Here is a 57,671-nt window from a genome sequence, read left to right on the forward strand (position 1 = left end):
TCCCTTTCTTTTGCATAACATACTAAGTATGTTTCCTACATCAGCTCGTATTTTTCCATAGATTACTTTTCTACGAAACTTTGGGGCAAATACAATATGGTATTTACATTCCCACTTTGTATGTGCTAAACTATTCATATCCATTATTGGATCCCTCCTATGTTATTGATAGTATGGTTGGCGAACCATTTCTATTATAACATAGGAGTTTTTTCTTGAAGCTGAAGCTTATGCGGGTCACACCGGCATAGCCGGTGGTTTATTTTTATTGCTATACAACCCAAAAAGTCGACGCCCAACTCGGACGCCGACTATTTTTCTCTGAAATTATAATTTCATTACTTCACAGCATTGATCATCTCGAAGAATGACTGCTTTGGAACACTGTAGTATTTGAAGAACAGTGGATTATTGGCACTTCTCCAAGATACTGAATCATACAATCCCCAGCAAGTTATACCGGTGATTCCCTTGGTAGTATTCTTGTCTCGGGTGTTCTGAATATTTATAAGCCCCTTCATCATCTCAGCCACATATGCAGCCTGATCAGCATCCTTGAAGCCACCTGATTTCTTGGCATAATTGATTGTAACATCAAGCTCTGTAATCTGAACTTCAAGTCCTGTGGCAACGAACGCCTCAACCGCATCGAGGAATTTTTTCACTGTAGGTCTGTCTACGTCAACATGTGACTGCATTCCCAAACCTCCACAGATCTTAGCCTCTTCTCCATCATTAATGTAGTTGGCCAAAGCAATGTACTCATTTACTTCATCATATGTATTATAATCGTTGATGCAAAGTGTAATCTTGTTCTCCACACCATACTTCTTCAACACATTGTATGCAATTTCAAAACCTGTCTTGATGTAAACCGGCTTATCTCTGAGGTTTCCGTAAACATCTTTCCAACTAATCTGGTCCGGATCATCATCAGAATGAAGGTACTCATTGGATACATCCCATGTATATACCAAATCTCCAGGTTGGCATCCCAGAGCCTTTTCCTTCTCCATAATGTGTGTCATGACATTTACTATGTAAAACTCAAGTCTCTTGTTCATTAGATCTGGAGTGGTTGGCTTTTGATTGCCATAATTCTCTCCAAAGAACCAAGATGGTGTCTGCTGATGCCACATCATCGTATGACCACGCATCTGCAAGTTATTGTCCTTCAAAACCTGCAACGCCTCGTCAATTGTTCCGAAATTGATTACAGGAACATTTTTCTCTTCGTATCCATCAGGAATAATATATCCCTGATTCTTGGCCTCTTCCACGCTAATTCGCTGGTTGGCCAATACCGAACTTGGTTTGAGTTCATTCTCAAGTGTGATACTATTGAACTGACTCTTTACAAAATTAAGCGAGTTTGGCTCACGAAGTTGTCTTCTTCCCCCAAAGCTGACACAAGTTCCGAAGTGCGGGAACAAATCCTTGTATGTCTCTGCCAAACTTGGCAACTTCTCATCATCTGTTACAGGTCCAACCATCTCTACGCTCAAATCATCGATTGCAAAGTCATCCTCTACATTCTCAGGTGTCGCAAACTCAATTCCAATCGTATTAACCGCCTTTGGAATTCTCACTTCACCCTCAAGCTTTGTCCACAGACCTGCCTCTGCCTCAACATCAAACTTTTCAACGAGATCAACTGTACCGCTGTTGTCCAAGCGAACCTTCATGGTTACATACTCATCCATGCTTCCCAAAAGCTGTATATATGCTGTGAACTTGTATGTTCCACCTTTTTGAATTCCCTCAGTCAAATCAACAACCAGTGTGCTTCCGCCTCCCCACCATGACTGCTTCCTCTCAGTTAGGGCAATGGCATTTCCTGATCGTCCGGGAACTGACTCGACAGCTGCACTTCCAGTATTAGAAACTGCAATATCGCTTTCCTTGTCAAATGTTGCAACTCCATTCTCAAATCCCGCACCCTCATAAACAGAAGGAACAAATGGCGTTGGAGTTGGTGTAGGCTCTACCGTCGGAGTCGCCGTTGGAGCTTCACTCGGTGTTGACACAGGCGAAGTTTCTACCGGACTTGTTGCTGCGTTCGGCGCTTGCGTTGTCTGGCTCGCTTCAGTCGAAGCCGGAGCTTTTGCCGCTGTTACTTTGATCTTACATGTAAGTTTTTTCTTAGTTTTACCAGATTTTACCGTACATGTAATCTTGGCACTTCCCGCTTTCTTAGCTGTGACTTTGGCTTTGAATTTCCCCTTTTTAGCTATCTTTACAACCTTCTTAGAAGATGTCTTCCAGCTTACCTTTGCACTTTTCTTTGCATTCTTAACCTTTAGTGTGACACTTTTCTTAACTTTCAAAGTCACGCTTTTCTTGGAAAGTTTTACCTTTTTGGCCGCATCCACTGTCGTCGTAGTACCGATTGTACTGAGAACCACAGCTCCGGCAACCATCATTCCAATTACATTTTTTTTCATGATCAAAAACCTCCAATATAAATTGAATATCTTCAGGGCTTTATCATACTACTACATCCTAATTTTACTATATTTCCCGCTAATCTTATATGATATATGTAGATTAAATTTTGATTTATCTAGAAAAAGGCTGCCACATCCATCGATGTAACAGCCTTACATATTCAATATTTAATTAAATCATCAAATACCAAACACATTAGTATAAGCCACTTAGAACTCAGGTTCAATCAAACCATATGTATTGTTCTGTCTCTTATATACCACGTTCACCTCATCGGTATCTGCATTCCTAAATACGAAGAAATCGTGTCCCAAAAGTTCCATCTGTACGCATGCTTCTTCAGCATCCATAGGCTTGATAGCGAACTTCTTAGAACGTATGATGGAAATCTGCTCCTCATCATAATCATCCTCTTCGATAAATGCACGGCTAAGCTGTGCTGCATTCTGCGCCTTATCGATAAGCTTGTTCTTGTACTTGCGTAACTGTCTCTCGATAACCTCCTCTACAAGATCAATAGATACATACATGTCTGAGCTAACTTCCTCTGCTCTTATAATGCTTCCCTTCATAGGGATTGTAACCTCAATCTTCTGGCGATTCTTCTCAGTACTAAGAGTTACATGTACTTCTGTACTTTCTGTAAAATACCTCTCCAGTTTGCTTATCTTCTCCTCAACTGCTGAACGCAAACCCTCTGTAATGTCTAAGTTTTTGCCGCTTATTACTAAATTCATGATGATCAGCTCCTTTGCCCATAATATTCAAGATGAATGTCTGTCATCCTGTATCTATATTATATAACAAATCCCATTAATCATCAAGCTTTTATTCGAAAAAATCCACGTATGTTGTTCGCAAAACACGGCTTGACTTTTATCAAAAATCTTTTAAAAACCTTCACTTTCTACTCTTGTAGATTTTTGCTTTCTTCAGCAGTAGAATTACCCCTAAGTTGTCAAGTTGTCATACAACTCACCCAATTGTCAATCAGTCCTTTTCTTTGCTACATTAGTCTAATTATTTTGTCAATACTGTCAATAACTCTGTTTATAACTCATTATAAATAAAAAATAAGGCCTTTTTCTGTCAATAACTTTTGACAAAAATCATTCTACTATTGTCTGCAAACCTTTGTTCTGTTTTGAATTGTCACACATATTCGGGGTAATTTTCAATCAAAACTCACATCTTCCAGATGCTCCACAAGGCAACACAAGACCATTTCGCGAAACCGGAAGTCCAATCTCATCCGAACAGATTTTTCCACCGAATTTTGTCTTCTCACCCAAAACAGTTTCAAGCATATATGTTAATACGGCTGGTTGCAATCCTGTGGTATATGAATTTACCAAAAAGAATAGTGGATCTTTGCTCAAAACCTTACTACATAACTGGATAAACGGATAGATTCTCTCTTCAATCTTCCAAATCTCTCCTTTCGGTCCTCTTCCATATGAAGGCGGATCCATGATAATTCCATCATAGTGATTTCCGCGTCTTATCTCGCGCTCGACAAACTTTACACAATCATCTACGAGATATCTTATCGGCGCATCTCCGAGTCCCGAGGCCTGAGCATTTTCCTTGGCCCACGTAACCATTCCCTTGGCCGCATCCACATGAGTTACCTTAGCCCCAGCTTTCGCACAGGCAACTGTCGCCCCTCCTGTATAGGCAAAAAGATTTAAAACCTTTATCTCTCGATTACTATTCTTGATAAGATTCATAGCCCAATCCCAGTTTACTGCTTGTTCCGGGAAAAGTCCGGTATGCTTAAAATTAAAAGGTTTTAGATTGAACCTTAGATCCTTATATCCAATAGTCCACTGCTCCGGCAAGTCAAAAAACTCCCATTGTCCACCACCTTTATTACTTCTATGATAGTGGGCATTCTTCTTCTTCCACTCTCTCGCATCATGAGGAGTGTCCCAGATTACTTGAGGATCTGGACGAACTAATATATAATCCCCCCATCTCTCCAACTTTTCATTTGAAGACGTATCAATGACTTCATAATCTTTCCACTGATCTGCTATCCACATGTCAATTACCTCGTTTCTTATTAAAATGCCACAAAAGGCAAGGATTTTAGGCAGCAATATCAAAAAAAAGAAGCCTTACAAAATGTAAGACTTCTCTACGTGGGTTAGAGGATTCGAACCCCCGACCTTTTGGTCCGTAGCCAAACGCTCTATCCAGCTGAGCTAAACCCACATTTGCATTTCACACGCAAAATATATGATACCATAGTAGGTTATATCTGTCAAGGGGTTTTTTGATTTTTTTACGGAGGAAGCTTCTATAAAGCTGCCGTCACTATGGCAGGGCTGCATTGGGGGGAGTTGTAACCCTACTCATACTTCGTAACATCCTTAGAAACAACTACATAGTCCTCTGACAAATCACCAGTTTTAAACTTTTTCTCACATTCCTCATAAGACGGCTTGACAGAATAGTCTTTCGCCAGCAGTATAAATTGTGGTTTTTTAGCATGATCTAGAGGATCTTTGGGGTCCACATGAGTCACTGTTGTCATAACTCCAAATTTCTTATCCTCACATTCCCACATTCCATCTGTTCCCATCTTGAATTCTTTACACCAGATACTCTTCTTTCCTGTTTTCATAACCTTTAAAGAATCATCATTCATAGGTTTATTAGATGGGTTCTCGAGCGTATAGTGCGCTTTTTTCTCAAAAACATTGAATTTGTTTTCGGAAATCTTAACATATACGCGTTTATTTTTACAATCTACTATTGCAACATCCTTTAGTACATCAACTTTATCACCATGGAAATAATATCCATTCAACATCACAGTCGCATTATCCTTATCCACCTCGCAAACATCAGATGACAATCTGCCATAGAAGTCAAGCAATTCTTCTGTTGAATATAAATCTATCCACATTAAAGCATCCATTTCTAATCCCAAGAACGGATACATACCAACCCAATTCAGTTCATAATCCATTGGTGTAACAACTTTTACAAAGCCATCTTTGTATTCGTATTCCGAATAAAGCGACCTACATGTGTATCCACCACTGGCAACCTTTTCTATACAAAAACAATTATCTTCAACACAAAATACTATGCCGTCATTTCTTCGCTTATTGCCTTTCACTACACGTCTATATTCTCCGACATATCCTTTAATATTACTTTCAGCAATTTCTTTTAAAGAAAGTTTTGTCGAAAAATCGACTCCCTGATCACTTCTTCGTGGAGCGAAATACGAAGGTTTCCCATCCATATCCACAGAACATACTTTAATTTTCTTTTGATGTTTTATATCATAGATTTCAACAGAATCCTTGTACTCTTTGTTTTCAAGACTTTCTGTCTCTATCGCACTTTTTTCATTTACATAAGTTGTATCCGAGCTTTTTTCTGAAGTAAAATTATTTATACAGAACAAAGCTGCGACAACTGCTACTATTGATAATGGAATTAATACTAATTTACTCATCTTCTAGTCTCCTAAATTTTTATCATCTACCAAAATGACCTTCAAGAATCAGTTCTTCAACTCTTGCTCTTGAAGGCCATTTTGTACACAAAACTATTAAATTATGTTATTTGTCTATTGGTACCCCATTTCACCCAAACGCTCTTTGGAATTATTGAACTGACTTGTATTTGGTCCCACTTTAATTACCTTATCATAATACTCCTTGGCTTTCTTATAATTGTTCTTCATCTGGTATACACGTCCCATGAAATACAAAGCATCCAGATTATTTTTATCAATTAAAAGTGCCTGTTGAAGACAAATCTTAGCTCCATCATAATTACTTGAATTAAACTTGGAGCGTCCCTCGGAGACCAAAGTGCTTACATCATCCGAAGTCAGTTTCTTGGAAACTTTTTGATAAAGTTCTCTCTCTGCACCGGCAGAGTAATCAGAAGCTTTATACTGGCTAACTGCACCGGCAGCAAGTAAGAGCTCGCCGTCCTCATAGTACTTCATAGCCTGTAAAAGGGCCTCGTCTCGCTTGACGATCTCATAATTCTTAAGCTCTCCCTTGTCTATCTCAGCCTGAAGCTTCTCGACTTTTTTATTGAGTTCAGAAACTTCTTTTTCATAGGATGAAGCTTTAGCCTCCATAACAGACAGTTGTTGGTTACTCTCATAGAGAGACTCAGAATTCTGTGTTAGTTTATTTCCTGACAGAGTCGGCCTAATCAATACAAATGCAACAATAAGTCCGGCTATTATTCCTCCAACAATATAAAATACCGGTGTCAGTCGCTTGTTCTGATCAACATCATTTTCGATAATTTGGCCTGACTCTCTGGCCTCCTGTCTAGCTCTTTGTTGAAAGCTCTTGATTGTACTCTCTTGTATTTTATTATTGTCGCTAAATCTTGCGCCTATTTCCTGCATATATCTCAGAGTTGTTGTATTATTGAAGTCCACCTTATGAATCTTCTTCAAAACCTTGACAGCTCTAACAAAATCATGATTAATCATATGCGCAAGTGCAAGCAATTGTGCACCACGAACAAACTTAGGATTGAGACTTACAACCTTTTTAAGTTGGATTATTGCCAAATCAGTATTTCCCTCTTTCATCGCTTTGAGGGCTGAATTGTACTTTTTAATAGCCAACTTATAGTTGTTGAAAGCGGTTTTATTGTCTTGCGCTTCATCTATATAGTACCTAGCTCGATTGTTGTTTGGTTCAAAGTGGCAACTAATAATCCACTCTGCCAAAGCGGCAACAATCTCACCAAGTTCATAATATACTAATCCAAGCAGATTTCGCGCCTTGGTATTGGTCTTGTTGTATTCTAGACTCTTGCGCAACACAATAGCAGCTCCGGACAAGTCTCTCACCTGAGCTTTTTCCAAACCCATATTATAATAGGCATTCGATATTCTATTGATGTGTTGGATTATCTCTAAATCCTGACCGCAGAACCGACAAACTTTGACATTATTTGTCAGTTCTGCATCGCATCTTGGACATCTCATTATCTTCTCCATTCTGCAGAGGAGCACTCTGCACTTCTAGTACTATTGACCGCGAGATTCAAATAAGAGTTCTCTCACAATATCCGTCATATCAGTGAGGCTGGTCTGGTTTACTACCTCTTCAACCTGCTCAACCTCATGGCTGAATTCGTACTTTTCAAGTTCCTTTTCGTAATCTATCATATTCGACACCTCGATTAACCTTGTAACTGAGCAAGTCTCTCTTTAACCTGAGCCATCATACTCTTGTATTTCTCAAGTTTAGCTTTCTCCTCCTCAATCTTCTTGGCAGGAGCTTTATTTACAAAGTTAGGATTTCCAAGCATTCCCTCAGAACGCTTAAGTTCTCCTTCTAACTTCTTTTCATCCTTCTTGAGACGCTCAATTTCTTTCTCTACATCTACCAATTCCTCAAAAGGCATGTAGATTGTTCCCTTATCGATAACTACAGAAACTGCATTGGCATCAACACCAGTCATATCAGCTTGAATTTTAACCTCACTGGCAAGACCGAGCGTTGCAAAGAACACGCGATTCTTCTCAAAAATCTCGCATACTTCGTTGTCTTCGCTGACAACAATTACAGATGCCTTCTTGCTAGGCGGAACATTCATCTCACCGCGGATATTTCTAATTCCCTTAACAGCTTCTTTGATTCTCTCAACCGCAGCCATATCTTCTGCGAAATCCTTCTCAATTTCCTCAGAGAATACCGGCCAATCAGATACCATGATTGAATCCTCATCGTTATCCATCAATGTGCAGTAAATCTCATCTGTGATAAATGGCATAAATGGATGGAGAAGCTTCAACGCCTTAGTGAGAACCGTCTTCAAAGTATACAATGCTGCAGCCTTTGTAGTATCAGCCTCATTATATAATCTAGGTTTAACCATCTCGATATACCAGTCACAGAACTCTTCCCAGATGAAATCATATACCTTTTGAACTGCAATTCCAAGGTCGAATGACTCAAGATGAGCCGTTACATCCTTGGCAAGCTTGTTAAATTTTCCGATGATCCACTTGTCAGCCTGAGTGAGGTCTGCTTGCGGAACATTTTCATAATCTATATCTTCGTTCTGCGCAAAATTCATCATGATGAATCTTGACGCATTCCATACCTTATTGGCAAAGTTTCTGCTGGCTTCCACACGCTCCCAATAGAAACGCATGTCATTTCCAGGAGCATTTCCCGTTACAAGAGTCAATCTCAATGCGTCTGCGCCGTACTTGTCGATGACCTCGAGAGGATCAATACCGTTTCCAAGCGACTTACTCATCTTGCGTCCCTGAGAATCGCGCACGAGTCCATGAATGAGCACGGTATCAAATGGAACCTGACCAGTGTGCTCAATTCCACTAAACATCATACGCATTACCCAGAATGGGATGATATCATAACCCGTAACAAGTGTGCTTGTTGGATAGAAATACTTCATCTCCTCTGTCTCGTCAGGCCAGCCGAGTGTTGAAAATGGCCACAATGCTGAACTGAACCATGTATCAAGGGTATCTGGGTCCTGGCGCATCTTCTTGCCGCACTTCGGACAAACTGCTTCATTATCTGTTGTTACAACAACCTCTCCGCAGTCATCGCAGTAAAAGGCCGGAATCTGATGTCCCCACCAGAGCTGTCTGGAGATACACCAATCTCTGATGTTCTCCAACCAGTGGAAATATGTTTTATTAAAATGGTCCGGCACAAATCTTGTCTCGCCATTTTTAACTGCGTCAATAGCTGGGCCTGCAAGAGGCTTCATCTTAACGAACCACTGCTTACTTACGCGTGGCTCAACTGTCGTTCCACATCTATAACATGTTCCTACGTTGTGATCATGATCCTCTGTCTTGATAAGTGCGCCCTCTGCCTCAAGATCTACGAGGATAGCTTTGCGGGCCTCGTATCTATCCATGCCGGCGTATTTTTCATAATCATCTACAATCTTGGCATCATCTGTCATGACATTTATCACCGGCAGATTGTGGCGAAGACCTACTTCAAAATCGTTAGGGTCATGCGCAGGTGTAATCTTAACAACACCCGTTCCAAACTCCATATCAACGTAGTCGTCGGCAACAATAGGTATCTTTCTGTGAACTATAGGAAGGATGAGTTCCTTACCTACCATGTCTTTGTATCTCTCGTCATTTGGATTTACAGCCACCGCTGTATCACCTAACAATGTCTCAGGACGAGTTGTAGCGAGATTGATATATCCGCTTCCATCAGCCAACGGATAACGAAGATGCCAGAAATGTCCCTTCTGATCTTCATACTCTACCTCTGCATCTGAGATTGATGTCAAACAATGTGGACACCAATTGATGATTCTCTCACCTCTATAGATAAGACCCTTGTTGTACAGATTTACAAATACCTTTTTTACAGCCTTATTACACCCCTCATCCATGGTGAAACGCTCTCTATCCCAGTCGCAGGATGAACCCATCTTCTTAAGCTGTTCTACGATTCTTCCGCCGTACTGTTCCTTCCAAGCCCATGTGCGCTCTAGGAACTTCTCACGGCCAATCTCATCTTTGCTGAGCCCCTCTTCCTTCAGAGCCTCAACAACTTTTGCCTCTGTGGCAATAGATGCATGGTCTGTTCCCGGAAGCCAGAGAGTTTCAAAGCCCTGCATTCTCTTAAATCTAATTAAAATATCCTGCAAAGTATTATCAAGGGCATGTCCCATGTGGAGCTGTCCTGTGATATTTGGTGGAGGAATAACTATTGTATATGGTTTTTTATCCTCTCTTACCTCTGCGTGGAAGTACTTCTTGTCGATCCACTTCTGATATAATCTGTCTTCAATATCCTTTGGATCATAGGTTTTTCCCAATTCTTTCTTCATAATGTTCTCGCGCCAGACGGCGCCCTCCTTTAAAATTAGTTTCAAATAATAAATCCCAGGTGAGATACCTGGGATGAAATACTCAATTCCTCTGGCACCTCGCCTTGTCAAGCCTATAAGGACGTGAACTCACGTGGTACCACCTTAATTCAAACATATATACATATGTTCCTCATTATCCTTTAACGGGGATTATCCGAGATTCCCTACCATGAAAACTTCAAGAACCCTGCTCCAAAGCTACCTTCCAATCTGCACTACCAGAACTTCTTTCAGCCGGTGAAAGTTCTCTCTACGGCAATCTCGCCTCATGGGTTACAGAAAGTACTCCTCTTCTTCAATGCATTTATCACTTCTTATAATATATAAATTTTCTGTGGATGTCAAGAAATATTTTTAAACTGACATATCCCAAGTTCCTCTCGGCTTTGGTGCATAGAGATAAAACCTGTCTTTTTCAGGGATATTCTTCTTCCATCCGAGGAAAAATGCGGTAATGCGACTCACCTTATTGGTAATCTTGTACTTTAACTGCACTTTCCCCTTTGAAAGTGTTGTCAACATGATTTCCCTTGGAAAATGCTTTTTTACATATTTGATAAAGCGCTTTGTTATCCCATCTCCATAGGAAACTGTGTACAAATCTCTCGCTCCGAAAAGATGCAGCATTTCATGAGCATATGTAGATGCCCCTTCTTGCCTGGAGTCATACTTGTCAAAGAGCATGGAGCACTCATAAAAGTCTTTCTTGCCATTTGAAGCCACATGAACATGCGTATGGCACACCCCACTTTTATTTAGCAAAACCAGGAAACCAATGCTGTCTGTCTTGTATTTATTTCTGATTTTTCGCAGTTTCACGTGCTTGTTAATATATGATTTAACTTTTTTATACATTTTGTCCGTGTCATTCTCTTTGTCTGTAAATGAAATGTCAGACTTGATATTATAACTCAAATCCGAATACTCTTTCCCATCGTAGACATCAGCGATAAGCTCCGGCGACGCTCCGTACTCCTTGGCGCTTTTTTTAATAAATTCTATTGAATGCCTGAGCTTTTTCTTCATGTCACTCTTTCTCTTCTCAGTCCAGGAGCTATCCTTGTCATTGACATACAAAATGATAAATGCTGATTTACTTTTTAGCTGTTTGGCACTTCCATATTTATTATTATTCTTTTTCCATTCTCTATTTGTAGTACTCGCATTTACATCGGTTCTACTTCTGTAGAGTGTGCTCAGAATTGCCAAAGTAAAAACGGCTATTACAAACATGGTTTTTTTCATTTTCATTCAGCTTACCCCATTTTCCTTCTTCCACGTGCTTATATTATTATATACCTCTTCCAAACATCTGGTCCTTGCTTCCACCGTCGCCCATGCGATATGCGGAGTCATAATCAACTTCGAACTATCCTTGATTCGCAAGAGCGGATCATCACTTGCTATTGGCTCCGTGTCAAACACATCTATCCCCGCTCCGGCAATCAGACCATCGTCAAGGGCTTTAGCCAAATCTGCCTGATTCACTATTGGTCCGCGAGCCACGTTAATCAACAAGGCATCGCGCTTCATCTTGCTAAATGCCGAGTAGTTAAATATTGATTTATCTTTTTCATGAAGTGGAGCGTGTATGGAGAGAATATCCGATTGAGCTAACAGTGTATCAAAGTCAACGCACTCATACTCCCCGGATGTATTCTTTCCTGTTGAGGACGTGTATATGATATGGCAGCCAAATGTTCCGGCAATCTCAGCCACCTTTTTTCCTATTGCCCCCAGTCCAAAAATCCCCCAAACCTTACCATCCAATTCATGAAAAGTTCTTCCCATGTGAGTGAAGAGATCCGTGGCGGAATATTTTCCTGATTTAACAAAATTGTCATAGTATGGTAGTTTCTCGTAGAGATACAAGGCAAGTGCGAAGGTATGCTGAGCCACGCTCATGGTAGAGTAACCTCCTACATTGCATACTTTAATACCTCGCTTGTTGACATAGTCAAAGTCCACATTGTTGGTGCCTGTCGCTGCAACAGCAATCAACTTCAGATTAGAGGCTAACTTTAGCGTCGGCTCATTCATAAGAGTTTTGTTTACAACTACAACGTCTGCATCCTTGATTCTGTGGGGATTTTTCTCAGGGTCTGTCTCGGGATAGATTTCCACTTCCCCCAATTGGCTAAACTTCGTTAAATCTATATCATCGCCGTAAGTATCGGCTTCCATAAATACAATTTTCATCTCAATCATTACCTCTCTATGCTAATTCACAAGACTTTGTCTCATATTTAATTATATTTTAGAAGTAACAGCCATGTCAATAATGATTTTAAAGTAATTACATTGCATTTTTAATTATATTTAAATAAAATACAAAAAAATCTTGAAAAAACTAAAAAAAGATGTATAATAGAAAAGTGTGTGACAGTTTTTGTGCTGACATACAATAATATAGAAGATAACTGAGATGTTATTAAGAGGTACCCTGAAAGGAGGAAGCACCCGTGTGGTGCGACGATATGAGTAGTTATTTGGAAATGTCCAAAGAAGAATTGGAAGCTCTAAAAAAGGATTTGGAGAAAAAATACGAGGAGATGAAAGCACTTGGTCTTCAGCTAGATATGTCACGTGGAAAGCCAAGCACAGCTCAGCTCAACATAAGTATGGATATGTTTGATGTATTAAATTCCAAGTCAGATATGCACGCTGAAAACGGTTTGGATTGCCGCAATTATGGTGGATTGGACGGAATTCCTGAAGCCAAAAAGCTTATGGCAGATGTTCTTGATACAACACCTGACCATGTGATTATATTCGGTAATGCAAGTCTTACAATTATGTATGATACAGTTTCTCGCGCATATTCACATGGACTTCTTGGTAATACACCTTGGTGTAAATTAGATAAAGTTAAGTTCTTATGTCCTGTTCCCGGATATGACCGTCACTTCGCCATTACGGAACATTTTGGAATTGAGATGATTCCTGTTCCTATGAAGGAAGATGGACCGGATATGGATATGATTGAAAAGCTCGTTAGCACAGATGAGGCTATTAAGGGTATTTGGTGCGTGCCTAAGTATGCAAACCCAACCGGAATCTCTTACAGCGACGAGGTTGTTAAGCGTTTCGCAAATCTCAAGCCGGCTGCTAAGGACTTCAGACTGTTCTGGGATAATGCTTATGTTATGCACCACCTTTACGAGGATAAGCACGACGAAATCCTTGACATTCTAAGCGAGTGTGAAAAAGCAGGAAATCCAAACATGGTTTTTGAATTCACTTCAACTTCTAAAGTCAGCTTTCCTGGCGGCGGAATATCTGTTATGGCTTCTTCTATCGCAAATCTCGACGAGGCGCGCAAGCAGATGAATATTCAGATCATCAGCCATGATAAGATCAACCAGCTGAGACATGTTCGTTACTTTAAGGATGCTGAAGGTCTCAAGAAGAAGATGATGCAGCATGCGGCTGAGATGAGGCCAAAATTTGAAGCAACACTGGAGATTCTTGACAGAGAGTTGTCAGATGCAGGAATTGGAAAGTGGACAAATCCTAACGGCGGATACTTTATTTCCTTCGATGCCCTTTCAGGATGTGCAAAGGCAATCGTTCAAAAGTGCAAGGAAGCCGGTGTTACACTTACAGGTGCAGGCGCTACATTCCCATATAAGAATGATCCGGAGGATTCCAACATCCGAATTGCACCTTCTTATCCAACTGCTGAGCAGATGGCTCAGGCAACAGAGATCTTTGTTCTCTGCACAAAACTTGTAAGCATCGACAAGATTCTTGCAGATAAGTAATTGTCTTACGAACAACGTGAGTAAGACCAGCAAAATGCGTTTCCAAAAATTGTCTTACGACCGTAGGGAGTAAGACCAGCAATATGCGTTTCCTATTCTAAGCGGGGCTGTCGCACTAACAATTAAAATATTGTTAGTGCTCAGCTCCTTTTTGGTATCCCCGAGATGGGGAGAAACTTGATTGATATGGCGTGAGGGGCATGCCTATTTGAAAAAAGAAGATTTGGCATGCCCCGAGAGGGAAAAAACTTGATTGATATGGCGTGAGGGGCATGCCTATTTGAAAAAAGAAGATTTGGCATGCCCCGAGAGGGGAAAAGACTTGACTGTTAATTCGCATCAAATCTAAAAATATGCGCACTAATACAAGCCTTATCAAAAAGCAATTTTGAGGATTTTGAATTTACTTTCTGCAAGAACATTGGCAGCACTAGACAAGTATAATAATTGTCTTACGAACGACGTGAGTAAGACCAGCGCTATGCGATTCCGAAAAAAAACAGGAAGAGGCCAATCAGAGAGAGACTTCAATGCGCATGCATTGCGTCTCGAGTCGGTTGGACTCTTCCTGTTTTAGACTGTCTTAGTGCGACAGCCCCCTTTTTTTTGGTTCACATATTGATATAGTATACAATTGTATACTATATCGGTTGGTTTTAGTACCCATATTCGTTCTAACACTTTTTTGATATATTAGGTAAAATATAACTGTGCATATATTGCATATCTTTAAAAGATAATATTTTTTAGAAGAGGTGTTATATGTTCGATTTAAATGAATTACTATTGAATCACTTAACTGAATTGTTAAATGAGAAAGGATGGAGCTTATACCGATTATCCAATGAGTCACAGGTCCCATATTCCACTATTACCAATATGTTTAGACGTGAATCTTGTCCTACTATATATGTTTTAAAAAAAGTATGTTACACTCTCAATCTTGATTTGTGGGAGTTTTTTTACGAAATCGAAACTAAAAAAAGAGTACCCGATACCATAGATAGCACAGAAGCCGACATCCTATCTCTATACCGCAGACTTGACGCCTACGATCAAAAGCTTCTTTACAACTATCTTGCCGGTTTATCGGGCACCCCTGTAGATTCAACCAAATCAACCGAAAACTAACCAATGAATTTGTAGTCTTGATCCTCTATAGCCGCCTTTATCACTGACTCATCTACATCTTTCGACATCTCCATTACAACCGTATTCTTCTTGTGGTCCGCCGTAACAGCCTCTATTCCATCAATCGCCTCAAGAGTCTTCTTCACTCTGTTCTCACAGTGTTCACACATCATACCTTCAACTTTAATTGTTTTCTTGTTCATTTTCTTCTTATCCTCCTTAAGATTTAATCGCAAAGCATTGCTTACAACAAAAAAGCTGGATAATCCCATAGCTGCAGCACCTATCATAGGATTTAAAGTCAAGCCAAATGCCCAGACAAATGCTCCTGCCGCCAACGGAATACCGATAACATTATAGAAAAATGCCCAAAACAGGTTTTGCTTTATATTTCTCAAAACACTCCTACTAAGCTTTATTGCCTCCGATACATCTCGCAACGAATTATTCATTATGACTATATCAGCAGCATCTATGGCAATATCCGATCCCGCTCCTATAGCAATTCCCACATCAGCCCTTGTCAAAGCCGGTGCATCATTAATTCCATCCCCCACCATTATAACTTTACCGTTTTGCTGAAGTTTTACAATCTCACTTTCCTTGCCGTCAGGCAACACATCAGCTATTATATTGTCAACTCCAACCTGTTTACCAATATATCTTGCCGTTTTCACATTATCGCCAGTGATCATAACCACATCCACCCCAAGGTCCTTGATTTCCCGTATAGCCGCCTCACTATCCGGTTTTATCACATCCGCCACACCTAGGCATCCAAGATAATACTCACTGCTTGCAAAAAACAAAGGTGTGCTTCCAGTGTCGGTAACTTTTTCATAATCCGAATCAATCTTCTGCAAGATTTCTTCATCTTTTATCCAGGTGAAAATGTTCCGATCTAATTGTCTAATGTAGTCTTTTTTCCCGCCGAAAACATGCGTTTCTTCTCCACTCTCCGAAACTGCAACAGCCGTGACACCACGTCCTGCAAGCACAGCAAATTCTTTGACGTCAAATCGAGATTTAACTTTATCTTCATGATAAATTTCAACTGCTCTCGCGAGTGGATGCTCACTTTTTTTCTCCAAGATATAGGCCATCTCGCCCAGATCCTCATGGGCCTCAAACACAGAAGTCACTCTCGGATCTCCAAGAGTAATGGTTCCTGTTTTATCAAGTACAACTGTATCAGCTTTTCCGATTTCTTCAAGTACAGCGGCTGTCTTAAACAAGATTCCCTTCTTCGCTCCAACACCATTTCCCACCATAATCGCCACCGGAGTAGCAAGCCCCAGGGCACATGGACAGCTAATCACGAGTACGGATACAGCTCTGGCTAGTGAGTAACCCAAGGTCTCACCCACTGCAATCCAAATCACAAACGTCACCAGGGCAATCAATATAACTATCGGCACAAATACACCTGCCACCTTGTCGGCGATTTTGGCAATAGGTGCCTTGGTCTCCGCTGCCTCACTTACCAAGCGAATAATCTGCGCTAGCGTCGTCTCTGCCCCAACTCCTGTAACTTCACATCTAATATATCCATCTTTGTTGATAGTACCGGCTGATACCCGATCCCCAATACCTTTGTCTACCGGGATGCTCTCTCCGGTAAGGGCAGATTCATCTATCGCACAATTTCCACTGACTATTTTTGCATCCACAGGTATGCTTTCTCCTGGCCTGATTGCGATAACCATCCCCGTGGTTACACTCTTTGTCGGAATATTTTTCTCTATATCATTCTCAACTATTCTTGTGGTGTCAGGAGTCAACTTCATGAGTCCCCTTATGGCATCGCTTGTTTTTCCCTTGGATCTTGTCTCCAAGAGTTTTCCCACGCTTATGAGCGTAAGAATCATGGCCGAGGACTCAAAGTAGAGATCGTGTTCGCTTGCATGCATCATCTCTGTCATGCGATACAACGCAGCAAAACTGTACACGAATGCCGCAGAAGCTCCCAAAGCTACCAGAGAATCCATATTGGGCATCAACTTGATCAAACCCTTAAATCCTCTGATAAAAAAGCTTCTGTTGATTGTCATAACCACAAAAGCCAAAAACATCTGGATTATGGCAATAAATATGTGATTGTCCCCAAGATTTCCCGGCAGTGGCAAACCAAACATGGAATGTCCCATGGAAAAGTACATAAGTATCAGAGAAAAAATTATGGAGTATATGAGACTTTTCTTCTTTTCCCTGTACTCTTTGTCATCATCCGACGGAACCGGAGACGCTGAGGAGGTTGATGTGGCCTCTGATTGACCGGCACCAAAGACTTCTGCACTATAACCTGCCTTTTCCACGGCACTGATTATCTCATCATCTGATACCTCTCCCTCAACTCTCATGGATTTACTCAAAAGATTTACAGAAACTTCACTTACGCCCGAGACCTTCTTAACACTCTTCTCAACGTTGGCGACGCAGGCCGCACAACTCATTCCATTTACTGTATACTTTTTCATAATCAATCCAAACCTCTTTCCTAAATTGTCTTACGAACGACGTGAGTAAGACCAGCAATATGCGATTCCGAAATTGTCTTACTCCAAAAAAGGCCCTGGCTATCCTACTAACCAGGGCTCTCAATAATCTTTCTTTCACTCTTATGCAAGAGCAGCTGTAATAATAGCCATAGAATATACTTCCAAAGCATTACATCCTCTGGACAAGTCATTGATTGGTGCATTGAGTCCGAGCAATATAGGACCATATGCATCAAACTGTCCGAGTCTCTGCGCCATCTTGTAGCCGATGTTACCGGCATTGATGTCAGGAAATATAAATGTGTTGGCATAGCCAGCCACTTCGGACTGTGGGCACTTTGTCTTCGCCACACGTGGTGCCACTGCCGCGTCAAACTGAAGCTCTCCCTCAACCGGGAGATCAGGGTTTAACTTTTTGGCCTTTGCCGCTGCATTTCTCATCTTATCTACACTCTCGCCTGACCCGGAACCGAATGTAGAATAGCTTAAGAATGCCACTTTAGGATCAATACCAAACACTTTCGCACATTTGGCTGCTTCCACGGCAATCTCCGCCAACTCATCTTCACTTGGGCTAATATTAATAGCACAATCTGCCATTGCCAAAACCTCATTAGCACCTGTAGCAGATGGACGAACCAAGATAAATACAGATGACACAATAGAGTTTTCCGGCTTTGTCTTTATAATCTGGAGCGCCGGTCTGACAGTATCAGCTGTCGAGTATGTCGCTCCTCCGAGTAATGCATCTGCAATACCCATCTTAACTAGCATGGTTCCAAAGTAATTGGCCTGACTCACTACTTTTCTAGCCTTTTCAGGAGTCATTCCCTTACTCTTTCGAATCTCACATAGAAGATCGACCATCTCATCAATCCTGTCATAGTTATTAGGATCGATAATCTGTGCTCCTCTAATATTGAATCCACTCTCCTCTGCTGCCTCATTGACCTCATCCGGATTTCCAATCAAAATCGGTGTGAGGAATGTACTTGCCAAGAGTCGAGATGAAGCCTCGAGAATTCTTGGATCCGCACCCTCTGTAAAAACAATCTTCTTAGGATCCTTTTTCAATATGTTAATCATTTCACCAAATCCAAACATATGCTTCCTCCTTGGATTACATTATAGTATTTTTCTATCCACTATTCTATAATACCAAATTTCAGCGATATTACAAGGAATTTTTCAAAAAAAAGATTGTTAAGTTTTTAACGGAATTTCTAGGCTAATTCTATGGCTCCCGTATAGAGCTGATAGTATCGTCCCTTTTCCTCTAACAGCTGTTTATGAGTGCCTCTCTCTATTATTTCGCCTTGCTCCAATACCATGATACAATCTGCATTTCTAACAGTTGAAAGACGATGAGCAATTACAAATGTTGTTCTGTCTTTCATAAGTCGTTCCATGCCGTGATCTATGTGCATCTCCGTTCTGGTATCAACAGAACTTGTCGCCTCGTCAAGTACGAGAATCGGCGCTTTAGAAATAGCTGCACGAGCAATATTGAGAAGCTGGCGCTGTCCCTGGCTGAGGTTGACTCCATCTCCCTCAAGCATGGTATCATAGCCATCCTCCAATCTCATAATAAACGAATGTGCACTGGCAGTTCTAGCCGCCTGCTCTACTTCTTCATCAGTTGCATCAGGTCTTCCGTAGCGAATATTTTCCCTTACTGTACCCGTAAAAAGATGCGTGTCTTGGAGAACCATAGCTATGCTCGCCCTCAACTCAGACATCTTGTAATCCTTGATATCTCGCCCGTCAACAGTAATCTCCCCCTCTTCAATATCATAAAATCTATTGAGAAGGTTGGTTATAGTAGTTTTGCCGGCTCCGGTTGATCCGACAAATGCCACTTTTTGCCCTGCATGAGCGTAGAGATTGATATTCTTAAGGATAGTCTTATCCGGACTATATCCAAAGGATACATCCTTCATAATCACTTCTCCCTTGATTTCCTTTGCAGATATTGCTCCTTCAACATCTGAAGTCTCAGGCTCTTCATCCATGACTTTAAACACTCGCTCTGCTCCTGCAAGCGCTGAAAATATGGTATTTACCTGCATTGAAACCTCGTTTAGCGGTCTGGAAAATTGTCTGGAATAGTTGACAAACACGCTTAGATTTCCCACTGTGAGCTTGCCTAACACGCAGAGTACACCACCCACACATGATGTGAGGGCATAGTTAACCTGACCGAGATTTCCCATTACAGGACCCATTATTCCGCCGAAGAACTGAGCATGTATCTGCTTGCCTTTGAGATCTTCATTCAGCTCATTAAACGACTCAATCGCCTGTTGTTCATGACAGAAAACTTTGACAACCTTCTGTCCTGTTACAGTTTCCTCTATGTATCCATTCAACTTTCCCAGAGCATTTTGCTGCTCCCTGTAATACTTAGAACTCTTAGAAGCAAGAAAACTCAGAGCTTTCAGCATAACCGGTATGATAATAACTGTCAATATTGCAAGAATATAGTTAAGATATATCATCATTATGAGTGTTCCGATAATTGTGATAACACCCGAAACCAACTGTACTACTGTGTTATTGAGCATCTCTCCCACCGAATCAACATCGTTGGTAAAACGGCTCATAACATCTCCCGTAGGATTGGTATCAAAGAATCTTACCGGGAGAGTTTGGATGTGATCGAAGAGCTCCTTACGAATCGTCTTCAACGCCCTCTGGGAAACTTTTATCATGATTTTTTGCTGGATATATGTAGCTAAAATACCTGAACCATATATAATAGCCATCAATCCCAAAGCTCCCACAAGATACTTTACGCCACCGGCAATTATAGCTTCCTTGTCAGAAGGATTTTGGTTGATTTTTTTCACAACTTCCGTCACTTTATCTATAACAGGTGATAGCATATAAGCTCCCAAAAGTCCCGATAAACTCGTCACTATCGCACAAATAATAGCAATTATAACTTTAATCTTGTCTTTACCAAGGTATGACAAAAGTCTCTTTATAGTCTCTTTGGAGTTCTTGGGTTTTCCTCCCTTGACTAGACCTCTTCCCCTTCCGGGCCCCATACCCGGGCCTTTTCCCGGTGCTGGACTCATGCTGACACCTCCTCATCTTTATCCTTCTGTGAATAGTAAATCTCCTTGTACTCTTCACAAGTTTTCAGAAGCTCCTTGTGATTTCCAATTCCGACTATCGCCCCCTCATCCATGACGATGATTCGATCTGCATTTTCAACAGAGGAAATTCTCTGAGCGATTATCAACTTTGTTGTCTCCTTTAATTCAGAGTCAAAAGCCTTCCTTATCTCCGCCTCTGTGGCCGTATCTACGGCGCTTGTACTGTCATCTAATATGAGTATTTTAGGCTTTCTTAGAAGCGCTCTGGCTATACAAAGTCTCTGTTTTTGTCCTCCGGAGACATTTACTCCTCCCTGACCTAATTCCATGTCATAACCATCAGTAAAGTCCTTTACAAACTTATCAGCTTGAGCATATCTAGCCATCTCATATACTTCTTCATCAGTGGCATCTTTATCGCCCCATCTCAGGTTTTCCATGATACTTCCCGAGAACAGAGTATTTTTCTGGAGCACCATACCCACTCCATTCCTCAGATTTTCTATTGAGTACTCCTTGACATTTGTTCCGTCTACCAAAACTTCCCCAGAATCCACATCGTAAAGTCTTGGAATCAACTGAACAAGGCTAGTTTTTCCGGATCCTGTAGAACCGATGATTCCCACAGTTTCACCCGGATATGCCTTGAATGAAATATTCTTGAGAACATTATTCTTATGCTTCTTGTAATATCTAAAGCAAACATCTCTGAACTCAATTTCACCGCGAGAAACCACTTTGTCCTTTTCGCTGGAATTGTCATCATTCAGATCAACCTTGGATGTAAGAACCTCGTTGATTCGCTTTGCCGAGGCAAGTGAACGAGAGCCCTGGATAAAAATCATTCCCAGAATCATAAGTGACATGAGTATCTGAACAATATAGGTGGTAAATGCCGTGAGATCTCCTACTTTCATCTCGCCATTCATAACCTGATTACCTCCAAACCAGAGCACTGCCATAGTTGCAATATTCATGGCAAATGTCATGATAGGAAGTGTCAGAATGACAACATTCATAGCGGCAAGAGTTCTATTTACCAAGGTTTCGTTGGCTTCATTGAATGTCTCTTTCTCAAAATCATCGCGAACAAAAGACTTTACCACTCGCACGTTTGTGATATTTTCCTGAATTCTTGAGTTGAGAGAATCCAACTTCTCCTGCATTTTTTCAAACCTAGGAAAAGCTACTCTAACTACTGTTACTAGAGCCACAACCAAGATAGGAATAACTACTCCGAGTACAATAGCTAATCTCGCATTGATAGATATGGCCATGATCAGGCCACCTATTAGAAGTCCCGGTGCTCTCAGGCAGATTCTAAGTAACATCACTATGATATTTTGAACATTGGTAATATCATTGGTAAGCCTTGTAACCAGCGATCCCGTCGAGAATTTTTCGATATTTGAAAAAGAAAATGTCTGAATCTTCTTAAAGGTATCTCGACGCAGATCTCCTGCAAAATTCACTGCTGCCTTGACGGCAAAGTAAGCCGCCATAACGCCTCCTAACATCATGAGAAAGGCCACCAGCACCATAAGAATTCCCATAAGGATAATATACTTGCTTCCACGACCGGCTTGAACTCCCTCATTGATTATCAATGACATAAGCTTGGGCATGAAAACATCGCCTACAATCTCGACCAGCATGAACAACGGGCCGAGAATAAAGTACTTGATATACGGCCTTGCATACTTAATAAATGTCTTCATTCTTGTTTCCTCCACTTCAAGAATTTTTCTTTAGTAATGAAAACTTTACAAAAAGTTCACAAATAAAAACAAAATTAAACACAGTTTCGTCACAATTGACTTGTATACTCATAGACAATAAGAAAAATACTTAGATTTAATTAGCTTATGACTGCATGCAGCAATGCTGTGTTGCTTTATTTATTTGATATTTTTTCATAAAACTCCTCTTTCAAGGGCGAAACTGAATTGGTTTCGCCCTTCCTTATGTCTAGCACCCAAAGTGCAACATTACTTTTTTATTATCAAATAATTCTTCTTCAGCAACGCTTCCTCTATTAGGTCGAGAATCTCCTCTGACTCTGCAGATACTGTATGATAGTGATAATCTGATGTTATATTCTTAAGCGGTGTTGATTTTCCGCTCTTAATTCTCTCGATAAATTCTGTAACATCGCGATTAGAGCGAATATTGAGCTCCACTTCCACTCTTCCATATACTTTGTGATTAACGTAATCATTTTCCACCACGCCACCATAATATACGATAGTCTTAAGAGCATCTTCTGTTTGGTCATCCGTATTACACATTTTAAATGTTCGCACAGCTTTCCCCTCATGCTGAATAATATACCCTCTATTAGTAGATATAATATCAACATTGGCTGCTCGTAAAACCGCAATATCCTGAACTATTACCTGACGACTCACATCGCACTCTCTTGCCAATTTGGTTCCTGAGACAGGCGAACTACTAGTTCTAAGAATCTGTAAAATTCTATTTTGTCTATCCTTACTCATGGACGTAAGCCTTCCTTCCTACACTTTAATAAAACTACTGTTACTCAATTGGATGCAAATTCTTGAGAGAAATATCCATTATAGGCGCTGAATGTGTAAGAGCTCCACTTGATATATAATCTACTCCTATTCCAGCCAATTTTTCAATATTCTCTCTGGTAACATTGCCTGAGCACTCCGTCTCAGCGCGTCCATCTATAATCTTAATAGCCTCTTCCATATCTTCAACCGACATATTGTCTAGCATGATGATATCGGCTCCCGCCTCTACAGCTTCTCTGACCATATCAAGATTTTCAACCTCTATCTCAATCTTGCGGACAAATGGTGCATACTCCTTGGCCATCTCAATTGCCTTGGTTATTCCGCCTGCTGCCCCGATGTGATTGTCTTTCAAGAGAATTCCATCGGAAAGATTATATCTGTGATTATAGCCACCGCCAACCTTTACAGAGTACTTCTCGAAAAGCCTCATGTTAGGTGTTGTCTTTCTGGTATCCAGAAGCTTTGTTCCGGTCCCCTCAAGGAATTTCGCTATTGAATTTGTATATGTGGCAATTCCACTCATTCTCTGAAGGAAATTAAGGGCAACTCTCTCGCCTGACAAAAGCACGCGAATATCTCCGCGAACTGTAGCCATTAGCTGACCATTTTTCACTGCATCTCCGTCCTTGCACTGAAAATCAATTACAGTGCTGTCATCCAAAAGTTCAAAAACTCTGGCAAAAACCTCAAGACCGGCGATGATTCCATCTTGTTTACAGATAAGCTGAACTTCACCTTCAACCTTGTCTCTCATTATGGAATTGGTGCTCACATCTTCACTTGTAATATCTTCCTGCAGTGCCTGCATAATCAAGTGATCTGCATTGAGTTTCATATCTATACTATTCATCATGGCTATTAATCCTTTCTATCTCCTGTAAAATCATATCTTTGTACTCTTTTTCAAGTTTCTTCTTGTCGCCGTAGGCCGTCAAGTCCACCTCCGGAGCATCCTCACTGACCTCTGTATATGTCTCCGTTATCTTGTTGGCCGCTCTCTCAGCAAAGACAAGACTCTCTAACAGAGAATTACTTGCAAGTCTGTTGGCGCCGTGAACACCATTACAGCTCGTCTCGCCTATGGCATATAATCTGTCAACAGATGTCTTGCTGTCAGAATCAACCCAAATTCCCCCCATGAAATAATGTTGGGCAGGTACTACAGGTATTGGATCCTTCGTGACATCGTACCCCTCCTCCAAACATTTTTCATAAATATTCGGAAAATGGCCTTTGATTTCTTGCTCATCTATCCCAGCCATGCTGAGACGCACATATGGCAGTCCATCTTTCTCCATCTGCTCATATACCTTCTGAGTCAACAAATCACGAGGCAACAGCTCATCCACGAAGCGCTCTCCGTCTTTGTTGAGAAGAATCGCCCCCTCACCCCTGACTGACTCAGAAATCAAAAATCTTCTTCCCGGCTTCTCCGAATACAGAGTTGTGGGATGAATCTGTATATAATTGATGTTTTCAAGTTTTATGCCATTTTTCAGGGCAATAGCGATGGCATCACCCGTCAGCTGTCTAAAATTGGTGGAGTGCTTATAAAGACCACCAATTCCACCACTTGCCATCACAGTATAATCTGCGAAAATATTTTGCACATGATCATCCTTGTCGCGAATCACCGCACCATAGCAGGTGCCATCTCTCATGATAACGTCGATCATGGTTGTATTTTCGATTATCTGAATATTTTTCTTGGACTGGACAACTCTTAGTACCTTGCTGGTTATCTCTTTGCCTGTTATGTCCTTGTGGAACATAATCCTATGCTTACTGTGACCACCCTCGCGGGTATAGAGGTATTCGCCATTTTCACTTTCGAATTCCACGCCACAGTCAATCAACTCATCAATAATATGTCTCGACGTCTTAATCATGATATCCACAGATTCCTTGCGATTTTCATGATGTCCTGCCCTCATAGTATCTTCATAATAACTATCATAATCATCTTCAGATCTGAGCACACATATACCACCCTGAGCCAGAAAAGAATCACTCTCTTCTATACTGTTCTTGGTGATTATAGTAATTTGCTTGTCTGACGGAAGGTGAAGTGCGGCAAATAAACCAGCGACACCACTTCCGATTATCAACACATCAGTCTTATTAATCATGCTATTCTTCCTTTTGGGTTTACCCATTCTCTACTTAGCCAATTCCAACATGGCATTAAGTGGTTTACTCGCCTGTTCCCTCTTCTCTGCTGAAACTTCTACCTGATTGGTCTCATTGGCGAGACAATCTGCTATCTTCTCAAGGGAAATCTTCTTCATATTAGGACAGATCTGAACTGCCGCAGCAGAGTAAAACTTTTTGTTTGGATTCTTCTGCTTCATCTCATAAAGCACGCCCATCTCCGTTCCAACAATAAACTCTTTTGAATCATCTTCAGTCACAAAATCAATAAGCTCGGCGGTACTTCCTATAAAATCAGCCAATTCCAGCACTTCCATCTTGCACTCTGGATGTACTACAAACTTGGCCTCGGGATGTGCCTCCAAGCCTCTTTTTACCTCATCCAGTCTGAGCTCTGAGTGAACGTGACAAAAGCCGTCATTGAATATAAAATTCTTCTCCGGAACCTTACTCGCAATATATCTTCCAAGGTTTTCATCCGGAATGAAGAAAATGTTCTTCTGCGGCAATCTCTCCACAATCTTCATTGCATTGCTGGATGTTACACATATATCGGAATGCATCTTCAGCTCTGATGTAGAATTAATATAGCAGACAACTGCAAGATCATCATACTGACTGCGAACAGCCTCTATCTTGTCAACGTCTGCCATATGAGCCATAGGGCAGTCTGCGGTACTATCCGGCATCAATACCATCTTATCGGGATTGAGAATCTTAGCACTTTCTCCCATAAATGATACTCCGCAAAATACGATAATATCCGCATCTACCTTTGTAGCAACCTTACTGAGGTAGAAGGAGTCGCCGACATAGTCAGCAATCTCCTGTACCTCATCTCTTACATAATAATGAGCCAAAATAACTGCATTTTTTTCTTTTTTGAGTTCTTCTATACGTTCTATGATTTCTCTCATAAACCGACAACCTCTTTCCTTGATCTTGTCTACTCACTGTATCATGACACATGAAAATGTTCCATGACATTTATACCGTGTTAAATAGTATCTTAACACAAAACTTTACAGCTGACAAGACACTAAAAAAAGTTTTTTGTCGATTTCAGACTATTTTCACTCCTTAGCAGCCTCCAAGATGCTGTAATAGCAAGGTTTTTTCTCTGTATAATTCTGGAAGAGAAGTGGATAACTTGTCTCGCCCTTAAATGGTGTCAACCAAGAATCCTCGTCCGTATATCCCCAGAATGTTACATTGGTTATATTGGCATGATCCTCTCTCTTAGCCTTGAGAATAACCTCAAAAATCTCCTTGTACTGCTGAGCCTGCTCCTCAAGGGTGGCATCAGAATTATCTGTTGTATGCATATCTATCTCCGTAAACTGAAGTTCAAGTCCCTCAATTTGGCTGTATTCCTTGATATTTTCCTCAATATCAAAAGCAGTTGGATATCCCAGCTCCCAATGGCTTTGGAATCCCATTCCGTCAACCAAATTCTTCTTTCTGAGCTCCTTCAACTTGGCAATAATGCTGTTTCTCTTTGGTCCCTGGTACTCGTTGTAGTCATTGTAGAAAAGCTTTGCCTTGGGATTTGCATACTTTCTCGCATATGTAAATGCACTGGTGATATAGCTGTCATCGCCATAAATCTTATACCAGTTGCTGTCTTTCTTTCTTGGTCCGCCACCATCTTCCATGGCTTCATTGACAACATCCCAAGCATAGATACCGCCCGGATATATCTCCTCACAAGCTTCCATTACGCCCTTGATATAAGCCTCAAGTCTCTTGTTCATCTCTTCCTTGGTGGCAAAGCCCTCACTTGGTTCATAATCCTTAGAGAAGAACCAATCCGGAGTCTGATTGTGCCAAAGCAAAGTATGCCCACGCATCTTAACTCCCAGATGTCTAGCTGTGTTCAAGATTTTCTTAAGACCCTCTTTGCGAATCACCGGAAGTCTGTTCGGACTTTTTTCCGTCTTCTCGTAGTCAAGCAAGTTTTCCGGTTTCATCTCGTTTCCCATAGTAAAAGAGTTAAAATGTTCCGACAAAAATTTCATCGTCTCATCATTGTTGATGTCGCTCATTACTATAGATACACCAACTGTAAAGTCATTGGCATAGGCGTCCTTCAGCGTCTCAGCGTTCTTTACATCCACCTTTCCTTCTGCCCCTTCCTTAGATTCACTGCTACTTGTTTCGGTGTTGTTGACACCAGTTTGATTATTGCTCTGATTGCCATCTTGTCCACCGTTTGCCCCACATGCCACTAACAGTGCTGTTCCCAATACAGTACAAGCAATTCTGGGCAACAAATTTTTGATTTCCTTTATCATAGATAACCTCCTTAATATATGTTTCTATTAATAGTTGACAATTACTCAAAAAAATCTTACAATTAAGATTGTGAAAATCATAATCGAAAGGATGTACAATCTAAATGAAAAAGATTATACTAACAGGCGACCGTCCTACCGGAAGACTTCATGTCGGCCATTATGTAGGATCACTAAAAAGACGTGTCGAATTACAGAACTCCGGAGAATACGATGAAATCTACATCATGATTGCTGACGCCCAAGCGTTGACAGACAATTTCGATAATCCGGAAAAAGTTAGAAAGAATATTTCAGAAGTCGCGCTCGACTACATGTCTTGCGGACTAGATCCAAGTAAGTCTACTTTGTTCGTTCAGTCCTACATATCTGAACTTACTGAACTTACATTTTATTATATGAACCTTGTTACTTTGTCAAGGCTCAAGAGAAACCCTACTGTTAAGTCAGAGATAAGCATGCGTGGTTTTAACACAAGCATCCCTGTAGGTTTCTTTACTTATCCTATAAGCCAGGCTGCTGACATCACTGCCTTCAAGGCAACAACAGTTCCAGTTGGTGAAGATCAGCTTCCTATGATTGAGCAAACTCGCGAGATTGTTAGAAGTTTCAACTCTACATATGACGAAGTCTTAGTGGAGCCAAATGTTCTCCTTCCTGACAATCAGGCTTGTATGAGACTCCCTGGTATCGATGGCAAGGCAAAGATGAGTAAGTCTCTCGGAAACTGCATATATCTCTCAGATTCACCTGAGGATATTCGCAAGAAAGTAATGAGTATGTACACTGATCCTGATCACATAAGAATCGAGGATCCAGGTAAGCTCGAGGGCAATACCGTATTCACATATCTCGACGCCTTCTGCAATGACGAACACTTTGCAAATCATCTCCCAGATTATAGCTGCTTGGCAGAGCTCAAGGAGCACTATACCAAAGGCGGTTTGGGCGATGTCAAAGTTAAGAAGTTCCTCTATGCAGTTCTCATGGAAGAGTTGGATCCTATCCGCCTCCGCCGCGAAGAACTTGCCAAGGATATTCCGGCAGTTATGGAAATCCTCAAAGAGGGAAGCATCAAAGCAAGAGAAGTTGCAGCTAATACTTTATCAGAAGTTAAAGCAGCTATGCAAATCAATTACTTTGAGTAATGTCTTACGACCGCAGGGAGTAAGACCAGCAGTATGCGTTTCGTTTAATGTCTTACGACCGCAGGGAGTAAGACCAGCAAAATGCGATTCCACTTGATCCACTTGGTAAATATAAGGATTCCTTTTTAGGAATCCTTTTTTATATGAAATACAATTTAATCTATCTCTATTTCTCCGGTAAAAACCTCTGTTGCAGGCCCTCGCATAATAACCTCTCCACTTGAGAGATATGTATCAAATAAGCTTCCGCCTCGTATCTGAACTTCAACTTCTGAATCACGCTTGCAAAATCCTTTTAATACAGCCGCAACTACTGTTGCACAAGTTCCTGTTCCACATGAGATAGTCTCACCGGAACCGCGCTCCCACACGCGCATCTTAAGTGTATTTTCATCGATAACTTCCACAAATTCTGTGTTAATTCGATTAGGGAATGCCTCGTAATTCTCGAAAAATGGTCCGATCTTTTCAAGGTCCAAATCGTCGATATTTTCTGTAAAAATAACGCAATGTGGATTTCCCATAGATACACATGTAACTTCGTATTCTTTTCCCAAAACTTCTATTTTTTTGTCTACTACTACTTCATCTTTATATGTTGTTGGGATATCCGGACCATTTAAAATAGCCTTTCCCATATTGACGGTTGCATAAGCCACCTTGCCATTTTCAACTGTGACATCTATATCCTTGATACCGCTGAGGGTTTCTACTTTGATATTCTCTTTTGTCGCAATTCCATGGTCATATGCATACTTAGCAACACATCGAACACCATTTCCACACATGGCGCCCTCTGATCCATCTGCGTTAAACATGATCATTCTGCAGTCAGCCACATCCGATGGAGCGATGCAGATAAGGCCATCTGATCCCACTCCAAAATGGCGATCACTGACAATAATTGATGCTTTGGCAGGATCTTCTAACTTCTCCTTAAAAAGATCAACGTAAACGTAATCATTTCCTGTTCCATGCATTTTAGTAAATCTAAGCTTTGACATTATTAACCTCCTTGACCTTTAAGTCGATTCTAACCTTTGATAAAATATCAGATTCAATCTGAATACCATAGCACAATAAAAGCCTTAATTCATCCCCGTTTTTCTTGATAGAAATCTTGGTTGTATGAACTGAAAACTCCAAAATACCATATGGTGTAGAGTAGTATGAAACAGTATTCTCGCCCATAATAAATATCATGTGAGTCCCTTCAGCATCGTCCTTAATTATATCCACCTGACCCGGTGCAATCTTGATGGTATTCTTAATCATTGTTTCGTGTGTCTCATTCGGACTCACATCTTCGTATTCTATAAGTATACAATCATCTATCTCTTCCAGACTCCCGAAAGAAACCACGCTGAAGTCGCTATTACCCATGTTGCTATTTCGTGTATTTACAGTAATCTTCGCCTCTTTTTTCATTATAATATCCTATTTAACCTTTCATCTGACTTATCTATTATAAGCAAGCTCCACAAGCTTATCTAACAAGTCCTCAATTCCGTAACCAGAGTCGTTTAAGAGCATTGGATACATACTAATATTAGTAAAGCCAGGAAGGGTATTAATCTCATTAAATATAACTTCATTAGTTCCATCTTCAACAAAGAAATCAACCCTTGAAAGCCCGGCTCCGGCAATTGCCTTAAAGATTTTTACAGCGTCTTTTCTTATCTCATCTTTGACTTCATCCGCAAGTGTATCAGGGTTAATCACAGTCTTAGATTCACTGTTATTATACTTAGCTTCGTAGTCATAAAATTCTGCAGCAGCTATTACTTCGCCTACATTCGATGCAATAACTTCTTCATTTCCAAGCACTCCACATTCAATCTCTCGTCCATTAATCGCTTCTTCTATGAGAACTCGAGTGTCATGCTTCTTGGCAAGTTCGATTGCCTCGGCAAGTTCTTCGCGATTTCTCGCCTTGCTTACGCCACAAGAAGAACCAGCACTTGATGGCTTAACAAAAACAGGATAACCAAGTTTTCTCTCGACTCTCTCAGTAGTCTCTTCAAGGCCTGACATATCTTTTCTAATATCAAAGACAAACTTGGCCTGTCTAATTCCAAGTCTCTCTACATAGAGTTTAGTTGAGAGCTTATCCATTCCAGCTGCAGAGCTGAGAACCCCACATCCAACATATGGAAGTCCTGACATCTCAAAAAGTCCCTGGATAGTTCCATCTTCTCCGTACAGACCATGCAATACCGGAAAGATTACATCGATCTTCTCCAGTCTATATTGACCATCTTCTTCTATAATAAAGCCCGCGTCACTTCTGTCAGGAGACAAGATTGCTTTTTTCTGGCTGTCGGACCATTTTCCTGATTCAAGATCAGCGACACTATCTACCAAAAGCCATCTTCCATCTTTGGTAATTCCCACCAAAAATACATCGTACTTATCTTTATTAAAACCCTTAATAATATTGGTCGCTGATACCACAGAAACCTCATGTTCAGATGATACTCCTCCAAAAATAACTGCTACTCTCTTTTTCATTGTTAATTATTCCTCCTTGGTTGTTCATTTATGTTGGGCTTAGGACCCTCAGTTGGTATGCCACGCATTGCAAACTTAAAACACAATGGGGTCACTATAAATATAATAACGTATCCTGCCAACATGCTAATAAGCAGCGACTTCAAAAACATCGGTAAAAATGGAATTGTTGCCCCCTGGCTCACTGCCATTCTGTGAGCTAATCCCACCATCGCCAAAGTCATCACCGGTGTAAATATGCAATCGGATACGAGTGTAATCAGCAATCGCTGTCCTAATTTACTCTTAATCTTAGATTTTATCGCAACTGAATCGTTCAGCTTCTTCATAGGAACAATCATGCCAATAATGATACTAATCACTGTGCTGATCAAAAAGCTGATTAAAAAACCAACTACTGTAAATTTTCCCGCAGAAACCATACCTATCAGGGAAAGCGAGAAACTTAGCACCACTGCCATGTAAATAGACATGCGTCTTCCAACCTTCTTAATCTGTTCTTCCATAAATATCCTCCTTATAATCACTTCCATCCCTTGCCCCACTCCCTAGTACATTATACCATATTCCGAGGATTTGTCTAGCATATGACCATTTTCAAAAAAACTTTCATCAAAATGTTCACTTTTATGACACATTCTTGGATTATTATGTAAGTTGATCATTGGAATATTTTGAGATAAAGAGGAGAGGAACATTAACATGTTTAACTATTTTTCAAGAAAAATGTTCGCATCTGCCGTAGCTTTTGCAGTTGCGATCACAGCATTTCCGTCTGTGCCCGCAGAAAATGTGCAAGCAGTGTCGCTAGTTTCTGCAAACAACGAAGATGAGACACCTGCACCCAGCGTTAGCTCAGCTGGTGGCGGAAACACTAAAAAAGTAAAATACAGCATCGGCTCTACTGAGCATGTCTATGAAGGGGAGACGATTCAAGTTGTCTATGAAAACAAAAATGTTAAGCTCAAGAAGACTCCCGCAATTAAGATTAACGGTGTATTGATGGTTCCCTTAAAAGAGACATTTGCCGATCAGGGTATCGAGGGAAGTTATAAGTATCACAAAAAACTGAAGAAAATCAAGATTTCAAAGAACAATAAGTTTGTAATTATGCACCTCAACAAACCATACATTACAGTTAACCAGAAAAAGACAAAGCTGAAGGTGGCACCAACAAGGGTAACCTACAAAAAGTCTGGAGTAAAGACTATCCTTGTCCCATTTAAGGCCATTATCAAGGCATTGGGAATCAATTATTTGTGGGATGAAGACCTTGGTGTTGCTCAATTGTCAAAACCGGTACTTAACTACAGCGGTACCAATACATTTACCAAGTACAGGTGGACACTTAACCAATATGCCAAGATACAGAAGGCACGTGCAGGACGTGCTTCACTGAAGGAGTACAAGAGACTTCTCAATTATAGAAAAGATACTTCTTACGGTTTCCAGTTCCTGAGACTTGATACGTACAGAGCAGTAAATGAGAAGAAATTCATATCAACCTTTAACTATTATATACGAAACGCTTGTGAAAACAACGGCCACAAGCCTTCTTACAGCGTTTTATATAACAAAGGAAAAGTAATGTTAGCCGCAGCAAAGAAAGTCGGAATTGACCCAATGTACTTTGCTTCTCAGACATTTATAGAGTCCGGATATGGAACTAGTGGTTTGTCACGCGGAAATAAGATTACAAGGGTTGCATTGCCTAGCTATGCTAGATCAGGCGGAAAATTTATCACAAAGAAAATCAAAAAATCCAAAAAGGTATATAACCTTTACGGAATCAAGGCCTATGACAGTGATCCTAGAACAGGTGCCACTTCATATGCATACTACAACGGCTGGACCACTATAAATAAAGCTATTTACGGAGCAGCAAAATTCATCAAGACCAATTATTTCCAAGCTAAGCCTGCTCAAAATACAATTTTCAAGTTTAGATTTAATCCATCAAACTTGAGCCACCAGTACGCAACTGGCCCATGGTATTCGGAGCAAATAGCACAGCGAATGATGCTTTTTAGTAACTGCTATGCTAAAACAGCTATTTACTCATACGATTATCCTGCATTTAGGAAATAAATGTCTTACGACCACAGGGAGTAAGACCAGCAGTATGCGATTCAACTATATAAAACGCCACACTTCTCAGTGTGGCGTTTATATATATTCAACTCTATTTTATATATACTTTATCCGACTCCCAGTAAGCCTTTCTTCCTCGACTTTCCTTGGTTATTACTCTGTGATTTTTATAATCTATAGTAGCAAAATCCTTGATAATTTTGTGGGTACTGAGATTTCGTCCAGCAATTCGTATTATCTGGTTTTCCTCGTCTATTGAGCAGTATTTCTTATCAAATCTTTTATAAAATTCCTTCAAGTCTTTGAATTGATAAAAGTATATACCTTCAAGCAAGTCCACTTTGTTTTCCTTATAACTATCAACAATTTTAACATCGAAATAATTCTCACCTGGCATCTGAAATACAACAGTTTCATCTTTATTATAAACTGCAGAACTATTAATACATCTCAAGGAGCAATGAGTTATTGCTTTGTCAGATGTTGATGTAAGCTCATAGTAATTATTATTCTTGAACAAAAGGTTACAACCCGTTTTATTAAAAACCGTCTTCAGCTTACCAACAAATATATCCTTATTTGCCTTAAGAAGCTCATCTGGTGTCATTCTTGTTGAAAAATAATGTATAGACGCTCCTGGTTCATACACTCCGCTTTTTTCTCCCTCAAGCTTTACCTTTATCACATTCACATTTTTACCTTCATTCCATGCATCTGCTTCAACATAGTCGGGCATATTGCCTCTATATTCTCCTTCAATAGAAAAAGTTTCTATCAACGAATCAACATATTTCGCATTCATGTTTCTAACTCTTTCACTAGTATCATCACTTTCATAGAATAAGCACTTAATACCCAAAAACAATAAACCAACTATAAATAGAGATGATACACCAATAATTATCTTTTTTTTCAATTCCAATTCCTCCATTAACTCAGCGTTACTATCCCGTCTAGGTATTTCTTCTGTATATACTGGACTCTTTTGTTTCCATCATCACAATCCTTAGCACCATCATTAACAACTAAATATACATATTTTTTAGTTTTTGCTTTACCCTTTTTCTTTTCTTTATACTCAACTGTTATTTCATAAGCTCCGCAAATTGACATGGCATGCGCGCTCTTATCTGGTGCAACAAACCCTCCGTGAACTGGTCTAGAAAAGCTGATTGTGTTCTTTATAAAACTATATAAATTATCTACATCTGTTTCTCTAAAACCTCTTGTTTTATTATTATGTCGTTGATAAAACTTCTCATACATTGTCGGAACATAATAATCTTCTGTCCCACTACTCCATACTTCACCATTACCCAATTTCTTAAAATGAATCTGATTGTCGAAAAATGTAATATAAAGCATTTCCTTAAAGGCATTTATATACTTTGCACCTTCGTATGTTTTAGCAAAACCTTTTCTTGTATAATATTCCGCCATTATTGAACCGGTCACTTGTACACATGTACCTGATGGAATCATCCCAACCTGATCACCATACTCTAAATAATATATTCTATTGCAATATGTCTGTCGTACATTTCTCGTATTTAAAATCCATTTTGTACTTTTTATCGTACTCAAAATACTCTTCTTGTAGCAATTCTTATGCTTTCCTAATGCATTTTTTTTAGCATCATCTAGTGTCTCAAGTATTATACTGTCAAATCCCTCGCTTCCGTATCGTTTCGAATGTTTAACACCATTTTCTGACACCTCAAGGTTCGTATCAACTTTCAAACAATTATACTCTCTAGAACAAGTTTCAACTATAGCTGATTCAGAATAAGCTGTTTCATTACACGGAGAGTCAACCGCCGCTTTTTCAATTGTCACAGTTTCACATTGTATATCACCTAATGACACATTTTCCGAGATGTTATTATAATTATCCAACAAATCACTATTTGCAGTTTCTACATTAACACTAAGTGAATTACTCGACTTTCCTTCCATACCATAAGCATATACTCCAATTCCATCACTCAGAACTAGAGTTGCTATTAACATTCCTACCAATGCTTGTTTTTTCATCATTTTCTCCTTTATTATCTTATTTTTGTCCAAACAGTGTTCATTGTAACACATTCCCCCTCGAGCGTCAAATATTTATTGTTTGAGAGTCATTTTATTATATCTTTACATAGGCGTGTCGTTGTAAACGTGTTCTTTTAACACTTTACTTGCACTAATTGTGAGAATTCTCCACTTCCGTACACTCGTCCAGATTCAGTCTCATAAAGCCACACTTTGATGAGTCACTTCAAAGCGTGGCTTTTTACACAATTCACTTTACTTTATATACACCTTATCCGACTCCCAATATGCCTTTCTTCCTCGACTTTCCTTGGTTATTACTCTATGATTCTTGTAATCTATCGTGGCATAATCTTTGGTGATTTTATGAGTACTGAGATTTCGTCCAGCAATTCGTATTACTTGGTTTTCTTCATCTATAGAACAGTATTTCTTGTCTATTCTCTTATAGAATTCTACCAGATCAACAAAACTAAAATGATACAGATCTTCATAAAAATCACGTTTATATTTCTTATATGCCTTTACAATATCGACTTCAAAATTCATCCTTACCGGCATCTGAAATATAACCCATTGACCATTTTCCAAGTCTACTCTTGCATTCATGTTATATATGCGGCAAAACGTTTCTCCAGACAAAATGTCTTTATCACCATATTCTAATATGTAATTATTATTGTCTTTGAAAAAAAGATGGCCTTTGTCTCCGTTATCTAGAACCATTGTCCCAACATAATAGTCTTTATTCGCCTGGACAATTTCCTCACCTGTCAGCAATGATGAAAACTCACATACATCTCCCGACGGATCGTAGTATCCGCCAACTTCCCCCTTTAGATTAAGTTTTAAAACACTGATTTCTTTATTCTTCTCCCATTTATCAACATAGACGTCATCTTTACACTCTTTAGTATACTCGCCTTCAATTGATAACGTTTCTATCTGCGGACTCTTTGTTCTTTCTCCAACATTTTCCCCATTCTCATCAATGTAATTAACTGAATTTTTACCTTCTTGTTGTTCAGGACTATGTGCTTTCTGAAAAATAATAAATGCACCTATTATTAGTATAACAGCTAATACCGCGAATAAAATTGTTTTTTTCATATCTGTCTCCCTAATTATTCTTTTTACATAAACACGAGATAATTTGAGATACAAGCTAACAGCCACATATACAATCATGGCTGTTAGCTATATGCACTCCTATTTTATGTATACTTTATCCGACTCCCAGTAAGCCTTTCTTCCTCGACTTTCCTTGGTTATTACTCTGTGATTCTTATAATCTATAGTAGCAAAATCCTTGATAATTTTGTGGGTACTGAGATTTCGTCCAGCAATTCGTATTATCTGGTTTTCCTCGTCTATAGAACAGTATTTCCTGTCTATTCTCTTATAAAATTCGACCAACTCTTCAAAACTATACTTGTATATATATTCTAAAGCATCACGTTTATTTTCTTTAAAAAGTTCTACAATCTTGTCATAGAACTCCCATCTAGTAGGCATCTGAAACACAACAAATCTTTGGTTTTCCAAGTTTACTAATGCGTTTAAATTAAAGATGCTATATGATGTTTCACCGAAGACAACATCTCTATCATTATATTCTAAGATATAATAATTATTATCTTTAAAGAAGAGTGCACCTTCTCCTCCTTCCGGAAGTTTTATACTACCAACATAATTGTTTTTATTGGCCTTAATCACATCCTGCACAGACATGAGCGATTTAAACTGTCTAACAGAGCCCTTGGGATCATAAAAGCCTCCCGGTTCCCCTTCAAATTTCACTTTTAATACATCCAAGCTGCCCTTTTTGTCCCAACGACTTACATCAATTCTATCAGAACAATCTCCATCATATTCACCTTCCACTGACTGTGTTTCTATCCATGGTTTTGATGCTTTTTTTTCCGATTTTTTCTCTTTTTCTCCCACATAACCTGTCAATCCACTTGCTACTTGTTTATCCGGGTTATGATTTTTTTGGAAAAGAACAAATGATCCTGCCACCATAAATATCAAAATAACTGAAATAATTATTACTCTCTTCATGTCTCTCTCCTATAACTTAATGTTGTAATATTTCCACAATACTTTCGTTGAACATACTGCACCCTACCATCTCCTTTAGTCGAATCCTTATATCCATCATTAACCGTATAATATACATATGTTTTGGTCTTTGATTTATCTTTCTTCTTTTCTTTATATTCTATAGTTATCTCATAAGCCCCATTTATTACCATAGAATGACCATCTTTATTTGGGGCGTAAAACGTACCATGCACCGGTCTTGAAAGTTTATTGAGATTTTTGACACTCTCATAGTCATGATCCCATAAGTACCCTTTTGTTTTTTTATTATGTCTCAGGTAAAAATATTCATACATATATGGAAAGTAATGAGGATGTGTACCCGAACTTTCTACACCATTTTTTCCTTTCACAAATGTAATCTGGTTGTCCATCATTGTTCTTAAAAGCATTTCAGAAAAAGCATATATATACTTTGCTCCCTCGTATGTCTTAGAAAACCCTTTTCTTGTAAAATATTCAGTCATACTAGCACCAGCAACCTGAACACATGTCCCGCTCGGAATATAATCTAGTTTTTGATCTATACTATATATTAAATTACAATAGCTTTGTTTAATATTTCTAGTATTCAGAATCCACTTTGTAGATTTCTCACACTTTAGCACACTCTTACTATAGCAATCCTTATGCTTATTCTTTGCATCTTTCTTGGCTCCATCTAGGGTCTCTATAATGATATCTTTAATTCCAGCTGCTCCACTCCGATCCCTTCGAGCATCAGAATCACTCTTCTTAGCATCATATTTGTGTTTTTTCTTCTCCACAGAAGCACTCTCCACAGGCACAGACTCCACATTTGCAGTCTCTACACTTACAGTTTCAGTTTTTGCTGTTTCACTATATTGAGTTTCAACCAAAGCTTTTTTAATTTCAACATTTTCTGGGATACTATTATGATTATCCATCAAATCACTGTTTGCAGTTTCTACATTAACACGAGGTGAGTTACTTGATTTTCCTTCCATACTATAAGCATATGCCCCAATTCCATCGCTCAGAACTAGAGTTGCTACTAACATTCCTATTAATACTTGTTTTTTCATTATAATCTCCTCATTGTGTCTTTATTTGTCCGGACAATGTTCATTGTAACACATTTAATGTCTATATGTCAATTATTTTTTTGGGGGAGCAAATATTCCTATTTCTTTATATGAGGCTGTCGTCGTGCAACATTTGATTTTAGTACTTACTTCGTTCTATAATCTCAATTATCTTATCTAAACTACTCACTTTAGCATCTAATTTTTCCATTGTCTCTTCATCCGGTTCCGCCTGATCAGGCACCATTACCACCTTACATCCTGCAGACTTTGCACTGCTAATTCCATTGGGGGAATCCTCTACTGCTAGACACATATCCGGATTTAATCCAAGTTCTCTACAGGCATACGCATAGACGTCTGGACTTGGCTTTCCTTCTTTAACCATTGTCGCCGATATAAACCTATCAAAGTATTCTGTAAGACCTACCATTCCCAAGTATCGCTCCGTTCTCTCTATATCTGACGCCGTAACAACTGCTGCCTGGATCCCATTTTCTCGCAAAAAAGTCAGAAGCTCTACAGCACCGGGCTTGACAGCTATCCCCTCTTCTTCGATCATTTTTTCCATAATCTCTTTTCTGTAATCTCTAATTGCATAATAATCTATATTTTCATCACCCAATAGTTCAGCCAATTTAATAGGGGCAAATGGTCTGCCAAGAGATCTCAGCGACAATGCCCCTTCGTCTGTCATTTTGTACCCAAAATGGGCCGCTGCAAGCGGCCAACATCTTCGATAATATTTTTCTGTGTCAATAATTGTTCCATCTAAATCAAATAAAACTGCTTTAATCATTATTTCCTCTCTATCCACATGCGCCCCGACTGATTGTATATAATCGTGCCCCTTGAAGAATATCCTTCTGTTAATTCTTCTTTCACTCTTATACACAGATCTCCCTTGCCTTCGATAGTCAACTTGGATGATTCCGGTACATATATTCCGGTATTATCCATAATATTTTCTCCTCTTAGCACGAGAATAACATCACAGTTTTCACCTATTTCCATACAAGGTTTACCTATTTGATCAGAGAATATTACATTTTCGAGAGTAATTCTTCCCTGATAACCTGCCTTACATTTTAAGTGCATATTACTTACAAGACCAGGAGCACCTGCAATTATTATATCCTTATAAACAACATTTTCGTCGCCCACCAATATGTCAGTAAAGCTTCCACTAATAAGACTTCTAAGTGAAACCCTTCCTGTCTTTCCACTTTCATAGACTTTCTTAATGGAGCCCGTCTGCTTCTCATTGTAATAATGTATAATCTCTTCTTTTACATCAGAATCAATACTCTCAATAAACTTTGATGATGGTTTTGCTGTATAATATCCTTGAATCAAATCCGCTCCCAGGTGAATTACTGTCCTAAGCTCATCAGAATTTTCCACTCCTTCGGCGAGCGCTACTATTCCATTATCATGGCAAAAATCTATCGTCTCCTTTACAAAATATTGCTTGTTTGGATAGTTCTGAATATCCGTCAACAGATATCGGTCTATCTTTACATAATTAGGCATATATCGTAGCAGATTTCCAACATTCGAGTAACCGGTTCCATAATCATCTAATGCTATTTCTACACCTATCTCATCAAAATGAGCTTTCATATCATTAAATGCTTGATCCTCTAATTCGGATTCCTCAGTAAGCTCCACGACAATTGAATTTGCATTTCTTCGTGATATAGCATCAATTTCTTCAAATTGTTCTTGGTTAACCAAAATTCCCGGTATGCTATTTACAAACATCTTTGTTTTGCTAAAAACATCTTTATTTTCATCCACAATTTTCAGAACATTTAAAAATGTTCTGTATTCCACTTCCGACAATCTGCCTTGCATACTGGCGAACTTGATTATCTTTATAGGTGAAATATTTAGCTCTGTAGTTGGTCTCATAAGTGCCTCATAAGAGAATATTTCACCTGTTTTAGCACTGACAATTGGTTGAAAATCATATCTGAACATGTTATTATCTATAATTTCATTAACTAATTCATATTCATTCTTTTCATCATTTGAAAGCATCTCGTAACGAATATCTGTGATAGAATATTTGCTATTAAATAAAGCTTCCATCTTTTTCTGAATATTTCTAATTACCAGTTCTTTGCGCAAGCACTCTAGTCCAACAGCAACATCTGTAACCCAAAGTCGATAGACATCATCATAGCTTCTCGGATTGTCATACGCAACAGAGGCATAGCCATAGCACTGAATTCCGCAGAACAAAGGAGTGAAATAATATACAAGCGGCTTCTTGCGTGGAAGGTATATATCTGGTAATATTTCCTTGACGCAAAATATATCACTAAGACTGGATATGCCATCTCTATTATCCGAATTATATCTGATTGCATGTATAATCTCTTCTGTATATCCGTGGTTTCCTACCGTTATCTCATAATCATCTTCCATATAGTTCCAAGGAGCACAGAGCAATAAGTTAAAACTTTCAGCTCCTTTTATCTGATATGCATAAGAATATACCGTATCCAGAAAGCCTCTTAGAGTTGTATGATTACAGAGATTCTCCTGGAAAGTATCATTTACAGAATTATATGCAGTCTCAGAAATATCCGTGGACCATTCTTCCCTTCTCGTTGAAATCTCAGGAATTGTACTCTCTTTGCACCCACAGCTCTCCCCCACAACCAAGCCTGGTTTTGCACAAAACTCATATTTATTTCTCTCTTCCTCTGACTTTAATAGAAAGTTGGCAGCATATTCTCCGCACTCTCTCGCCGGCGCCAGCGCTGATGTAATAGACTTCGGAGAATTTTGTCCCTCCTCAGTCGAATCATAACCTGCAACAGCGATATCCTCTGGAATTCTATATCCATGCTTTACTAATGAATCACACAATCCAACAGCCATCTGATCACAGGCGCATATAATCGCCTCGGGAAGTCTTCCATTTTTAGCAAGCATGATATCTATATACTGTTCCCCACTTGTATACCAAAAATCTCCATGGTGAATCCACTTTTCATCTACCTCAAGGCCGTGGGCTTCCATAGAATCTCTAAACGCCTGCAATCTCTGTTTGGAATGAGGATGCCACTTTTTCCCGGAGAGAAATCCAATTTCCTTATAGCCGTGCACCTCAATCATGTGATCGACAACAATCTTCATTCCATAATATCCATCAGTCCCTATGCACTTATAGACATCACTTTCTCCCTCAATAACAATCACTGGGCCATCATAATTCTCTCGTATTTTTTCTTCTAGCGCATCGGCCACGTTTATAGTTTGAATGCTATCTTTAAGAAAAACTATTCCATCAAAAATAGAATAGTTCACCAAATTAAAAATATTCGAATCTCCCTTTTCTCTTATCTCTGAGTCTTGATACTTTCTGTACATAGAAAATACACAGACATCCACATCTGCTCCGAATGTCTGTGTCAAGAAACCTTCTAAAAAATGTCTCTGATAACTCTCATCGGCTTGCCCAACCAAGCACGCAAATCTTTTTCTATTACTCTTTTCCATACATTCTTCCTCTTATCCTTTTAACATGTGCCCACAATATATACTACTATTATACATTATTTAGCATACTTTGTAAAGGAAATGAACATACTATTAATCCGAGAAAAATGTTCCGAAAACTTTATTTACTCACTTCCAAAGAACTGACATATTGCCTTCGCTGCAGCCTCATTAATCTCCGGAATTTGCTTCAACTCTTCTATTGACGCTGACTTAATTGCCTCGATGGACTCAAAATTTCTCATGAGCGCCTTACGTCTAACTGCTCCAATTCCAGGGATATCATCTAAAACAGAGTGAACTTGCTTCTTTCCTCTAATCTGCTTGTGATATTCTATGGCAAATCGATGAGTTTCATCTTGTATCCTGGTTATCAGGCGAAATCCCTGACTGTGTGTATCAATTGGAAGCTCTACATTCTCAAAGTACAAACCTCTGGTTCTGTGCCTATCATCCTTGACCATTCCACAAACCGGAATATTGATACCGAGACTGTCAAGAACCATCTTACAAACGTTAACCTGTCCCTTTCCACCATCCATAAATATAATACTTGGGAACTGTTTAAATGCATCATTTTCTGATAATCCCTCTCGCATTCCATGTGTAAAGCGCCTTGTCAAAAGTTCTTCCATAGAATGATAGTCATCGGGTCCAGTCACAGATTTAATCCTAAATTTTCTGTAGTTGTTCTTTTTGGGCCGACCATTTTCAAAAACAACCATGGAACCCACCGTCTCAAAGCCATTAATATTGGAAATATCATAGGACTCAATTCGTATTATATTATCGATGCCGAGAATTCCCTCGATTTCCTCCACTGCACCTATCGTCCTAGCTCTATCTGCAGCCAATCTCTCCTTGTCCTGTGTCAAAATCATCGTGGCATTGCGCTTTGCCAAATCAAGGAGTTTGCCCTTCTGCCCACGCTTTGGTTGTTTGAACTGGACTTTTCCTCCCCTTTTCACTTCGAGCCAATCCGCCAAAAACTCCATATCATCGGGTTCTGTCTCCGCCCATATTTCCTTTGGTATATACGGTGTTCCGGCATACATTTGTTTGATAAATGCTCCGAGAATATGACTCTCTGACTCATCAGAAACTCCCGTGAGAAAATAGTGCTCACGTCCGATAAGTCTACCTCCACGGATAAAGAATACCTGAACAACCGCATCGTCCTCATTGGTTGCTATGGCGATAATATCCCTCTCGCCCTCATCACTCGAGGTAATCTTCTGCCTCTCAGTGACGCGAGTTACACTATTAATCAAATCTCTGTAAAGAGCTGCCTCCTCAAACTTCATCTCCGCAGACAAATCCATCATCTTGGTCTGGAGCTCTGCCAAAACCTCTTTGGTATCGCCTCCGAGAAACTTAAGAGCTTTGTCAAAATTCACCTTATAGTCAGCAGAGGATATATAGCCTTGGCAAGGCGCTTTACACTGTCCCATCTCATAGTAGAGACATGGACGGTCTTTGCCTATATCCCGCGGAAGATTTTTCTTGCAACTCCTGAGAGAAAAAAGTTTATTGGTTAGTTCTATCGTGTCTCGTATAGCAGCACCACTTGTAAATGGTCCAAAGTACTTAGCTCCATCTCTCTTCATCTGCCTTGCCAACATAAGTCTTGGAAAATCTTCAGTTACAGTGGCCTTGAGAAAAGGATAGCCTTTCCCGTCCTTCAGCATGGTATTGTACTTGGGATTATATTCTTTGATCAGATTGCACTCCAATACGAGTGCCTCAAGTTCGCTGTCTGTGACGATGTACTCAAACCAGGCAATCTGTTGAATCATCTTCTCGATTTTAGTAGAGACATTTCTGCTCTTTTGGAAGTACTGTCTGACGCGGTTTTTGAGAACTACAGCTTTTCCAACGTATATAACGTGATCATCCCGGTCATGCATTAGATACACGCCGGGCTTATCAGGAATTTTCTTCAATTCTTCTTGAATATCAAACATCATATCACCACATATCTATCAATCACGTCCACAACTCCGTCTTCGTCGCAGTGCGGCGCGATATAGTTGGCAAATTTCTTCACCTCATCACTTGCATTATCCATAGCAACACCGAGACCGGCATATTTTATCATGGAGATATCATTAAAACCGTCTCCACAACAAATCATCTGACTTCTGGAAAGTCCCAAACGATCCAAAAGCCTTGACAAACCATAGGCCTTATCGATGCCCAAAGGCATCATCTCCACATAAAAATCCTCAGAGCGATATACACTCAAACGACCCTCAAACTCCTTGGCCCCGGCTTTCTCCACGTCCTCCATCATTGACGGATCTCCCGTCAAAAGACACTTATTGACCGGATACTTGACTTGTTGTCCAAAGTTCTCAAGCTTTGTTATCCCTATCTCCGATCCTATGGAATCTATTACTACATAGGGATCTTCTTCATTTTCGGTAATGATATTACCATTGTGATAAGACATAATCCCGGTGCCCATTTTCTTGGAAAAATCATAGATTTCACTCACGATTTTGTCGGGAAGACAAATATCATAAATCACTTCGCCCGTGGCGGCATTACTGATTTTGGCGCCATTATATGATATAATAAATCCTCCAAAATCCGTCAAACCAATTCTTCTGGCTGTAGACATGATTCCCTCAGTAGAGCGACCGGAAGCGATGGCAACCTTGATGCCATCATTCTGGATTTCAACGATTCTATCAATTGTCCTCTCGGAAATCGTCTTATCGGTTCTCATAAGTGTGCCGTCAATGTCGAGCACGAGTAATTCATATGCCATTATTCCTCGTCTTTCTTTTTATCCAGTGTTATACCAGTAGCTTCTTCGAATATAGATACAAATTCCTTACCGGTAATTGTTTCTTTCTCAACCAGGTGTGCTGCAATCTTGTGAAGCGCTTCCACATTTTCTTCTACAAGCTTATAAGCCTTGTCATAGCAATCCTGGAGAATATCCATAACTTCTTTATCTATCTCACTCTCCGTCTGATCACCGCAATTGCTCACGGCACGTCCATCCAGATATCGGCTTGTAACTGTCTCAAGTCCGATCAATCCAAACTTCTCACTCATACCATACTGAGTCACCATAGCTCTTGCAATCTTGGTTGCCTGCTCAATATCATTCGAAGCGCCGGTTGTCACGTCACCAAAGATAATCTTCTCCGCTGCCCTTCCACCGTACAAAGTGGTAATCTTGGAGATAAGTTCCTCTCTGGTTCTCAGGTACTTCTCCTCTTCCGGAACCTGCATAACATATCCGAGTGCCCCCATGGTTCTAGGTACAATAGTGATTTTCTGCACCGGTTCCGCCTTCTTTAGAAGAGTTGTTACAAGAGCATGTCCAACCTCATGATAGGCCACAATCTTCTTCTCCTCATCACCGAGGATTCGATCTTTTTTCTCTTTTCCGGCAAATACAACCTCAACTGCCTCGAACAAATCTTTCTGTCCGACTACATTTCTTCCATCCTTAACTGCCATAATAGCAGCTTCATTTACCATATTGGCAAGATCTGCACCAACAGCACCACTGGTAGCAAGGGCAATCGCCTCAAGATCAACTGTATCATCCATCAAAACGTCATGAGAATGAACCTTCAAAACAGCGATTCTTCCCTTGAGATCAGGGCGTTCAACGATAATTCGTCTGTCAAAACGTCCCGGACGAAGAAGCGCCTTGTCAAGAACTTCCGGTCTATTTGTAGCGCCGAGAATGATGATTCCCTTGGATGAATCAAATCCATCCATCTCAGACAAGAGCTGATTCAAAGTCTGCTCACGCTCATCATTTCCACCGCCGTACTGACTATCACGACTTTTACCGATGGCATCAATCTCGTCAATAAAGATTATACACGGTGCCATCTGCTGTGCCTGCTTAAAGAGATCACGCACACGAGAAGCTCCAACGCCGACGAACATTTCCACAAAATCCGAACCGGATAGGGAGAAAAATGGTACGTTAGCTTCGCCTGCTAGGGCCTTTGCCAACAAAGTCTTACCTGTACCGGGAGGTCCTACTAAGAGCGCTCCCTTAGGAAGACGAGCACCTATCTTCTTATATCTATCTGGATTCTTCAGAAAGTCAACAAGTTCGGTTATAGATTCCTTGGCCTCTTCAACCCCCGCCACATCCTTAAATGTGACACCTGTCTCCTTCTCTACGTACATCTTGGCATTGGACTTTCCAACTCCCATGATGCCACCGCCGGATTTGGAAACATTTCTGAAAAGGAACCAGAGAATTATCCACATAATGGCGAATGGTAGAACATAAGCCATCAAAAACTGTATAACTGCAGAGCTTGAATCCTCGATTTTGGCCTTAAAATCCACATTGTACTCATTCAGCATATCCTGAACAAGGGCTGTGTCCTGAATATAACCAGTATAATAAGTCACCTTGAACATGGTATTCTGTGACTGTTCTGCCCTAGGCTCAATGTATATTACATTGGAGTCAAATTCTACACTCTGAACCTTACCCTCCTTCAGCATCTCGATAAACTGCGAGTAGCTGATTTCCTTGTTGGTCCTCTTTTGCAACTCCGAATTAAGAAATACAATAACCAGCAATGCCAGCAATGCCGCCGCAACACAGATAATTATGTTGACTTTATTGTTTTTCTTATTATTATCTTGTTTGTTATCATTCATACTACTTTCCCTCCATCTAAGTTGTCCTCATAAATGATTTTATAACATAAAACAATGTTGTTTTTGTGAACTTATCTAGTTTTTTTCTCATTCTCTTAGCTTCACTTCCACTTAACTGGGCTCCACTATAACATGCCTTTTCGAAATCCCTTATAAAAGCACTCAGCTCATCTTCACTAATATCTTTCTTAACACTGGCCATGAGACGTATGCTCTCAACAGGCGTGGAAACATTGTCCAATCCGCGAATATACTTTTCATTTTTCTCACATCTGACTTGATAATATCTCACCAAGTCAATCTTGGTATCCCCGGTATGCCATCCTCTCCATCTGATATACTTTGGTTTAAAGTGCTTCCAGGCGGCTCTCACAATCCAGCCAAACAATATCGCGAATACCACATACTTCAAGGTATTTCCAACTACAAATATTCCACCACTGATTCCGTCAAGGGACACGCCGGAAGTTCCGCCCCATATGCTCTGAAGTCCTCTCCAAAAGCCACTGTCCACACTGCTCTCGGATGCTTCTAGATTAGGTGGTGTGGTATCAACCACAATCCATCCCTTTCCCTCCTGATATACTTCAACCCAGGCATGAGCATTGGCATACTCAACATTTACATCTTTAACTATAGATTGCTGAAGCTCCGAATATCCCTGATAGTAATCCTCATACTTGAGATCGGGCCTATTCTTGCCCCTCAATACATCAGGATATGTCACAACATAGCCTGATACAAACCTACAAGGAATTCCCAAACGCCTCAGAATCAGAGTAGTAGCTGTGGCGAAGTGAGTACACACTCCCCTTTTGTTCTGAGTGAGAAAGTACTCCGTAAAGTCCCACCCCGTCGGTGGATCACCCGCATTATAGCTATAGGTAAAATTATCTTCAAAATATTTATCAAGCTTTTCGATTACATTTGGATCGGTTTTTCTAAGTCCCGCATCTCTGATAGTCTCATCCAATGCCGCTATCAAGTGTTCTGAGTTTCTGACATTATAATAATACTTGGACATCATCTCCTTAGGAAGCTTAATCTCGTTAGTTAGATTAGGATAATAGGTGAACTTACGAGTCTTGGACTTACCTTTTTCATCTGTCCAATAGTTTTGGCGTGCCAATTCAGTCTTGAACTTTTTATTGTACTCCTTATCCGGGAGATCCTCGTATCCCTCATCAAAATTTCGCTCCAGACTTGGAAGTGGCCCAAGCAAATCATCCTTGCTAAAGTAGGTAAAATATGGAACAAATGAGTATTCTTCCTCCTCAGAACCATTTAACTTTATATCCATTCTCGCCTTGGCAAGCTTATCTGCAACAGGATTTTTCGACTTCTCAAACTTTTTCTTCATATTCTTGGCCTGTATCTGCATCATCTCAATCCAGTAAAGAGTGTCATACTCGGTGAGATTCTGTACCAAATCGCTCCCTCCGAGCCACTTCTCAGGTGTATATATTAGCCCTGTATAAGCCTTGAGATATATTGGCTTTCTGGTATATGGTGCCATAGTCAAGTGAAGTGCCGTTTCATGTCTTGGTTTCAAACCTCCTGCACTATATAGAAATCCACCAGACATTCCCGTATCGCTATATCCTCCACGGCCATAGCTAAAGTACTCTGCTAATCTCTTCTCCATCCTCTCCTTGTAGGAATTAATACCGATAACTCCCTTAACCATTGGAGCTGTGATGACAAAGCTAAGTGCTGTGAGAACTATCACGCTAAAGAGTATTATCATTGCCACACCATGGTACACTCTGTCATTTTGAGAATAGTTAAATCTAGGATTAACTTTCTTACTTTTCCCGACTTTCAGACCATTTTTCTTAAAAACATAGTACTTGTGTTTTTCCTTGTCATATAAAAAGTGCCTGGAATTTTTGAAAATCCATATTCCCATAAAACCTGCCGCCAGGCAGATAGTGTAGATAACCTCACCCTCTTGGCGAAAAATCTGAGGAATTATCTGAAGCGGAATGGCTATTATCATTGGCCAAAAAATAGACATGTAATTAGAAACAAAAATATTAAGTAATATCACGACAAATAGTCCGATAAAAATCATGCAAAGTAGCATCGCCAGTGACCTGTTGGCGATTTTTTCTTCAAAATCCGCTGTTGTATCAAGCCCTAAATATGTTTCTCCCAGGTGCCTGACTGTATTGATAATTGCAGCAAATCCACTGTTCACATAATCTTTGAGCTGAAAAATCAAAAAAACATATACGATGAAGAATCCGATGTATCCCACATCGCGCATCCACGGCTTTTTGAGAACATAAAGGCCACTGAAAAAGAGAGACCCCAAGGCCATAACCAGAACAAAAATCCACTCGTCAATTCGAACATTAATCGAGGTTGTAAACCCACACATAGATCCTATTACTATGAGAAAAACTATAATTCCTTTGGGCATGCAAATCAAGAATTCATTCTGTTTTTCCGCCGGTTCAGGGCATGAGACATAGACTCCCTGAGCGAGCTCGAGAGTTCTAGGTTCTTTTTTCTTTTTAAAGAGGGTAAATGTGCTCATGCCTTTCCTCCTAATTACTTGATATTATCTCAATTCCATTGTCACTAACCAAGATAAAGCCTTGGTTAAGATTTCTATTTTCAAACTGATCCCTGACATAGCCAAACTCTGATCCTGAGTGGAGAATTCTATTCATCAGGCGGTCCCACTCGTCAAAGCTTTGGGCACTTCCAAAAGCAATCTCCTTATGCCTTTTATCCCACCACCATAATTCCACGGGAACTTGGTTGCGAATTCCATTTCTCCCGAGGGTATACATATTATCGAGCGCCTCATCCACGAGTTCCGCTCTTTTTTCCAAAACTTCAAATATGATAATCATCTTCTGGGATGAACTCTGAAGGCGCTCCTTTACCATGAGTTCATCCTTTTTGGCAGATAATTTCCAATGAATATTTTTAATTGGATCTCCCTGGACATATTCTCTGACCTGACTTACATCAGAAAAATCGCTTCCTCGGAGTTTACTCTCGCTGGCCTCCTCAAATCCCACTTCATAGGCACTTTTATCCCAGTGAAATTCCTTGTTTTCAAGGGGATAGATAAAGACCTCATGCTCCTTATCAAACTTAATTACTCGTTTTCTAAGCCCAAGCAAGTCGTGCATCTCGATAGAATCTATGTGAATCTCAAACTCGCCTGCATATTGGGATTTGATCGGAAGTTTGACTCGCATGGTCCTAGAGGCCGGAATTGGCACCTCCATCTCTATCTTCTCCAACTCCCCCACAAAGGGATTTCCCACTCGAAGCCTCATGATCGCATCGATAACAGGAAATATGGATTTGTTGGTGACTCCAATCTCTATGTAGAGCTCCGTGCCCTTGCCCACCTTCTCAACGGGACTTTTGATATAAACATCAACATGTCCGCTGGTGACATTGAGCGCAAAAAGCGACACAAGTACAACAGCCACCATGGCAAATGCCAATATAAAGAAAAAGTATCCCGCAAAAAACCAACACAGAGCGAGATCTATCCCGAGTAATATCATATATTCAATTGCTCTGAGTTTTCTCACTCTGACCTCCCCCTATCTTGTTGAATTAAATATCTGCATCATACATTCATTTACATCGATTCCCTGAGCCTTGGCCTTTGGTGAAAGCTTAATTCTATGTCTCCAAACATCATAATAGACTTCCTCTATATCCTCAGGAACCACAAAATCTCTACCTCTCATTACAGCCATCGCTCTCGACATTCTCAGAAGCGCGATACTCGCTCTCGGACTTGCTCCAAGTATAATATAATTGTGATTTCGCGTAGCCTCAGTCAGACGAATAATATAATCGTATATTTCCTCAGTTACATGGCAGTTTTCCGCCTTTTGGATCAATTCTTTCCAGCGAACTTCATCCATAACTTCCGTCACTTTTGACACAGATTTGGAGCCGTCATTTTTTAGGATGTTCACAGCATCTGCGTGACTTGGATATCCCATAGAAAGACATACCATAAATCTATCGAGCTGTGACTCCGGCAACATCTGTGTTCCCGCTGATCCCACCGGATTCTCAGTAGCTATAACAGTAAATGGACTCGGCAAAATATAAGTCTTGCCGTCAACTGTCACCTTGTGTTCCTCCATCGCCTCAAGTAGCGCAGACTGCGTCTTAGGCGAAGTTCTATTAATCTCATCTGCCAGGAAAAGATTTGCAAATATTGCCCCCGGTCTGTACTCAAACTCTTTGGTCTGACTATTGAACATAGAAAATCCCACTACATCACTTGGCAACACATCCGGGGTAAACTGCATACGTCTATAGGACATACCCATAACCTTGGCAAGTGCCACTGCCAAAGTGGTCTTTCCCACTCCCGGAATATCCTCCAAGAGCACATGTCCACCGGCAAGCATAGTACAAAGCACCTTTTCGATAACATTTCTCTTGCCCTTTATCACTTTTTCTATCTCATTTATTACTCTTTCCATCCGTATTTCCTTTCTCTAACGGAGCTTCTCCGCGCACATATTATATCTCTCTTCCGCCCAATCCGTTGACGTGTGAATATTGCATATATTCTGAGTTTCATTCATAGCATTATAATACCACAAAGCGGCCTCGTTGTAATCCCCTTTTCCGTAGAAATATTCTCCAAGTTCATAACACATCTCAGATGAACCCTCTGACAACAGATCCTTTAAGCACATCTTCAGTATAGTTCCGGCATCATCCCTAATTCTTGCCGCTCTCGCCACGATGCAGGCTGCCTCCTTCACCTGTTCTATATCTCTATTCGGATCATTTACAATTTGTGTAAAATATTCCTCGGCTTCGAGAATCGCCTCGTCATCCTCCGCCATCAGAAGCTCCATGGCATACATGTGATGTAGTCGTTTTGACAGACCATTTCCTTTATTGATATACTTTTGAAATACACGAAAATCCCTGCTATTATGGTTTTCTTCCGGCATATGCATAATATCAATATCGCTGTCGTAAACCACCGGGTCAAGCCTAATCATCTCATGAATCGGTTCAATCCACACCAAATCGCGTTTTCGCTTATATAACTTTGGACGATATTCGGCATCAAAATTATATACAGTCCCCTTATCAAGTTGGTTACAATAGCGCATTTGCACTATCTCTATCTCAGGCAACAAAAGCTCCTTCAACTGCCTAAATCTCCGACGATTCACCTCATCTAATACCTCGTCAGCATCCGCACAATAGATATAATCTTTGGTCGCTTTGGAAAACGAATAATTCCTCGCCGCGCTAAAGTCATCAATCCATTCAAAATCATAGATTTTATCTGTATATCTAGCGGCAATTTCCTTGGTCTTATCAGTGGATCCCGTGTCCACAATAATAATCTCATCCATGAGGTCAGCAATGGTATCAAGACATCTTGCCAGAACATTTTCCTCATTTTTTACAATCATGCACAAACTAATCTCTATCATGCATCACGCCTCCTTTTTCTACTTCCTCAAGTCACCTGCGAACACGACAAAAATCTTGTATAATCAGCTGAATATTTTTGACTCCTCTAAACTCATTGATGTCCGGATAAAAAGCCAATCCCAGATCCACATTGTTGATCTTGCCCTCATATAAGGCATGCAACTCTGATTCTCCCCACTCCTCTTTGATAAATTCCTCAAATTCTGTGATATTTCCGAAGTAAACTGCATCCACTGATTTTCCCGATGCGTTCGCCACTCTGAGGGACAGAACATTTCTCGAGGCACCTCGAACTGCTGCCCGTAATACCTTAAAATGCTGCTCAGCAAATACCGGCTTGGGATTGCCGGTTCCAAATGGCTCCAATATATCTAGCTCCTCAATCATTTTCTCCGTAATATACTGAACCGGAAGTGGATAATCAATCTCCAATACGGGAACGAAGTCATCCTCGACGAGGCCGGAATTCGCATTTAGTCTAGCTTTGAGTTCTCCCAAATCCGCCTTTTTGATGGTCATTCCCGCCGCCATCTTGTGTCCTCCGAATCTGACCATGATATCCTTGCACTCCATGAGCTTCTCAAACATATGATATTGCTCGATAGACCTTCCAGACCCCTTTACAAGGTCATCTTCAGCATCTGTGAATACGATGACAGGATGATGAAAACGTTCCTTGATTCTCCCCGCCACGATTCCCACCAGGCTTTCATGACATCCGGGAATATAGACAACATGAACATCGTCTTCCACCAATCCCTGACTCTCCATTATTTCATATGCCAGATCAGTGGCCTCTTCTGTCATGCTCTTTCTCTTGTCATTGATGTCCTTAAGCTCTCCAGCCATCTGATTCGCCTTATCTTCATCCTCTTCAGACAATAGCTCAAACGACTTCTGAACTGTGTCAATTCGCCCAGCCGCGTTAAAACACGGTCCAATGACGAAACCGATATGATATGCCTTGATCTCTCTATTATCTATTCCCTGAGCGCGAATCAATGCCCTAATTCCTACATTTTCCGTGTGAGGAAGCTTTTTCAAACCGTGCTTTACAAGAATTCTATTCTCGCCTATTAATTCCATTACATCTGCCACGGTGGCAATCGCAGCATATTCTATGAGTTCCTGCTGCGCCTGCCTACCAATACCAAGTTTTTCATACAAAGCGCCCACCAATTGATATGTGACGCCTGCGCCGCATAGCCCTTTAAACGGATAGTTGCAATCCTCTCTCTTGGGATCAACCACTGCATCTGCCACAGGAAGACACTCTTGCACCTCATGGTGATCCGTAACTATCACCATTAACCCCTTTCCCTTGGCATATTCTACCGCTTCATTGGCAGCAATTCCATTGTCACAAGTGATGAGCACCTGCGCACCAAACTCCACCGCATCGTCCACAATCCTGGTATTCAAACCATATCCTTCTGATATCCTATCCGGCGTAAAAATCTTGTTTTCAATCCCGGCCTTTTCAAAACCTTTTTTTAATATAAAAGCGGAAAATATTCCGTCACAATCATAATCTGATCCCACCGCAATTTTCAAATCATCAGAATATCGCTCCTTGGCCTCAATTATAATATCAATAGCCTTATCCATGTCGGCAAAAAGCCAAGGCGATGACAGACTATCGAGTGTTCCATTCATAAAAGAATCTTGTTCTTCTTCTGTCAGAACTCCACGATTCACCATACACCTTGCAACCACCGGCGATATATTATACTTCCTGCTAATCGCCTCAATATCCGCTTCTTTGGCTCTAAGAATCCACTTATTTCTCAATTTAAATTCCTCACAATTTGACAAACGCACGACCTCCCTTCGGAGATCATGCGCCACATTATTAGAGCTTATCACCCATTAAATTCATTATTTATCTTCAGATGAAATATAGCTGTAAACACCCGCTGCAAGACTTCCACCAACTATTGGTCCAACAATAAATATCCATACCTGAGTCAGAGATGTTGTCTCTCCATTAATAGCCTGGATGATCGCTGGTCCAAGTGAACGAGCAGGATTTACGCTTGTTCCGGTCAATCTAATTCCCAAAAGATGAACAAGCACAAGTGCAAGTCCGATAACTATTCCGGCAACTGAACCGAACTCCGGCTTCGATGTTACACCCACAATCGCCAAAACAAATACAAATGTGAGAACCATCTCAACTAAAAGCGCAACAACCTGAGGTGTTGTGTAATTGCATGTGATAGCATCCTGAACAGCATTTCCACCCAGTGATTTGAAGTTTCCGAAGAACAATCCCACAATGAGTGAACCTACTGTCGCACCGAGAATCTGGCTAATAACATAACCACAAAACTCTGATACACTGATTTTCTTGAGAATCAACATGGCTGTAGAAACCGCCGGATTGATATGGCATCCCGAAACATTTCCAATGGAATATGCCATAGCAACGATAACCAGACCAAATGCCAGCGCCGTTGCAACGATTCCATCATTGCCTTCACAACCTGTTGCCACTGCAACTCCACATCCCAGAGTCACAAGAACCATAGTTCCTATAAACTCTGCGACAAACTTTTTCATGCTACCCATAATTAGCATCCTCCTTTGATTTAAAAAATATTATCTCCCGCCGGCCTTGGTAGCTTGACAGTGATTCCCATGCCAATTGCATTCATGCCTACATGGCATGCCACACTACAAGACAGCGGTGCATAAAACACATCATGTTCCGGAAAGGCTTCCCTGACGCACTCGTACCATTCCCTAGCATCTTCTTCCTTGTCAAATGCCCCGGCAACACCTATACTGAGGCGCTCAGCACTATACTCTCCAAACCTCTTCTCCCTGTCACTCTTGATGGCCTCTATCATTCTCTTGCGGCAAAGTTTCATACTCCTTGCCTTTGAAAATGCATCCAACTTGCCACCCTGAATAGTGAGAACCGGCTTAATATTCATAATCGCAGCTATGGCGGCACCGGCTGGTGTCACCCTTCCGCCTTTCTTCAAATAATACAAGTTGTCAACAGAAATATAAATGCTCGAATCATAAGCGGTCTTTTCAAGATATTCCTTGATTTGCTGACCATTTTCACCTTGTTCTGCCAAATACTTAGCATCCAAAACTGCATCTACCATCGTTATAGATATTCTGTGGTTGTCCACCACAAACAATTCCCCGGGAAAATCGTCCGCCAATGCAGTCGCCGTCGCACAGGATGTACTCAAACCACTTGACATAGGAATATAAACTATCTGATCAAATCCATCTCCCTTGATCTTTTCAACCATATCCATAATGGCTCCGGGAGATGGTTGAGAAGTATGTACATCTTTTTTTACCGCCAAAGCCTCGAAAAGCTTGGTATGGTTGATGTCAACCCCCTCTAGATACTCTCTCTCCTCGATCATAAGCGGCATCGGCAAGATATAGATTCCCATCTTCTCAGCGTTCTTTATATCTATTCCGCTATTTGTATCTGTTAAAATTGCAACCTTCATAATCTATCTCCTGTTTTGTATTTTCCATCGCCTCATAAAGCGGCTTATATTCTCCCCGCGCTACTCTTCTCGACGATCGTTTCCGAAGAAGAATACTGCCAGCGTACCAGGCCCCGTATGAACACCTATCGTTGCCCCTATGGTAAACATCTTAGGCTCACACTTCGGAAATGCCTGCTTAATTTGTTCAATCGTATACTGAGCCAACTCCTCCGACTCCGCCTGTGAAATATAACATAAGTCAGAGTAATCCTCGCCTCCCTCAGCGCGTTCCTTCATAATCTCTATAATTCTCTTAATACACTTTTTAGTGGTCCTTATCTTCTCCATAGGAATGAGCTTTCCATCCTTGTCAATATGAAGAAGTGGACAAATCTTGAGAGCAGAACCCACAAACCCCGCTGTCTTAGTGACTCTTCCCCCCTTGATGAGGAAAGTGAGGTCAGTTGATATAAACCAGTTCTGAATATTGTACTTGTGCTCCTCTAACCAATTATATAGCTCTTCTGCACCCATCCCTGCATCTCTTAACTCAGCCGCCTTGGCAACCAAAAGGCCAAAACCACTGGATGCACTGACAGAATCCACAATATAAATCTTATTATCCGGATATCTCTCCTCCAGCTCATTTGCTGCAATCCTCGCCGAATTAACAGTTCCTGACAATCCACCCGCCAAGCAAATGTGGATGACATCCTTGCCTTCCTTGAGAACCTCTTCAAAAAACTCCTCGTACTCGGTTGCATTTATCTGAGACGTGCGACAATCCTCGCCGTCCAGCATCCTATCATACATCTCCTGTGGTTTCATAGACTGCCACATATCATCATAATAATGCTTACCACCCAAATCAAAATGGAAATAAATATATCTAACATCTATTTCCTCTAAAAATTCTCTGTTCAGATCAGCTGACGCGCAGCACGATATTGAATAATTTCCCATTTTACATACCATTCTACAGGTAGGTGTACCTAGTATTCATAAAAACAAAATACATTCTGTGCACCTGTTAACACAGTCATTCGGTTATAAACAACAACAGATTAATTATATCAAAAAAACTTATTTAAAGCAAATCTTTTTAATGGTTGATTCACATCTAAGCTTCATCTCTTGCTATTTGATATCAAGAGTGTTAGAATATTGTTAGGAATTTGTATGAAAATAAATCACACAGGAGGATTTACTTATGAACGAAAAAGAGCTTTTGAGAAAGTATATAAACGAAAGCGATAATATCGTATTTTTTGGGGGCGCCGGAGTATCAACAGAAAGTAAAATTCCCGATTTCAGAAGTGTCGATGGCTTGTATAATCAAGAATACGACTTTCCGCCAGAGACAATTCTCAGCCATTCATTTTTCATCAGAAACACGGAAGAATTCTATAGATTCTACCGCAACAAGATGATTTTCGAAGACGCTGAACCCAATAATGCCCACAAAGCCCTTGCAAACCTGGAAAAAGCCGGCAAGTGCAAAGCAGTCATCACCCAGAACATCGACGGATTGCACCAAAAGGCAGGCAGCAAAGAAGTATTGGAATTACACGGCTCCGTCCTTCGAAACTACTGTATGTCTTGTCACAAATTCTACCCCCTCGATGAAATCACTCACTCTGAGGGCATCCCAACTTGCTCCTGCGGAGGCACAATCAAACCTGACGTGGTTTTATACGAAGAAGGACTCGACTCATATGTCCTCGACAAGGCCGTTAACTATATCAGCAACGCCGACGTCCTGATCATCGGCGGAACCAGCCTGGCAGTCTACCCTGCCGCCGGATTAATTGACTACTATCGCGGCGACAAACTC

46 protein-coding genes, 1 tRNA gene and 1 other annotated feature (1 of these 48 running past the window's edge) are annotated in these 57,671 nt (G+C 40.4%); of the genes, 5 read left to right on the top strand and 42 right to left on the bottom strand.

Going from position 1 to position 57,671, the window contains the following annotated elements:
- The 11 genes from L877_RS11990 to L877_RS0103555 all read right to left on the bottom strand — a co-directional run.
- The coding region (locus tag L877_RS11990; protein WP_034784994.1) for a transposase at nt 1-144 on the bottom strand (144 nt) is incomplete at its 3' end.
- A 194-nt stretch (nt 145-338) separates the two neighbouring features.
- Complete coding sequence (locus L877_RS13350; protein WP_051437651.1) at nt 339-2,444, bottom strand: endo-1,4-beta-xylanase; 2,106 nt, start codon at nt 2,442-2,444, stop codon at nt 339-341.
- Between the two features lie 213 nt (nt 2,445-2,657).
- Nucleotides 2,658-3,185 carry a ribosome hibernation-promoting factor, HPF/YfiA family gene (gene hpf / locus L877_RS0103515; RefSeq protein ID WP_026834915.1) on the bottom strand — a complete coding sequence of 176 codons (528 nt, stop codon included), beginning with the start codon at nt 3,183-3,185 and terminating at the stop codon, nt 2,658-2,660.
- 441 nt (nt 3,186-3,626) lie between these two features.
- A complete protein-coding gene (locus tag L877_RS0103520; protein WP_026834916.1) occupies nt 3,627-4,493 on the bottom strand; it encodes a class I SAM-dependent methyltransferase in 867 nt (288 codons plus the stop codon).
- 98 nt (nt 4,494-4,591) lie between these two features.
- Nucleotides 4,592-4,665 (bottom strand) — tRNA-Arg (locus L877_RS0103525).
- Nucleotides 4,666-4,801: 136 nt separating this feature from the next.
- Entirely contained in the window at nt 4,802-5,923 is a 1,122-nt protein-coding gene (locus L877_RS0103530) for a hypothetical protein (RefSeq protein WP_026834917.1), read from the bottom strand.
- A 114-nt stretch (nt 5,924-6,037) separates the two neighbouring features.
- Nucleotides 6,038-7,444 (bottom strand): tetratricopeptide repeat protein, encoded by a 1,407-nt coding sequence (locus L877_RS0103535; protein ID WP_156922976.1) that lies wholly within the window; start codon nt 7,442-7,444, stop codon nt 6,038-6,040.
- 30 nt (nt 7,445-7,474) lie between these two features.
- A complete protein-coding gene (locus tag L877_RS14190) occupies nt 7,475-7,615 on the bottom strand; it encodes a hypothetical protein (protein ID WP_169729781.1) in 141 nt (46 codons plus the stop codon).
- Between the two features lie 14 nt (nt 7,616-7,629).
- A complete protein-coding gene (locus L877_RS0103545; protein ID WP_026834919.1) occupies nt 7,630-10,287 on the bottom strand; it encodes a valine--tRNA ligase in 2,658 nt (885 codons plus the stop codon).
- A gap of 114 nt (nt 10,288-10,401) precedes the next feature.
- Nucleotides 10,402-10,637, bottom strand: a binding site (T-box leader).
- A gap of 46 nt (nt 10,638-10,683) precedes the next feature.
- Complete coding sequence (locus L877_RS13355; protein WP_026834920.1) at nt 10,684-11,580, bottom strand: hypothetical protein; 897 nt, start codon at nt 11,578-11,580, stop codon at nt 10,684-10,686.
- Entirely contained in the window at nt 11,581-12,528 is a 948-nt protein-coding gene (locus L877_RS0103555) for a D-2-hydroxyacid dehydrogenase (protein ID WP_026834921.1), read from the bottom strand. It abuts the gene before it with no gap.
- A 278-nt stretch (nt 12,529-12,806) separates the two neighbouring features.
- On the opposite strand from L877_RS0103555, the gene L877_RS0103560 reads away from it, so the two are divergent.
- Complete coding sequence (locus L877_RS0103560; protein WP_026834922.1) at nt 12,807-14,093, top strand: aspartate aminotransferase type Ic; 1,287 nt, start codon at nt 12,807-12,809, stop codon at nt 14,091-14,093.
- A gap of 762 nt (nt 14,094-14,855) precedes the next feature.
- Entirely contained in the window at nt 14,856-15,224 is a 369-nt protein-coding gene (locus L877_RS14565) for a helix-turn-helix domain-containing protein (RefSeq protein WP_051437652.1), read from the top strand.
- Here L877_RS14565 and L877_RS0103570 read toward each other — a convergent pair.
- From L877_RS0103570 to L877_RS12015, 9 genes are all read right to left on the bottom strand, one after another.
- A complete protein-coding gene (locus tag L877_RS0103570) occupies nt 15,221-17,701 on the bottom strand; it encodes a heavy metal translocating P-type ATPase (protein ID WP_026834923.1) in 2,481 nt (826 codons plus the stop codon). The two genes, L877_RS14565 and L877_RS0103570, sit on opposite strands and share 4 nt — an antisense overlap.
- 141 nt (nt 17,702-17,842) lie before the next feature.
- Complete coding sequence (gene pta / locus L877_RS0103575; RefSeq protein WP_026834924.1) at nt 17,843-18,826, bottom strand: phosphate acetyltransferase; 984 nt, start codon at nt 18,824-18,826, stop codon at nt 17,843-17,845.
- A gap of 119 nt (nt 18,827-18,945) precedes the next feature.
- Nucleotides 18,946-20,802: an ABC transporter transmembrane domain-containing protein gene (locus tag L877_RS12010; RefSeq protein WP_051437653.1), complete on the bottom strand. Its 1,857-nt coding sequence runs from the start codon at nt 20,800-20,802 to the stop codon at nt 18,946-18,948.
- Nucleotides 20,799-22,541 (bottom strand): ABC transporter ATP-binding protein, encoded by a 1,743-nt coding sequence (locus L877_RS0103585; RefSeq protein ID WP_026834925.1) that lies wholly within the window; start codon nt 22,539-22,541, stop codon nt 20,799-20,801. Before L877_RS0103585 ends, L877_RS12010 begins: the two co-directional genes overlap by 4 nt.
- A gap of 270 nt (nt 22,542-22,811) precedes the next feature.
- On the bottom strand, nt 22,812-23,321 hold the full coding sequence (locus L877_RS0103590) for a transcription repressor NadR (protein WP_026834926.1): 510 nt from the start codon (nt 23,319-23,321) through the stop codon (nt 22,812-22,814).
- 40 nt (nt 23,322-23,361) lie between these two features.
- A complete protein-coding gene (nadC, locus tag L877_RS0103595) occupies nt 23,362-24,216 on the bottom strand; it encodes a carboxylating nicotinate-nucleotide diphosphorylase (RefSeq protein ID WP_026834927.1) in 855 nt (284 codons plus the stop codon).
- Complete coding sequence (locus tag L877_RS0103600) at nt 24,209-25,495, bottom strand: L-aspartate oxidase (protein WP_026834928.1); 1,287 nt, start codon at nt 25,493-25,495, stop codon at nt 24,209-24,211. Before L877_RS0103600 ends, nadC begins: the two co-directional genes overlap by 8 nt.
- A 30-nt stretch (nt 25,496-25,525) precedes the next feature.
- Nucleotides 25,526-26,434: a quinolinate synthase NadA gene (gene nadA, locus L877_RS0103605; protein ID WP_026834929.1), complete on the bottom strand. Its 909-nt coding sequence runs from the start codon at nt 26,432-26,434 to the stop codon at nt 25,526-25,528.
- A gap of 156 nt (nt 26,435-26,590) precedes the next feature.
- On the bottom strand, nt 26,591-27,811 hold the full coding sequence (locus tag L877_RS12015) for an endo-1,4-beta-xylanase (RefSeq protein ID WP_051437654.1): 1,221 nt from the start codon (nt 27,809-27,811) through the stop codon (nt 26,591-26,593).
- Between the two features lie 104 nt (nt 27,812-27,915).
- Between L877_RS12015 and trpS the strand changes: the two genes are divergently transcribed.
- Nucleotides 27,916-28,959, top strand: a complete 1,044-nt coding sequence (gene trpS / locus L877_RS12020) for a tryptophan--tRNA ligase (protein WP_034785019.1) — start codon at nt 27,916-27,918, stop codon at nt 28,957-28,959.
- Between the two features lie 155 nt (nt 28,960-29,114).
- On the opposite strand, the gene dapF is transcribed toward trpS, so the two are convergent.
- The 4 genes from dapF to L877_RS12025 are packed head-to-tail and all read right to left on the bottom strand — an operon-like array spanning nt 29,115 to nt 31,976.
- Nucleotides 29,115-29,963 (bottom strand): diaminopimelate epimerase, encoded by an 849-nt coding sequence (gene dapF / locus L877_RS0103620; RefSeq protein WP_026834930.1) that lies wholly within the window; start codon nt 29,961-29,963, stop codon nt 29,115-29,117.
- Nucleotides 29,950-30,387, bottom strand: coding sequence for a YwiB family protein (locus L877_RS0103625; protein ID WP_026834931.1), 438 nt, complete (start codon nt 30,385-30,387; stop codon nt 29,950-29,952). The genes dapF and L877_RS0103625 overlap by 14 nt, the downstream gene beginning before the upstream one ends.
- A 30-nt stretch (nt 30,388-30,417) precedes the next feature.
- On the bottom strand, nt 30,418-31,470 hold the full coding sequence (locus tag L877_RS0103630) for a D-alanine--D-alanine ligase family protein (RefSeq protein WP_026834932.1): 1,053 nt from the start codon (nt 31,468-31,470) through the stop codon (nt 30,418-30,420).
- 2 nt (nt 31,471-31,472) lie between these two features.
- Entirely contained in the window at nt 31,473-31,976 is a 504-nt protein-coding gene (locus tag L877_RS12025; protein WP_051437655.1) for a hypothetical protein, read from the bottom strand.
- Between the two features lie 196 nt (nt 31,977-32,172).
- Between L877_RS12025 and L877_RS12030 the strand changes: the two genes are divergently transcribed.
- Nucleotides 32,173-33,558 carry an N-acetylglucosaminidase gene (locus L877_RS12030; protein WP_051437656.1) on the top strand — a complete coding sequence of 462 codons (1,386 nt, stop codon included), beginning with the start codon at nt 32,173-32,175 and terminating at the stop codon, nt 33,556-33,558.
- Between the two features lie 94 nt (nt 33,559-33,652).
- Here L877_RS12030 and L877_RS0103645 read toward each other — a convergent pair whose 3' ends face one another.
- The 18 genes from L877_RS0103645 to L877_RS0103730 all read right to left on the bottom strand — a co-directional run bounded on the left by L877_RS0103645 (nt 33,653) and on the right by L877_RS0103730 (nt 56,800).
- Nucleotides 33,653-34,477, bottom strand: a complete 825-nt coding sequence (locus tag L877_RS0103645) for a hypothetical protein (RefSeq protein WP_034784998.1) — start codon at nt 34,475-34,477, stop codon at nt 33,653-33,655.
- Between the two features lie 14 nt (nt 34,478-34,491).
- Nucleotides 34,492-35,598, bottom strand: a complete 1,107-nt coding sequence (locus tag L877_RS0103650) for a hypothetical protein (protein WP_156922977.1) — start codon at nt 35,596-35,598, stop codon at nt 34,492-34,494.
- Nucleotides 35,599-35,853: 255 nt separating this feature from the next.
- A complete protein-coding gene (locus L877_RS0103655; RefSeq protein WP_156922978.1) occupies nt 35,854-36,708 on the bottom strand; it encodes a hypothetical protein in 855 nt (284 codons plus the stop codon).
- A gap of 99 nt (nt 36,709-36,807) precedes the next feature.
- Nucleotides 36,808-37,662, bottom strand: coding sequence for a hypothetical protein (locus L877_RS0103660; RefSeq protein ID WP_026834936.1), 855 nt, complete (start codon nt 37,660-37,662; stop codon nt 36,808-36,810).
- Entirely contained in the window at nt 37,659-38,750 is a 1,092-nt protein-coding gene (locus tag L877_RS0103665) for a hypothetical protein (protein WP_026834937.1), read from the bottom strand. Before L877_RS0103665 ends, L877_RS0103660 begins: the two co-directional genes overlap by 4 nt.
- Before the next feature lie 139 nt (nt 38,751-38,889).
- Entirely contained in the window at nt 38,890-39,549 is a 660-nt protein-coding gene (locus L877_RS0103670) for an HAD family hydrolase (protein WP_026834938.1), read from the bottom strand.
- Nucleotides 39,549-42,263: an EAL domain-containing protein gene (locus L877_RS13365; protein ID WP_051437657.1), complete on the bottom strand. Its 2,715-nt coding sequence runs from the start codon at nt 42,261-42,263 to the stop codon at nt 39,549-39,551. Before L877_RS13365 ends, L877_RS0103670 begins: the two co-directional genes overlap by 1 nt.
- Nucleotides 42,264-42,388: 125 nt before the next feature.
- A complete protein-coding gene (uvrC, locus tag L877_RS0103680) occupies nt 42,389-44,230 on the bottom strand; it encodes an excinuclease ABC subunit UvrC (protein WP_479723595.1) in 1,842 nt (613 codons plus the stop codon).
- Nucleotides 44,227-45,036 (bottom strand): Cof-type HAD-IIB family hydrolase, encoded by an 810-nt coding sequence (locus tag L877_RS0103685; protein WP_026834940.1) that lies wholly within the window; start codon nt 45,034-45,036, stop codon nt 44,227-44,229. The genes uvrC and L877_RS0103685 overlap by 4 nt, the downstream gene beginning before the upstream one ends.
- Entirely contained in the window at nt 45,036-46,916 is a 1,881-nt protein-coding gene (gene ftsH, locus L877_RS12040; protein WP_084554754.1) for an ATP-dependent zinc metalloprotease FtsH, read from the bottom strand. The genes L877_RS0103685 and ftsH overlap by 1 nt, the downstream gene beginning before the upstream one ends.
- A gap of 16 nt (nt 46,917-46,932) precedes the next feature.
- Nucleotides 46,933-49,458, bottom strand: a complete 2,526-nt coding sequence (locus L877_RS0103695) for a transglutaminase-like domain-containing protein (protein ID WP_026834941.1) — start codon at nt 49,456-49,458, stop codon at nt 46,933-46,935.
- A gap of 10 nt (nt 49,459-49,468) precedes the next feature.
- Nucleotides 49,469-50,479 carry a DUF58 domain-containing protein gene (locus L877_RS0103700; RefSeq protein WP_026834942.1) on the bottom strand — a complete coding sequence of 337 codons (1,011 nt, stop codon included), beginning with the start codon at nt 50,477-50,479 and terminating at the stop codon, nt 49,469-49,471.
- A 12-nt stretch (nt 50,480-50,491) separates the two neighbouring features.
- Entirely contained in the window at nt 50,492-51,394 is a 903-nt protein-coding gene (locus L877_RS0103705) for an AAA family ATPase (protein ID WP_034785002.1), read from the bottom strand.
- A gap of 15 nt (nt 51,395-51,409) precedes the next feature.
- Complete coding sequence (locus tag L877_RS12045; protein WP_051437658.1) at nt 51,410-52,372, bottom strand: glycosyltransferase family 2 protein; 963 nt, start codon at nt 52,370-52,372, stop codon at nt 51,410-51,412.
- A 31-nt stretch (nt 52,373-52,403) separates the two neighbouring features.
- Entirely contained in the window at nt 52,404-54,188 is a 1,785-nt protein-coding gene (gene recJ / locus L877_RS0103715) for a single-stranded-DNA-specific exonuclease RecJ (RefSeq protein ID WP_242837112.1), read from the bottom strand.
- A 63-nt stretch (nt 54,189-54,251) separates the two neighbouring features.
- The gene (locus L877_RS0103720) at nt 54,252-54,944 is read right to left on the bottom strand and encodes an MIP/aquaporin family protein (RefSeq protein WP_341349126.1); all 693 of its coding nucleotides are present in this window, start codon (nt 54,942-54,944) and stop codon (nt 54,252-54,254) included.
- A gap of 20 nt (nt 54,945-54,964) precedes the next feature.
- A complete protein-coding gene (locus L877_RS0103725; RefSeq protein ID WP_026834946.1) occupies nt 54,965-55,855 on the bottom strand; it encodes a DegV family protein in 891 nt (296 codons plus the stop codon).
- A 60-nt stretch (nt 55,856-55,915) separates the two neighbouring features.
- The gene (locus L877_RS0103730; protein ID WP_026834947.1) at nt 55,916-56,800 is read right to left on the bottom strand and encodes a DegV family protein; all 885 of its coding nucleotides are present in this window, start codon (nt 56,798-56,800) and stop codon (nt 55,916-55,918) included.
- Between the two features lie 247 nt (nt 56,801-57,047).
- Between L877_RS0103730 and L877_RS0103735 the strand changes: the two genes are divergently transcribed.
- Nucleotides 57,048-57,671, top strand: partial view of an NAD-dependent protein deacylase gene (locus tag L877_RS0103735; RefSeq protein WP_026834948.1) — the 5' portion only. It continues 93 nt past the right edge of the window; the window shows 624 of its 717 coding nt (coding positions 1-624); the start codon lies at nt 57,048-57,050; its stop codon lies beyond the right edge, outside the window.

The organism is Eubacterium xylanophilum ATCC 35991, from assembly GCF_000518685.1.
Lineage (GTDB): Bacteria > Bacillota > Clostridia > Lachnospirales > Lachnospiraceae > Eubacterium_F > Eubacterium_F xylanophilum.

What these genes read in the sequence shown, in the direction of transcription:
- L877_RS0103720 (WP_341349126.1), bottom strand. Translation starts at nt 54,944, where the DNA reads ATGGGTAGCATGAAAAAGTTTGTCGCAGAGTTTATAGGAACTATGGTT.
- L877_RS12025 (WP_051437655.1), bottom strand. Translation starts at nt 31,976, where the DNA reads ATGGAAGAACAGATTAAGAAGGTTGGAAGACGCATGTCTATTTACATG.
- L877_RS12045 (WP_051437658.1), bottom strand. Translation starts at nt 52,372, where the DNA reads ATGATAGAGATTAGTTTGTGCATGATTGTAAAAAATGAGGAAAATGTT.
- L877_RS0103520 (WP_026834916.1), bottom strand. Translation starts at nt 4,493, where the DNA reads ATGTGGATAGCAGATCAGTGGAAAGATTATGAAGTCATTGATACGTCT.
- ftsH (WP_084554754.1), bottom strand. Translation starts at nt 46,916, where the DNA reads ATGAATGATAACAAACAAGATAATAATAAGAAAAACAATAAAGTCAAC.
- L877_RS0103670 (WP_026834938.1), bottom strand. Translation starts at nt 39,549, where the DNA reads ATGATTAAAGCAGTTTTATTTGATTTAGATGGAACAATTATTGACACA.
- L877_RS0103655 (WP_156922978.1), bottom strand. Translation starts at nt 36,708, where the DNA reads ATGAAAAAAACAATTTTATTCGCGGTATTAGCTGTTATACTAATAATA.
- dapF (WP_026834930.1), bottom strand. Translation starts at nt 29,963, where the DNA reads ATGTCAAAGCTTAGATTTACTAAAATGCATGGAACAGGAAATGATTAC.
- L877_RS0103650 (WP_156922977.1), bottom strand. Translation starts at nt 35,598, where the DNA reads ATGATGAAAAAACAAGCATTGGTAGGAATGTTAATAGCAACTCTAGTT.
- L877_RS13355 (WP_026834920.1), bottom strand. Translation starts at nt 11,580, where the DNA reads ATGAAAATGAAAAAAACCATGTTTGTAATAGCCGTTTTTACTTTGGCA.
- L877_RS0103730 (WP_026834947.1), bottom strand. Translation starts at nt 56,800, where the DNA reads ATGGGAAATTATTCAATATCGTGCTGCGCGTCAGCTGATCTGAACAGA.
- pta (WP_026834924.1), bottom strand. Translation starts at nt 18,826, where the DNA reads ATGTTTGGATTTGGTGAAATGATTAACATATTGAAAAAGGATCCTAAG.
- L877_RS0103630 (WP_026834932.1), bottom strand. Translation starts at nt 31,470, where the DNA reads ATGAAAAAGAGAGTAGCAGTTATTTTTGGAGGAGTATCATCTGAACAT.
- L877_RS0103705 (WP_034785002.1), bottom strand. Translation starts at nt 51,394, where the DNA reads ATGGAAAGAGTAATAAATGAGATAGAAAAAGTGATAAAGGGCAAGAGA.
- L877_RS0103585 (WP_026834925.1), bottom strand. Translation starts at nt 22,541, where the DNA reads ATGAAGACATTTATTAAGTATGCAAGGCCGTATATCAAGTACTTTATT.
- L877_RS0103685 (WP_026834940.1), bottom strand. Translation starts at nt 45,036, where the DNA reads ATGGCATATGAATTACTCGTGCTCGACATTGACGGCACACTTATGAGA.
- L877_RS0103660 (WP_026834936.1), bottom strand. Translation starts at nt 37,662, where the DNA reads ATGAAGAGAGTAATAATTATTTCAGTTATTTTGATATTTATGGTGGCA.
- L877_RS0103665 (WP_026834937.1), bottom strand. Translation starts at nt 38,750, where the DNA reads ATGAAAAAACAAGTATTAATAGGAATGTTAGTAGCAACTCTAGTTCTG.
- L877_RS0103725 (WP_026834946.1), bottom strand. Translation starts at nt 55,855, where the DNA reads ATGAAGGTTGCAATTTTAACAGATACAAATAGCGGAATAGATATAAAG.
- hpf (WP_026834915.1), bottom strand. Translation starts at nt 3,185, where the DNA reads ATGAATTTAGTAATAAGCGGCAAAAACTTAGACATTACAGAGGGTTTG.
- L877_RS0103560 (WP_026834922.1), top strand. Translation starts at nt 12,807, where the DNA reads ATGAGTAGTTATTTGGAAATGTCCAAAGAAGAATTGGAAGCTCTAAAA.
- L877_RS13365 (WP_051437657.1), bottom strand. Translation starts at nt 42,263, where the DNA reads ATGGAAAAGAGTAATAGAAAAAGATTTGCGTGCTTGGTTGGGCAAGCC.
- L877_RS12010 (WP_051437653.1), bottom strand. Translation starts at nt 20,802, where the DNA reads ATGAGTCCAGCACCGGGAAAAGGCCCGGGTATGGGGCCCGGAAGGGGA.
- L877_RS0103590 (WP_026834926.1), bottom strand. Translation starts at nt 23,321, where the DNA reads ATGAGTAAGGATAGACAAAATAGAATTTTACAGATTCTTAGAACTAGT.
- L877_RS0103600 (WP_026834928.1), bottom strand. Translation starts at nt 25,495, where the DNA reads ATGATTAATAAGACTGATGTGTTGATAATCGGAAGTGGTGTCGCTGGT.
- L877_RS14565 (WP_051437652.1), top strand. Translation starts at nt 14,856, where the DNA reads ATGTTCGATTTAAATGAATTACTATTGAATCACTTAACTGAATTGTTA.
- L877_RS0103570 (WP_026834923.1), bottom strand. Translation starts at nt 17,701, where the DNA reads ATGAAAAAGTATACAGTAAATGGAATGAGTTGTGCGGCCTGCGTCGCC.
- trpS (WP_034785019.1), top strand. Translation starts at nt 27,916, where the DNA reads ATGAAAAAGATTATACTAACAGGCGACCGTCCTACCGGAAGACTTCAT.
- L877_RS0103695 (WP_026834941.1), bottom strand. Translation starts at nt 49,458, where the DNA reads ATGAGCACATTTACCCTCTTTAAAAAGAAAAAAGAACCTAGAACTCTC.
- L877_RS14190 (WP_169729781.1), bottom strand. Translation starts at nt 7,615, where the DNA reads ATGATAGATTACGAAAAGGAACTTGAAAAGTACGAATTCAGCCATGAG.
- nadA (WP_026834929.1), bottom strand. Translation starts at nt 26,434, where the DNA reads ATGAGAGAAATCATAGAACGTATAGAAGAACTCAAAAAAGAAAAAAAT.
- uvrC (WP_479723595.1), bottom strand. Translation starts at nt 44,230, where the DNA reads ATGATGTTTGATATTCAAGAAGAATTGAAGAAAATTCCTGATAAGCCC.
- L877_RS13350 (WP_051437651.1), bottom strand. Translation starts at nt 2,444, where the DNA reads ATGAAAAAAAATGTAATTGGAATGATGGTTGCCGGAGCTGTGGTTCTC.
- L877_RS0103625 (WP_026834931.1), bottom strand. Translation starts at nt 30,387, where the DNA reads ATGAAAAAAGAGGCGAAGATTACTGTAAATACACGAAATAGCAACATG.
- L877_RS0103530 (WP_026834917.1), bottom strand. Translation starts at nt 5,923, where the DNA reads ATGAGTAAATTAGTATTAATTCCATTATCAATAGTAGCAGTTGTCGCA.
- L877_RS12030 (WP_051437656.1), top strand. Translation starts at nt 32,173, where the DNA reads ATGTTTAACTATTTTTCAAGAAAAATGTTCGCATCTGCCGTAGCTTTT.
- L877_RS0103535 (WP_156922976.1), bottom strand. Translation starts at nt 7,444, where the DNA reads ATGGAGAAGATAATGAGATGTCCAAGATGCGATGCAGAACTGACAAAT.
- L877_RS0103545 (WP_026834919.1), bottom strand. Translation starts at nt 10,287, where the DNA reads ATGAAGAAAGAATTGGGAAAAACCTATGATCCAAAGGATATTGAAGAC.
- L877_RS12015 (WP_051437654.1), bottom strand. Translation starts at nt 27,811, where the DNA reads ATGATAAAGGAAATCAAAAATTTGTTGCCCAGAATTGCTTGTACTGTA.
- nadC (WP_026834927.1), bottom strand. Translation starts at nt 24,216, where the DNA reads ATGAATAGTATAGATATGAAACTCAATGCAGATCACTTGATTATGCAG.
- L877_RS0103555 (WP_026834921.1), bottom strand. Translation starts at nt 12,528, where the DNA reads ATGAAAATTGTATTTATGGAAGCCGATACTTACGGCGATGATATAGAT.